At 61.6% G+C, this 50,535-nt stretch carries 45 protein-coding genes (1 of these 45 cut by a window edge); 20 read left to right on the top strand and 25 right to left on the bottom strand.

Annotation, left to right across the window (positions count from 1 at the left end; all coding sequences use genetic code 11):
- Positions 1-52: 52 nt before the first annotated feature.
- Positions 53-1,402 carry a Stealth CR1 domain-containing protein gene (locus INT40_RS13575; protein ID WP_101573329.1) on the bottom strand — a complete coding sequence of 450 codons (1,350 nt, stop codon included), beginning with the start codon at positions 1,400-1,402 and terminating at the stop codon, positions 53-55.
- A 166-nt stretch (positions 1,403-1,568) separates the two neighbouring features.
- Here INT40_RS13575 and INT40_RS21000 point away from each other — a divergent pair, with 166 nt between their 5' ends.
- Positions 1,569-1,694: a hypothetical protein gene (locus INT40_RS21000; RefSeq protein ID WP_257930196.1), complete on the top strand. Its 126-nt coding sequence runs from the start codon at positions 1,569-1,571 to the stop codon at positions 1,692-1,694.
- Positions 1,695-1,771: 77 nt separating this feature from the next.
- Positions 1,772-3,754, top strand: a complete 1,983-nt coding sequence (locus tag INT40_RS13570; protein WP_101573327.1) for an acetoacetate--CoA ligase — start codon at positions 1,772-1,774, stop codon at positions 3,752-3,754.
- 36 nt (positions 3,755-3,790) lie between these two features.
- On the opposite strand, the gene INT40_RS13565 is transcribed toward INT40_RS13570, so the two are convergent.
- The 4 genes from INT40_RS13565 to INT40_RS13550 form a co-directional block, all read right to left on the bottom strand.
- Positions 3,791-4,798, bottom strand: coding sequence for an NADPH:quinone reductase (locus INT40_RS13565; protein WP_219618896.1), 1,008 nt, complete (start codon positions 4,796-4,798; stop codon positions 3,791-3,793).
- A 78-nt stretch (positions 4,799-4,876) separates the two neighbouring features.
- Positions 4,877-5,632: an ABC transporter permease gene (locus tag INT40_RS13560; protein WP_101573325.1), complete on the bottom strand. Its 756-nt coding sequence runs from the start codon at positions 5,630-5,632 to the stop codon at positions 4,877-4,879.
- The gene (locus INT40_RS13555) at positions 5,629-6,345 is read right to left on the bottom strand and encodes an ABC transporter ATP-binding protein (protein WP_219618895.1); all 717 of its coding nucleotides are present in this window, start codon (positions 6,343-6,345) and stop codon (positions 5,629-5,631) included. The genes INT40_RS13560 and INT40_RS13555 overlap by 4 nt, the downstream gene beginning before the upstream one ends.
- 1 nt (position 6,346) lies before the next feature.
- Positions 6,347-6,892 carry a TetR/AcrR family transcriptional regulator gene (locus INT40_RS13550; RefSeq protein WP_101573321.1) on the bottom strand — a complete coding sequence of 182 codons (546 nt, stop codon included), beginning with the start codon at positions 6,890-6,892 and terminating at the stop codon, positions 6,347-6,349.
- Positions 6,893-6,991: 99 nt separating this feature from the next.
- Between INT40_RS13550 and INT40_RS13545 the strand changes: the two genes are divergently transcribed.
- Both INT40_RS13545 and INT40_RS13540 read left to right on the top strand, forming a co-directional pair.
- The gene (locus INT40_RS13545; RefSeq protein WP_180959008.1) at positions 6,992-7,948 is read left to right on the top strand and encodes a universal stress protein; all 957 of its coding nucleotides are present in this window, start codon (positions 6,992-6,994) and stop codon (positions 7,946-7,948) included.
- A 168-nt stretch (positions 7,949-8,116) separates the two neighbouring features.
- Positions 8,117-9,055 (top strand): universal stress protein, encoded by a 939-nt coding sequence (locus tag INT40_RS13540; RefSeq protein WP_101573317.1) that lies wholly within the window; start codon positions 8,117-8,119, stop codon positions 9,053-9,055.
- 125 nt (positions 9,056-9,180) lie between these two features.
- On the opposite strand, the gene INT40_RS13535 is transcribed toward INT40_RS13540, so the two are convergent.
- From INT40_RS13535 to INT40_RS13515, 5 genes are all read right to left on the bottom strand, one after another.
- Positions 9,181-10,809, bottom strand: coding sequence for an APC family permease (locus INT40_RS13535; protein WP_101573315.1), 1,629 nt, complete (start codon positions 10,807-10,809; stop codon positions 9,181-9,183).
- Between the two features lie 279 nt (positions 10,810-11,088).
- The gene (locus INT40_RS13530; protein WP_193096260.1) at positions 11,089-12,360 is read right to left on the bottom strand and encodes an MFS transporter; all 1,272 of its coding nucleotides are present in this window, start codon (positions 12,358-12,360) and stop codon (positions 11,089-11,091) included.
- Between the two features lie 106 nt (positions 12,361-12,466).
- Positions 12,467-13,300 carry an ABC transporter ATP-binding protein gene (locus INT40_RS13525; RefSeq protein ID WP_101573311.1) on the bottom strand — a complete coding sequence of 278 codons (834 nt, stop codon included), beginning with the start codon at positions 13,298-13,300 and terminating at the stop codon, positions 12,467-12,469.
- Positions 13,293-14,156 (bottom strand): ABC transporter permease, encoded by an 864-nt coding sequence (locus INT40_RS13520; RefSeq protein ID WP_101573309.1) that lies wholly within the window; start codon positions 14,154-14,156, stop codon positions 13,293-13,295. Before INT40_RS13520 ends, INT40_RS13525 begins: the two co-directional genes overlap by 8 nt.
- 71 nt (positions 14,157-14,227) lie before the next feature.
- Complete coding sequence (locus INT40_RS13515) at positions 14,228-15,433, bottom strand: FAD-dependent oxidoreductase (RefSeq protein ID WP_193096259.1); 1,206 nt, start codon at positions 15,431-15,433, stop codon at positions 14,228-14,230.
- A gap of 76 nt (positions 15,434-15,509) precedes the next feature.
- On the opposite strand from INT40_RS13515, the gene INT40_RS13510 reads away from it, so the two are divergent.
- A complete protein-coding gene (locus tag INT40_RS13510; RefSeq protein WP_193096258.1) occupies positions 15,510-15,836 on the top strand; it encodes a rhodanese-like domain-containing protein in 327 nt (108 codons plus the stop codon).
- Positions 15,837-15,868: 32 nt separating this feature from the next.
- On the opposite strand, the gene INT40_RS13505 is transcribed toward INT40_RS13510, so the two are convergent.
- Together INT40_RS13505 and INT40_RS13500 are read right to left on the bottom strand one after the other, a co-directional pair.
- Positions 15,869-17,506 (bottom strand): MFS transporter, encoded by a 1,638-nt coding sequence (locus INT40_RS13505; RefSeq protein WP_226831321.1) that lies wholly within the window; start codon positions 17,504-17,506, stop codon positions 15,869-15,871.
- Between the two features lie 11 nt (positions 17,507-17,517).
- Positions 17,518-18,378 (bottom strand): glutaminase, encoded by an 861-nt coding sequence (locus tag INT40_RS13500; protein ID WP_193096257.1) that lies wholly within the window; start codon positions 18,376-18,378, stop codon positions 17,518-17,520.
- 186 nt (positions 18,379-18,564) lie between these two features.
- On the opposite strand from INT40_RS13500, the gene pgm reads away from it, so the two are divergent.
- Positions 18,565-20,205: a phosphoglucomutase (alpha-D-glucose-1,6-bisphosphate-dependent) gene (pgm, locus tag INT40_RS13495; protein ID WP_193071385.1), complete on the top strand. Its 1,641-nt coding sequence runs from the start codon at positions 18,565-18,567 to the stop codon at positions 20,203-20,205.
- 33 nt (positions 20,206-20,238) lie between these two features.
- On the opposite strand, the gene fdxA is transcribed toward pgm, so the two are convergent.
- Positions 20,239-20,571, bottom strand: a complete 333-nt coding sequence (fdxA, locus tag INT40_RS13490; protein ID WP_101573299.1) for a ferredoxin — start codon at positions 20,569-20,571, stop codon at positions 20,239-20,241.
- Positions 20,572-21,071: 500 nt separating this feature from the next.
- On the opposite strand from fdxA, the gene INT40_RS13485 reads away from it, so the two are divergent.
- Positions 21,072-21,524 (top strand): hypothetical protein, encoded by a 453-nt coding sequence (locus tag INT40_RS13485; protein ID WP_193096256.1) that lies wholly within the window; start codon positions 21,072-21,074, stop codon positions 21,522-21,524.
- 413 nt (positions 21,525-21,937) lie between these two features.
- Here INT40_RS13485 and INT40_RS13480 read toward each other — a convergent pair whose 3' ends face one another.
- The 3 genes from INT40_RS13480 to INT40_RS13470 all read right to left on the bottom strand — a co-directional run bounded on the left by INT40_RS13480 (position 21,938) and on the right by INT40_RS13470 (position 26,669).
- On the bottom strand, positions 21,938-23,860 hold the full coding sequence (locus INT40_RS13480; protein WP_193096255.1) for an RNA-directed DNA polymerase: 1,923 nt from the start codon (positions 23,858-23,860) through the stop codon (positions 21,938-21,940).
- A gap of 200 nt (positions 23,861-24,060) precedes the next feature.
- Positions 24,061-25,494: an RNA-directed DNA polymerase gene (locus INT40_RS13475; RefSeq protein WP_193096254.1), complete on the bottom strand. Its 1,434-nt coding sequence runs from the start codon at positions 25,492-25,494 to the stop codon at positions 24,061-24,063.
- 128 nt (positions 25,495-25,622) lie between these two features.
- A complete protein-coding gene (locus INT40_RS13470; protein WP_193096253.1) occupies positions 25,623-26,669 on the bottom strand; it encodes an LCP family protein in 1,047 nt (348 codons plus the stop codon).
- A 180-nt stretch (positions 26,670-26,849) separates the two neighbouring features.
- On the opposite strand from INT40_RS13470, the gene INT40_RS13465 reads away from it, so the two are divergent.
- The 5 genes from INT40_RS13465 (at position 26,850) to INT40_RS13445 (ending at position 30,595) form a co-directional block, all read left to right on the top strand.
- Positions 26,850-28,088 carry an MFS transporter gene (locus INT40_RS13465; protein WP_193096252.1) on the top strand — a complete coding sequence of 413 codons (1,239 nt, stop codon included), beginning with the start codon at positions 26,850-26,852 and terminating at the stop codon, positions 28,086-28,088.
- Positions 28,089-28,235: 147 nt separating this feature from the next.
- Positions 28,236-28,445, top strand: a complete 210-nt coding sequence (locus INT40_RS13460) for a helix-turn-helix transcriptional regulator (RefSeq protein ID WP_101573291.1) — start codon at positions 28,236-28,238, stop codon at positions 28,443-28,445.
- A complete protein-coding gene (locus INT40_RS13455; RefSeq protein ID WP_101573289.1) occupies positions 28,442-29,008 on the top strand; it encodes a hypothetical protein in 567 nt (188 codons plus the stop codon). Before INT40_RS13460 ends, INT40_RS13455 begins: the two co-directional genes overlap by 4 nt.
- Before the next feature lie 139 nt (positions 29,009-29,147).
- Positions 29,148-29,345: a ferredoxin gene (locus tag INT40_RS13450; protein WP_101573287.1), complete on the top strand. Its 198-nt coding sequence runs from the start codon at positions 29,148-29,150 to the stop codon at positions 29,343-29,345.
- Positions 29,342-30,595, top strand: a complete 1,254-nt coding sequence (locus INT40_RS13445; RefSeq protein WP_193096251.1) for an NAD(P)/FAD-dependent oxidoreductase — start codon at positions 29,342-29,344, stop codon at positions 30,593-30,595. Before INT40_RS13450 ends, INT40_RS13445 begins: the two co-directional genes overlap by 4 nt.
- 45 nt (positions 30,596-30,640) lie before the next feature.
- Here the strand turns inward: INT40_RS13445 and dld are convergent, their stop codons facing one another.
- From dld to INT40_RS13425, 4 genes are all read right to left on the bottom strand, one after another.
- The gene (gene dld / locus INT40_RS13440) at positions 30,641-32,350 is read right to left on the bottom strand and encodes a D-lactate dehydrogenase (RefSeq protein WP_193096250.1); all 1,710 of its coding nucleotides are present in this window, start codon (positions 32,348-32,350) and stop codon (positions 30,641-30,643) included.
- A gap of 81 nt (positions 32,351-32,431) precedes the next feature.
- The gene (locus tag INT40_RS13435; protein ID WP_193096249.1) at positions 32,432-33,781 is read right to left on the bottom strand and encodes a replication-associated recombination protein A; all 1,350 of its coding nucleotides are present in this window, start codon (positions 33,779-33,781) and stop codon (positions 32,432-32,434) included.
- A gap of 96 nt (positions 33,782-33,877) precedes the next feature.
- Entirely contained in the window at positions 33,878-35,146 is a 1,269-nt protein-coding gene (locus INT40_RS13430) for an MFS transporter (protein ID WP_319021993.1), read from the bottom strand.
- Positions 35,143-35,823: a GntR family transcriptional regulator gene (locus INT40_RS13425; protein ID WP_193096248.1), complete on the bottom strand. Its 681-nt coding sequence runs from the start codon at positions 35,821-35,823 to the stop codon at positions 35,143-35,145. The genes INT40_RS13430 and INT40_RS13425 overlap by 4 nt, the downstream gene beginning before the upstream one ends.
- 269 nt (positions 35,824-36,092) lie before the next feature.
- Between INT40_RS13425 and INT40_RS13420 the strand changes: the two genes are divergently transcribed.
- Positions 36,093-36,359, top strand: a complete 267-nt coding sequence (locus INT40_RS13420; protein WP_193096247.1) for a hypothetical protein — start codon at positions 36,093-36,095, stop codon at positions 36,357-36,359.
- A 38-nt stretch (positions 36,360-36,397) separates the two neighbouring features.
- Here the strand turns inward: INT40_RS13420 and INT40_RS13415 are convergent, their stop codons facing one another.
- Positions 36,398-38,176, bottom strand: a complete 1,779-nt coding sequence (locus INT40_RS13415; protein ID WP_226831319.1) for an FAD-dependent oxidoreductase — start codon at positions 38,174-38,176, stop codon at positions 36,398-36,400.
- A 77-nt stretch (positions 38,177-38,253) separates the two neighbouring features.
- On the opposite strand from INT40_RS13415, the gene INT40_RS13410 reads away from it, so the two are divergent.
- The gene (locus INT40_RS13410) at positions 38,254-39,228 is read left to right on the top strand and encodes a LysR family transcriptional regulator (protein WP_101573276.1); all 975 of its coding nucleotides are present in this window, start codon (positions 38,254-38,256) and stop codon (positions 39,226-39,228) included.
- A gap of 494 nt (positions 39,229-39,722) precedes the next feature.
- Here INT40_RS13410 and INT40_RS13405 read toward each other — a convergent pair whose 3' ends face one another.
- Positions 39,723-40,706: an LLM class flavin-dependent oxidoreductase gene (locus tag INT40_RS13405; protein ID WP_101573345.1), complete on the bottom strand. Its 984-nt coding sequence runs from the start codon at positions 40,704-40,706 to the stop codon at positions 39,723-39,725.
- A gap of 145 nt (positions 40,707-40,851) precedes the next feature.
- Here INT40_RS13405 and INT40_RS13400 point away from each other — a divergent pair, with 145 nt between their 5' ends.
- Both INT40_RS13400 and INT40_RS13395 read left to right on the top strand, forming a co-directional pair.
- Positions 40,852-41,277 (top strand): MarR family winged helix-turn-helix transcriptional regulator, encoded by a 426-nt coding sequence (locus INT40_RS13400; protein WP_101573272.1) that lies wholly within the window; start codon positions 40,852-40,854, stop codon positions 41,275-41,277.
- A complete protein-coding gene (locus tag INT40_RS13395; protein ID WP_101573270.1) occupies positions 41,270-42,661 on the top strand; it encodes an MFS transporter in 1,392 nt (463 codons plus the stop codon). Before INT40_RS13400 ends, INT40_RS13395 begins: the two co-directional genes overlap by 8 nt.
- A 235-nt stretch (positions 42,662-42,896) precedes the next feature.
- Here INT40_RS13395 and INT40_RS13390 read toward each other — a convergent pair whose 3' ends face one another.
- Both INT40_RS13390 and INT40_RS13385 read right to left on the bottom strand, forming a co-directional pair.
- Positions 42,897-43,547, bottom strand: a complete 651-nt coding sequence (locus INT40_RS13390; protein ID WP_101573268.1) for a copper resistance protein CopC — start codon at positions 43,545-43,547, stop codon at positions 42,897-42,899.
- A gap of 33 nt (positions 43,548-43,580) precedes the next feature.
- Complete coding sequence (locus tag INT40_RS13385; RefSeq protein ID WP_101573266.1) at positions 43,581-44,096, bottom strand: low molecular weight protein-tyrosine-phosphatase; 516 nt, start codon at positions 44,094-44,096, stop codon at positions 43,581-43,583.
- A 106-nt stretch (positions 44,097-44,202) separates the two neighbouring features.
- On the opposite strand from INT40_RS13385, the gene INT40_RS13380 reads away from it, so the two are divergent.
- Complete coding sequence (locus INT40_RS13380; RefSeq protein WP_101573264.1) at positions 44,203-46,149, top strand: M13 family metallopeptidase; 1,947 nt, start codon at positions 44,203-44,205, stop codon at positions 46,147-46,149.
- 80 nt (positions 46,150-46,229) lie between these two features.
- Here the strand turns inward: INT40_RS13380 and INT40_RS13375 are convergent, their stop codons facing one another.
- Complete coding sequence (locus INT40_RS13375) at positions 46,230-47,741, bottom strand: DUF1684 domain-containing protein (RefSeq protein ID WP_257930193.1); 1,512 nt, start codon at positions 47,739-47,741, stop codon at positions 46,230-46,232.
- Positions 47,742-47,922: 181 nt separating this feature from the next.
- Here INT40_RS13375 and INT40_RS13370 point away from each other — a divergent pair, with 181 nt between their 5' ends.
- The 3 genes from INT40_RS13370 to INT40_RS13360 all read left to right on the top strand — a co-directional run.
- Positions 47,923-49,260 carry a M18 family aminopeptidase gene (locus tag INT40_RS13370; protein ID WP_193096246.1) on the top strand — a complete coding sequence of 446 codons (1,338 nt, stop codon included), beginning with the start codon at positions 47,923-47,925 and terminating at the stop codon, positions 49,258-49,260.
- A gap of 361 nt (positions 49,261-49,621) precedes the next feature.
- Positions 49,622-50,392, top strand: coding sequence for an amidohydrolase family protein (locus tag INT40_RS13365; RefSeq protein WP_193096245.1), 771 nt, complete (start codon positions 49,622-49,624; stop codon positions 50,390-50,392).
- A gap of 48 nt (positions 50,393-50,440) precedes the next feature.
- Positions 50,441-50,535: the 5' portion of an ABC-ATPase domain-containing protein gene (locus INT40_RS13360; protein WP_193096244.1), read on the top strand. The gene runs 1,636 nt beyond the window's last position; 95 of the gene's 1,731 nt are visible here — the first part of the coding sequence; it begins with the start codon at positions 50,441-50,443; its stop codon lies beyond the right edge, outside the window.

Genomic DNA, 50,535 nt, shown 5'->3' with positions numbered 1-50,535 from the left:
CGCTCCATAGCGCGAGAATCATGGGCGCGAGCCACACCATGAAAAATCGAGGCTAACGTGCCACTCTCTCAAATTCCTTTGGGTGGTTCTTCTCCATCTCAGCCAATACCGAGCGCAGTTGCGGATGCGGCGTGTGCTTGAACTTGTTCGTGACTGTACGACCGAATTCTCGCTGGAGGAGACTCCTGTTGCGTTTTGCTGCGGACAGGACCGGCAGGTCACGAGCCGAAGGGGGATCGATATCCAGAGGTGCCTTTGAGGGGAAGAATTTGGATTGACCATTGCCAGCAAAGAATAGCGATGGATTGGTGGGGCGGAGGAAGAAAATGTCGTCATTCAGGTAGACATACTTTTCACTCAGGCCTGGAATGTGATGGAGCTGGGATTCAATGGCATGGGAGTTGAACACCGGCAGAGCTTCACTGTCTGCGAAGATCTCTCGATGATCGACAACAGTGATCTTCGGGTGGTCGGTATCGAGCCACTCCGGTACTTGTCCATCTGTGACAATGTAAATGTGGTTAACCCAGCTGGCATAGGCTTCGACCGATCGCAGTGAGTATTTGAGCTCGTCTCGGCTGGTGAATCGAGATGGAATCGTCGCAGTCTCATTCACCGCTCCGTGTGTGATCGCTGCTTCCGACCTGCGCTTCCGTAATTGCCAGTCGGGATCGTCACCGTCGACCCATGTGTAGACGATATCGACAGGGTCTACGACGTCATAGAGATGCGGATACTGCAGGCTGATCTGACCACCGGTTGAAAGCGCCTCCTGCCACACCTGTGGTGTCAGGTATTCGACGACGACACCCCGCCTCGAGATGCGTCGGTGCAGCGTTCCGGGAATGTGGCTCTCGCCGTCAACGCGCTCCACATTGTCGCCCAGGACTTCCCAGACCTCGATGATGATGTCCTCAAACCGAGTATTCAGCCGACGCCCGCTTGGTGCATGCAGGCGGCGCTGACAGTGGATTCGCCTCACCTCAGCGGGTCTAGGCACGAATTTCGACAGTTCACCGCGACGGCCAGAGACGCCCATTGCGTGCGCGCCCCAACCGTCGTCAGCGTTCAACTGCAGGAGAGCTTGCAGCAGCAGCTCTGCTTGAGTTTCGGCAACCACAAGTATCGGGTTGAACGGGTGCGAACGAGGCAAGATCACTGATTCGACTCCCGCTGCCTGCAACTCTGCGGTGACAGTTGCGAGATTCTCGTTGACGGCCTCTCGGGCGTCATAGCCCCGTTCAGGCGTCTGACCCGCGCGTGCGTTGCGGCTGAAGGCGCGCTTCTGCCATTCGAACTCTCGGTGCTTAAGTTTTGACATGACGATCTTCTGATCTGTCGAAGTCCGTTCTGCGCCCCAACTGCGCAGGCGTTCAGCCAGCCCGTTCATCAACCTGATCATGCGCTCCAAATTTGTGATTAAATTGCTCAATTAGCAATGTTACATACCAGTTCGTTATGCTCCTCGACCCGAATTCACACTTATACAGCAGTTTCCGCGTAAACATCGGCCTTCCGTCACGGAAACGTTACAGAATCGACATACTCACAACATAGGCAGTATCGAGATGAACGAAGCCGTTCGCGCCGCCGACATCGTCCTACTGCTCGTCGATCACAACGAATTCGTCCGCCTGGACCGGACACTGCTGGCCCAGAAGATCGTCCATGACACCCGAGGAGTGTGGAGCTGAGGACCACACAGAGCCGCTTTGTAAATAACCCTTAGTCTTAACTCGTACCTTCGAGCCATCCGAGTTGAGGAGAAGAATTGACCACTGAACCGATCTGGCGCCCGAACCCTGACCAGACGCCCCGCCCGCAGATCCAGGCGTTCGCTGAGTTAGCGAACCAGCGCACGGGGCAGGACATGGTCAGCTACGACGATCTGTGGCAGTGGTCGGTCAACGACCTCGAGGGTTTCTGGGGAGCAGTCTGGGACTTCTTCGACGTCATCGCCGACGAACCCTATACCGAAGTGCTCGCAGACAAGTCCATGCCGGGCGCCACCTGGTTCCCCGGCACCCGCGTCAACTACGCCGAACACGCGCTGCGCGCCGGACTCGACGATAGCCTCGCCGACGAGCCTGCGATCATTACGATCACCGAAGACGGCAACCAGTCCGAGACCACCTGGCGCGAACTGCGCCGCCAGGTCGGCTCCGTCGCCGCGTGGCTGCGCGGCCAGGGAGTCGGTCAGGGTAACCGAGTCGTCGGCTACCTCCCGAACACCCACCACACCCTCATCGCCTTCCTCGCCTCCGCATCACTCGGTGCCATCTGGTCGGCATGCGCCCAGGACTATGCCGCCGAGGGAGCAGCTACGAAACTCGGCCAGCTCGAACCGAAGGTCCTCTTCGCCGCCGACGGCTATTTCTGGAACGGCCAGGCATTCGACCGCCGGGACCAGGTTGCGGACTTGGCGACACGGATCCCGTCGCTGCGGGCAGTCGTCGGGGTCGGCAACCTCGGTGTGGGTGCCCTTGATGAGAACAACGAGATCCCGAACCTGGCCGACTGGGACGAGATCTCCTCCGGCGATACTGAGCCGGAGTTCGTCCGCGTCGATTTCGATACCCCACTGTGGGTGCTCTACTCCTCCGGGACCACAGGCATTCCCAAGGGCATCGTGCACAGCCACGGAGGGGTCGTCATCGACCATCTCCGCCTGTTCGGTCTCCACCTCGATCTACGACCGGGTGACCGGTTCTTCTGGTACACGAACACGAACTGGATGATGTGGAACCTCGTCGCCTCGGCACTGTTGGCGGGCGTCACCACCGTCTGTTTCGACGGCAGCCCCCTGTACCCCGGCCCGGGCCGGCTGTGGGAGATCGCAGCGGACACGCACGTCAATGTCCTCGGGGTCAGTCCGGGGATCTTCCTCGCCGGAATGAAAGCCGGACTCGAGCCCGGTAAGGAACTGGACCTGAGCTCCCTGCGGACCATCGGCGCCACCGGTGCTCCTGTTCCCGCCCACTGTTTCCCCTGGGTCCGCGACGCCGTCGGCGAGCGCGTGCAGTTGGCCTCGACAAGCGGGGGCACGGACGTGGTCAGCGGATTCGCCGGGTCCGCGCCGAACCTCGAGGTGTGGGAGGGCGAACTGTCCGCCCCGTTGCTCGGAGTGGCCCTGGAATCCTGGGACGATGACGGCAACCCGCTCACCGGCGAGGTCGGGGAGATGGTCATCACCGGCCCGATTCCGTCGATGCCGGTGAAGTTCTGGAACGACCCCGACGGGCAGCGCTACCGCGACACCTACTTCTCGATGTTCCCCGGGGTATGGCGCCACGGCGACTGGATCACCATCACCGAACGCGGCAGCGTCATCATCTCCGGACGCTCGGACGCGACCCTCAACCGCCACGGTGTGCGCCTGGGCAGCGCGGACATCTACGACATCGTCGATGGCGTCCCAGAGGTGGCCGAATCCCTGGTCATCGGCACCGAACAGCCGAACGGCGGGTACTGGATGCCACTGTTCGTCGTTCTCGCCGAGGGGGCTGGGCTCGATGATTCGCTGCGGTCGCAGATCGCTCGGGATCTGCGTGAGAAGGCCTCTCCCCGCCATGTGCCCGATGACATCATCGCTGTGCCCGCGATCCCGCATACCCGCACGGGCAAGAAACTCGAGGTGCCCGTCAAACGCCTCATCCAAGGGCATGCGCTGGAGAAAGTGGCGAACCCGGATGCAGTGGATTCGTTCGAAGCGCTGAGCTATTTCACGCGATTCGCGGCGGAATGCGAGAGCTGAGAGACAACGGGCGCGGTTGCCGCCTAAGGCCCGTCATCACGGCACGATGAGTATCCGGCCCCGCACGTCGCCGGCTTCGAGGGCTCGGTGGGCTGCAGCCGCCTCGGCGAGGTGGAACGTCGTACCGACTCGACCGCGCAGTACTCCGGTCGCCAACAATTGGTTGATCACTTTCGCCGCCTCGGCGAGGTCCGCGGCCGAAGCGTTGCTGATCGCGAACCCGAGCACGCTGGCGTCGCGGGTGTAGAGCTGGCCGATAGGCACCCTCGGCGACGATTCCATTCCGGCCATCACGATTACCCGCGCACCGTGCGCAAGAAGGGGAACGGACCCTTCGAAGTTATCGTCACCGCTGGCGTCCCACCACACATCGACTCCGTGTGGGGCAGCCGATTCAACCTGTGTGTAGTAGTCGGGGGCATGTTTGTCGATGACGACGTCGGCTCCGCAGTCGGCGACCCACTGTTCGTCGTCGGCAGAGGCACCGGCGATGACATGCGCACCCATAGCAGCAGCGAATTGGACGATCGCTGTGCCCACGGCGCCGCTGGCCGAACCGACCACGATCGTCTCCCCCGGCCGCAGCCGCGCCTCCCGAACGAGGCCTAAGTAGGCGGTTCCGGCCGCGTGCAGGGTGGGGGCCGCCTCGGCGGGGGTGATGCCCTCAGGCAGGTGGTAGAGCCGTTCGGTCGGCACCGCTGAGAATTCGGCGAATGATCCCTGACGCCCGGCATGGCCGAGGCTGTTGGTCCAGACCCGGTCACCTTCAACGAAATCCTCGACAGCCTCCCCAACGGCGGCGACGGTCCCGACGAGATCACGGCCGATGACGAAGGGGAACGGAAGCGGAGTGCGATACGCCCCGGAGCGGACGAAGAGGTCGACGTGATTGACCTCGCTGGCCTCCAACCGCACCAGGACATCGGTCGGGCCCAGCCGGGGCACAGGCAGAGGGCCGATCTCGATGGCCTCAACACCACCGGTGGCGGTGATGAACGCTGCCGTCATCTGACCTGGAAGGCTCACTGGTTCCATCCCCTTCATTTACCGTTCCTTCTCAGTGAATCATCTGCTGGGGATTGAAGACAACAACTCCCTTTCGTTTCGGCATCGATGGCTGATTCACCGCCGCAGCTGCAGCCGATCCCAGCTGACCGCGGTGAGCACTGCGAAGACGAGTGCGAAGACGACAACCAACCCCAGTTGAGCCACCGTCACGGCGGACCCATCGCTCATCGCCCAGAGGGCGGGAGCGGCCACGGGCATCCAGCCGCCCACACCCAGCAGGGCAGTCACCTGCGCGATGACGACCAGCCCGACCGTGCAGCCGACCCCGGCGAGCACCGAACCGCACACTGTCGCCGTCCAGGCGACCGGGATCGCAATGAAACCAGTGAGAACCATGAGCACCCACAGCCGCACCAGTCCCGCCCAGACGCCTTCTGCAGGAGACCCATATCCGAAAGCCAGCCCCAGGCAGAGAACACCCAATGCCAGAATCAGACCGACCGCCCCGGTCCACAGCGCATAGACGGCAAGTTTGGCTAGAGCGATCCGTCCACGACTGATCGGCAGCGCGAAGAGTCCGGTGATCGTTCCATCGCCGAATTCCCGCCCGAACATCCACGCCAGCATGACCCCGAACCCCAAGAGTGACCCCACAGAGATGATCTGAGTGGCCGCCGGCACCAGACCGGCCCAGTCCAGACGTGCCGCCGAACCCAGCTTGGTCACGAGGTCGCTGCGCTGCTGGGCAACACCGAACGTGATCCCCGCCAACACCACCACAGTCCCCACCAGCAGCGCACAGGTCGTGATGACTCCGACCAGGGAGCGACGCAGCTTCAAGGATTCGACGCTCACCGCGGCCCCCATCATGGTGTCTCCTCACTCGTGCGGCTCTCGTCATCGGCCCGGAGACGTGCGAAGAAGGCCCTTTCCAAGTCCGGGCCTGCAGTGTCGAGTCCCCCGATCAGCCGGCCGGCGTTCATCAGCAGGACACGATCGGCGATACGGGCCACTTCGTCGAGGTGATGGCTGCTGACCAGGACCGCCGCACCCGCCCGCGCCCTGCGCAGCAGCTGCTCACGCAGCAGGATCACCGAGGCCGGGTCGAGGGCGTTGCTCGGTTCGTCGAGGACGATCATGCGCGGATCGTGCTGCATCGCTGCGGCGAGGCCGACTCGCTGCCGGTTGCCCGAGGACAGGCGCCGGAACCGTCGGTCGGCCAGTGCCGTCAGCCGCCAGGTCTCCAGTGCCTCGGCCACCTGCGCAGGCGTTCCTCCGTGCAGCCGCGAGGACAGGCGCAGGTTCTCCTCAGCCGTGAGTTCCGGATAGGCCAGGGGCACGTCGACCAGCGCTCCGACACCGGTGAACGCAGATGACGGCAGTCGATGCAGGGGGCGGCCGAACAGGCGCACTTCGCCTGCCTGAGGACGCAGCATTCCCAGCCCGAGACGCATGAGTGTGGTCTTACCTGCCCCGTTCAATCCGATGAGAGCGACCACTTCGCCGGGATGGACTGCGAAAGACAAGTCGGTCACGCCGGCACCGCTGCGGAACCGGTGGCCGACGGCCGCGAATTCGAGCATGTCAGCGCCCACCCAACACATTCAGTGCATGGTTGATGACGATGTCGAGCTCGGGCTGACCATGCTCAGCCCAATCGAGCAGAGCGGTGCTGAGCCCACAGATCACCGCGGCCGCTGCGATCTTGGCCGCAGAGCGATCGACCTCCCGGCTCATCAGCGCCTCGGCGATGGCGTCGATGGTGGCCGCGCTGCTGCGCTCGAGCGCACCAGTCATCGAGGTCGCCTCGGTGATGATCGTCAGCCGCGTCCGCAGGTCGTCGACATCCGGGACTTCAACAGCATTCCACGCCTGCCGGATCCCTTCCGTGACCGCGCGCATCGGCGACTCCATTTCGGGACGGGTCCGCACCGCTTCAGCGATTCGCGGGTCGAAAGGATCTTCCAGCAGCAGTGCCTCCTTCGATCGAAAGTGCCGAAACAGAGTCATCTCACTCACCCCTGCCCGCTTCGCGATCTGGGCCGTGCCGGTCTGGTCGAAGCCATCCTCGGCGAACAGCTCCAGGGCCGCCTGCCGCAGGTCTGCATGAGTTCGCTGCCAACGGTTCATCCTTTAATGTTAGTCACTAACATTTATTTGGCAAGAGTCCCGAGGCGCCAGTCTCGGGCACCAGCCTCAGCCACCGCATGCCTGGCGTACGGTGAAGGTATGAATTCCCTCTTCACACTCCCGCCCGCGGACATCCTGGTCGGAGTCGACGGTTCGGACAACGGCCGCGAGGCGTTCGCGACGGCGATGGCGATCGCGAAGGAGCACCACTGCTCGATCCGGGTTGTGGGCGCCTACAGCGTCCCCGTGATTCCGCGTCGGCACGCTCCGACGATCAGCGACGACCGCCATCGCAGCATCGGCCGCACGACTCAGGAGATGCTCGAAGAGCATGCCGCAGAAGCGCGACGGGCCGGAGTCGACGCCTCCGCTCAAGCCATCGAGGGAGATGCGGGAGAGGTCCTGACCGAAGCCAGTCGCTACTCGCAATTAGCCGTCGTGGGCAAGCGTGGCCGCAACCGTCTGGCCAGTCGCCTGCTGGGCACGGTCTCAGGCGACCTCGCTGCGCGGGCGTATTGCCCAGTCCTCGTGGTCCCGCTGCGAAACACCGATACCGACGAACAGTCTCCCGCGCCTGCGGGCCTCGAAGCATCGACGCCGACCGGCCAGCGCAGCGAATCGGATTTCATCCACGAGGTCATTGCGGGAATCGACGTGGACACTTCGGCTATCACGGTCGCAGACACGGCCGCTCGCGCCGCCGAGCTGAGCGGACACCGGCTCGTTCTCCTCTCTGCCGTTCCCACGGAGGCGAGCCCTTCGGGTCAGCGCAGAACAGATGACCAGGCCACGGCTCATGCCAGGCACGCCGACCACCTGGAGGAAGTGGCAGCAGAAGTCACCCGGCGCCACACCGGACTGGCCGTTCGCCGCCACCTCCCGGAGGGCTCGGCGGCGACCGTGCTCTCGGAGGCCACGCGCACAGCAGCGCTGGTCGTTCTGGGCAGCCGCGGCCGGGGTGGCCTGACCAGTCTGCTTCTGGGCTCGGTGAGTCGAAGTGTGCTCAACCAGATGGCAGCACCCGTTCTCATCGTCCCGAACACGACGGCGCAATAGGCACTCTGCGCGCCGGCTGCAATCCGCCAAGCATTTCCCCGGTATTCTGCTCTCCCCACAATTCTACATAACGTAGAAAACCTTGCTATGCTGGGTGATAGCGACAGCGGTTTCGCCACGGGGTTGCCGCCGTCGTTCGAATCTGGGAAACCCCCTGGGAGGTTCGTGATGTACGACGACGTAAATGCCACCGACTCGACAGTCCGCGATCATGGGGTCCTGGTCGGTTTCGACGGATCCGAACATGCCAAGGCGGCCCTGCGATTTGGGGCGAACGAAGCCCTCCGCCGGAAGACCAGACTGACCGTTGTCACCGTCTACGCGGTACCGGTGCCGATCTATCCCAATATAGCCTCGCTCCCGCCGGAGCCGGAGGATCAAGCCAGGCGGAAGATCGCCGAGGCCACGCTCGAAGTGGCCAAGGGAGACCTCAGCGACTACGCGGGCGAAGTCGTGTTCGGTGTCGCCGAGGGCAACCCCACCGGCACCCTCGTCGAACTGTCCGAGCAGGCCCAGCTGATCATCGTCGGCGCTCGTGGTCGCGACAGGTTCGTCGGACGCGTCCTCGGTTCAGTCGCGTCCGCCCTGCCTGCCCACGCTCACTGCCCGACGATCGTGCTCCCGGGAACCGACTCGGCCGAGTACGCGAGCCGCGCCGAGGAGGAGACGACCGCTCCGGTCATCGCCGCCGTCGACGGTTCGGCCCAGAGCTTCGCGGTCGTCAAACAGGCGGCACAGGCTGCCGAAAAGAACACCGCGCCTCTCAAGCTGCTCATGATCATGCCTCAGCTCGAGGACTGGCTGTACTGGTATCCCGACCTTCAAGTTCACCAGGAGTCGCGCCAGAAACGCCGAGCCGAATTCGAGACGAAGATCAGGTCCGACTTCTCGTGGCTTTTCGATGATCATCCGAACCTCGACATCTCCATCGACGTCGAGATCGGCCACCCCGAGGACGTCATCAGCGACTGGACCGCGAAGGCAGCGTTGACCGTGGTCGGCAACAGGGGCCGCGGTGCGGTGCGCAGTGCTCTGCTCGGTTCCGTCTCCCGCGGCGTGCTCAACACCGCACGGGGCCCAGTGATGATCGTTCCTCGCCAGTCATAACCGGACACGTCAGGTCGATGCGCACCGACCAATGGGTGCGCATCGACCTGACAGGCTCGCGGGTCGAGATCACGGTGTGCATCGACCTGACGGGGGTGTGACCGGTCTAGTCGATGCGCTGCCGATCAGTCGATGTCCGGCAGCTCCTGATCGACCTGCCGGGTGTTCTCGACGTTCTTGACGACCTCTCGGGGCGACAGACGCGTCGCCACGCCGACAGCGAAGACGATGACGGTCATGATCAGGCAGGCCAGCTCGCCCCATCCGAAGGTGAGCACGCCCAGGCTGCCCTCACCGTAGGTGCCGAGGAAGCTCAGCACAGCGAGGCCACCGATCCACAGCAGCATCCACCAACCCGACTTGAACTGCAGCGGCGGGATCTTGCTGCGGTCACTGAAGGCGTAGTGCAGTCCGAGGACGACGTAGCCCAGTGCCATCGCGATGAACAGCTTCCAGTTCGTGTCCCAGCCGGTCCAGAAGACGATGAGGTTGGCGGCGAGGAATCCTAGGAAGGGCAGTGTGTCACCACCCGGGAGACGGAACGGCCTTTCCTGATCCGGCAGCTGACGTCGCAGCGCGGCGACCGTGACCGGGCCGCTGCCGAACGAGATGACGGTGCCGGAGGTGATGAACCCGACCATCTTCGCCCACGATGGGAACGGGAAGAACAGGAAGCAGGCCACGATGAACGTCACCAGCAGACCGATCCAGGGAATCCCCCGCTTGCTCAGCTTCGTCAGCCCCGACGGAGCGTTGCCGACTCGAGCCTGCGAATACGACAGGCGGGGGCTGAGCGCGGTGAAGATCAGACCGGTGTCGGCCGGAGACACGACAGCGTCGATGTAGAGGATGACGGCCAGCCACATTGCGCCGAGCATGATCGCGATCTCCGCCCACGGGCCTGCCGAGTTCGAGAACGACAATCCGCCCCAGCCGTCCTTGAGCAGCTCGGTGGGGACGGCGCCGATGAAGGCGACCTGCAGGAGGATGTAGATGATGGCGGTGAGAACGATCGAACCGATCACGGCGAAGGGCACATTCTTCTGCGGGTTCTTCGTCTCCCCGGCGAATTCCACGCCCTGGCGGAAACCCAGGTAAGAGAAGACGATGCCTGCCGCCGGCAGGGAGGCAAAGACCGGGGCGAGTCCGTTGGGAGCGAAACCGCCGAATTCGGCCATGTGGAAGTGGCCCGGGTTGAATGCGAGAATCGCAAGTCCCACGAACACCAGGACGATGACAGCGAGCTTCCACCACACGAGCACGTTGTTGAACTGAGCGAAGAACTTCACGCCGAACATGTTGATGACGCAGAAGACTGCGACCATGACGATGCTGACGAGGATGCCCGGTCCGGTGAGGACGAGCACCCCTTCCTTGGTCTCCATCAGCCAGGGCATATAACTCGAGGCGTATTGGACGGCTGCGAGCACTTCGATGCCGACGGTGCCGGCCGCTGCCAGCCAGGTGATCCAACCGCTGGTGTAGCTGGCGAAGGATCCGAAAGCGTAGTGCGGATAGCGGACGACTCCGCCGGCGACGGGGAACATGACGCCGAGCTCCGAATAGTTCAGTGCCACGAAGATGATGAGAATGGCGCCGATGGCCCAGGACAGGATCGCTGCCGGACCCGCCATGCTGGCTGCGTCGAAGGCGCCGAAGAGCCAGCCTGATCCGATGATCGATCCGACGCCGGTGAAGAGCAGACCGGTTTTCCCGATATCGCGTTTGAGTCCTTTGTCGTGGACGACTGTCACGCTCGTGTGCGAGCCAGATGACAGTGGATTTCGTGAGGGCACCGTCGCCTCCCGTGATTGTGATGGCAGTTTTCCGGGGCCAGTTTTCCGCTGTCGGTCTGTGATGTCAATTACAAATGGGACTCATCGTCGGAGGTCAGGAAGCCAAACGCCCCGGACACGGATTTTCCGTGTCCGGGGTCGAATGGTGGAACGTTTCGGGTCACTATGTGAAGTCTGTGGCAAACCAACCACGGTTCGCCACGTTCATGCGGGATGGTCGGGCCACCTCGGCGAGGGTCAGCGCTGTTTATACACCCTCCGGGCGATGATGACGCCGACGAGTGAGAGCAGGGACAGGGCCGCGTAGTAGAAGCCGGGTACGGTCAGTTCTCCGGTGGCGCTGAGCAGTGCGGTGAGGATGAGCGGGGCGAAGCCGCCGAAGATCGCCACACCGAGGCTGTAGGCAATCGTCATGCCGGAGCTGCGCACCTGGACGGGGAAGAGTTCGGACAGCAGCGCGGGCATCGGACCGAAGTAGAAGACCATGAACAGGCCGACGATCGCCTCGCACACGGTCAGGATCGCGATCGAGGGATGGTTCGTGAGCAGGATGAACATCGGCCACGCAACGATGATGCCGACGATGGTCGTCGGGATCATCACGGTCGTCGCGCCCACCTTGTCGGCGAGCTTCCCGGCGAATGGGGAACCGATGAGGGTGATGACACCGGCGACGACGGCACCGGGGAACGCCGCCCACGGTTCGAGCCCGAGGTTGCCGACGGCGAACTGGGGCAGGAACGTAATGAGGTAGACCGAGATCGTGGCCATCGCGATGATGAGGAACGCCGCAATAAGGCGGCCGAAATGCTCACCGAGGAGGGTCCGCAGCGGGTTGTCGATCTTCACTGAGGCCTTGAACTCAGGAGTGTCTTCCATCTTCGAGCGGATGTACCAGCCGACGGGGCCGATGAGCAGGCCGATCGCAAATGCCACGCGCCAGCCCCAGGAGTGGAGTGCCTCTTCGCTCAGGGTCGAGCTGAAGATCCAGGAGATGCCGGCGGCGAGGAACATCGAGATGCCCTGGGTCGCGGTCTGGAAGGAGGCGTAGAAGGCCTTGCCGTGTTTGGCGTTCTCGGTGAGGAAGGCGGTGGCGGACCCGAACTCGCCGCCCGCGGAGATGCCCTGGATGATGCGGGCGATGATGAGGCCGATCGCGGCCCACACGCCGATGACCGACTCACCGGGCAGGACGACGATGATGAAGACGCCGAGCGTCATCAGACCGATCGTCAGCGACAGGGCCGACTTGCGGCCGTGTTTGTCGGAGTAGCGGCCGATGATGACGGCACCGAGGGGGCGGACGACGAACGTGATCGCGAACGTCGCCCAGGTCATCAGTTGTGCCGACAGGCCTTCGCCGGGGTAGAACACCGCGGTGATGGAGGTCGCCATGAACCCGAAGAGGATGATGTCGTACCACTCGAGGGCGTTGCCCAATCCGGCCGCGAGGACGGCCTTGCGTGCCCGGGCCTTTTCCGCGCGAGTTTCGACGGTGTTCTGTGTCATTGCATGCCTCTTCTAGTTGGCGACGGGTCTCTGTCCGACGCCTGGTCAGTACTCAGGTAGTGAGTCTAATCGCATGCTTGAGACGGAGAGGCTGCTGTCCGTCACACTAGCCCTGCTCCGCTTCCTTCTCCTTCTCCGCCTTGTTGAAGTCCTGATATTCCTTGATGATGTCGGCGGCCGGGCCGTCTGCACGCAGAACGCCCTTTTCGATCCACAGAGCACGGTTGCAGGTGTCTTTGATCGTGCGCATCGAGTGCGAGACCAGGAAGACCGTACCGGCATTCTCGCGGATCGAACGGATCCGCCCCTCTGAACGGTCGCGGAACTTCTTGTCACCGACGTTGAGCGCCTCATCGACGATGAGGATCTCGTGCTGGACAGAAGTCGCGATGGCGAACTTCAGGCGCTGAGACATCCCGGAGGAATAGGTGCGCATCGGCAGGTCGATGAAGTCCTCGAGTCCGGTGAATTCGACGATGTCATCGAACTTCTCCTCCACCTCTTCGCGGGTGAGGCCCAGGGCCAGGGAGCCGAGCATGATATTGCGGGCACCGGAAAGATCAGGGATCAGTGCTGCACCGACACCGAGGAGGTTCGGCCTCGAGCTTGCGTAGATCGTCCCCTCCGAAGTCGGCGTGAGACCCGTGATCGATCGCATCAGAGTGGATTTGCCGGAACCGTTGCTGCCGATGACACCGATGGATTCGTTCTTGTGCGCAACGAAGCTGACACCCTTGAGTGCATGGACTTCCTGGAGGCCGCGCTGGCGATCGAGCAGACCTCCCCCACCACCGAGCTTGAGCTTCTTGCCCGTGGCCATCGTCTTATAGCGGACGTGGACGTCATCGCAGACAACGACCGGAGGGTTGTTCTTCGTGGTCTCCGGGAGACCGCCGGTGTCGTATGTTTCCTGCTCGCTCTGTTCGCTCTGCTCACTCATCGCGACCGTACCTTTCCTCGGCCTGCCAGAAGAAGACGAAGCCGATGATGAAGATGCCGAAGGCCCAGATTGCGAGGTGCCAGAAGTAGTCATAGGGAACATCGCGGCCCACCATGAGGATGCCGCGGGCAATCGCGAGCACGTTGTTCAGCGGCTGCCAGTCCGCAAACACCTGCCAAGCGGGGTCGGGGTTGATCTTCGCCACCATGACCTTGAGGTCGAAGAAGACACCGGAGGTGTAGAAGATCATGCGGGAGATGAAGGGGATGACTTGGCTGAGGTCCCTGAAGTGGACGGTGATGCGGGCGAAGATGAAGGCCACACCCTGGTTGAAGATCCAGAACAGGATGACCAGGGGAATGAAGAGGAACCAATCCCAGGCCGGTCGGGCCCCAAACATCATCGCCAGGATCATCATGAAGATCAACGTGGGGATGAAGTTGAGCAGGTTCTGAAACACCTTGGAAATGGGCAGAACGATGCGTGGGAACGGCAGGGACTGTACAAGAGACGCGTTGCCGATGATCGACTTCGCACCGCCGTTCATCGAGGTGTTGAAGAACTCGAGGACGAAGACGCCGATGACGACGAAGGGAGCGAAATCATCGGGGCGCGCTGTCGCTCCCTGCATAATGACGCCGAAGACCGTGCCGTAGATCAGAGCCGAGAATGCCGGCCGCAGCAGCACCCAGAGCATGCCGAGACGGTTGCGCTCGTTCTCGGACTGCATCCGGTACTTGGCGAGGGTATAGGTGAAGTCGCTGCGAGTGATGAGCTGTTTGATGTACTGGGGCAGTGACGGCCGCCCGCCGACTCTTTCGAGCCCGTGCTCCTCAGCTATCTTAGCCATATCCATGTACAGAAGTTTCTCTCGTCGGCGGCTGGGGGTCGATCACAGGAAGTCTACGTGATGAGGGTAGCCGATTCTCACAGTCGGCTGTGAGCCTTGAAGTCGAAATCCGGGTCCTCGATCTGGGCTCGAGTCGGAATGTTGTTACCTGCCAGTACCCGACGCGCAGCGGCCTGCATCGGAGGCCAGTTGAGTGTCTCGACGCCGATGAGCGCCGCGTCTGGGTTCGATCCATCGAAGTGGAAGACCTGGAATTTCTTGCCGCTGGGATCGTGCCTGATGACCGTGTCAGTGGCATCGGGGCTGGTCAGACCGGCAGTGAAGACCTTTTCGGGGCCCTGGAAACTCCAGTGCCAGGGGATATCTGACCAGGGTTGAGCTGTGTCACTGTCGTCGGTACTCAGCAGTTCGGCGAGGTATTTTCCGTGGCTCTCGGCCACGGGTTCACATGCCCACGGATGGTCCAGGGCGAAGGGCCCGTCGGTGATCTGCGCGCAATCACCTGCCGCCCAGACTCCGGCGTGAGATGTTGCCAACTTCTCATTCACTTCCCACGCCTCGGCGGGTCGGAACCCATCGATGGGAATCAGGGTGGGGCGGGCGCCGACGCTGGTGACAAACAGGTTGTGAGTGTTCGCGGGAATTTCATCTGGACTGCTCGTGTGGGCCACAAACCTCACGCCGGCTGCTGTGTGGGCATCGAACAGCGCCGAGCGCACAGGTGCAGAGAGCTGTTTGCGCAGGGGTTCATCGCCGCGCAGGTAGACGGTCGCCTCATGACCAGCCGCGACCGCCGAGGTGGCGACCTCCATACCTAAGTATCCGGAGCCGAGGACGCCGACGTTGAGCGCCTCGTCCGTCGTGGCCACCTGCTCGCGGATCCACTCGGCCTCGGACAGGTTGTACACAGGCAGGGCATCCGGGTAGCCGGGGATCTCCGGACGATTCGCCTCCATGCCTGTGGCCAGGATGGCGTGAGTGAAGTCCAGGGTCTCCCCCGACGACAGATGAACGGTGCCGGTGTACTGGGACCTCGCGGTCGCCTCGGCGAGGGTGATCTCTGTTGCCTTGTCACGAACAAACGTGACGAGCTCACTGGATTCGAGATGGAAGGGCAGGTGGTACCTGGAATCGTCGAAGAGGTGCTTCGACAGTGGGGGCCGTTCGCTGGTCTCCCCGGCGGCGGGGTCGATGAGGGTGACCGCCTGGCCGCGTTCGCTGAGCTCCCGGGCGGCAGTGGTTCCGGCCAGCCCTGCACCGATGATGACGATCTTCTTTGCCATGTCTCCATGCTATGCCCGGTGGGAAAGACCCCAGGGACGGGTGCAAGCCGTTCGTGCCCGTGTTTAGACTGGGGCCATGGATGAAGAATCAGTCTCCGTGACAGAAATCCCAGAAGGCGCTGCCATCATCGACGTCCGTGAGGATGACGAGTGGGAAGCCGGGCACATCGACGGCGCACTGCATGTGCCGCTGGGCGATCTGCCGACCCGACTCGACGACCTTCCTCTCGATGACGATATGTACATCATCTGCCGCACCGGCGGTCGCTCTCACCGCGCTGTGGCCTGGCTGACGAACAACGGCTTCGACGCCTTCAACGTCACTGGCGGCATGGGGTCCTGGAACCTCGACCACGGCAAGCCGATCGTATCTGAGACCGGCGAGGAGCCGTGGGTGAAGTAAGCCCGCTTCTCTCAGGCTTACATCTCTCAGACCTACTTCCCTGAGGAGTGATCTGCCGGAGCGGGGATCTCGTCGGGACGGTATTTGGGCAGGCGTGAAGCCGGCAGGGCCGCGATCAGGCTGATGCCGGCGAGGATGAGGAATCCGATCTTCAGGGTGCGCAGACGCTGGTCGGCGTTGAGTTCGACGGCCTGTTCGATCTGAGCCGGCGTCGCCGTGGTCTCGACGAGGACGTCTTCGAGTTCGTCGTTGCTGATGAAGTTGACGTTGTCGAGGTCGACCTGGGCGACGAGGTCTTCCGGCAGCTCGGGATGATCATCAGCTGCACTCACGATTCCCGCACTCAGCACGGTCACCAGCACGGCCCCCATCATCGCTGTGCCCACCGCCGAGGCGAGGTTCTGGGCGGTGCCGCGAATAGAGCCGACGTCGCCGGCCAGATGCTTCGGTGCGGCGGTGACGAGGACATTGAAGACGAGGGTGACGAGAGCTCCTTGGCCGATGCCGAAGACAATGAGGCCGAGGATCGTCGGCAGCGTCTCCCAGTTGTTCGTAACCACGAAGGCCAACCACACGAGCGCCACCGTGGTCAGCGCGAAGGAGAACAGGGCGATCGTGCGCGGTGAGTAGCGTTTGTAGAAGCGGACGATCAAGGTCGCTGTGACGAACACCGTGAGGTTGAACGGAAGCATCGCCAGGGACGTGTCGAAGGGAGTTCGCCCCTGGACCACCTGGATGTAGGTGGGAACGGTGAAGTTCACCGCCGCCTCCATCGCAACAATGACGAACATCGCGTACACGGCGGCACGCTCCGTGGGGCTGGCGAGGACACTGATGTCGACCAGCGGCACCTTGCCGTTGGCGATGCGTCTGCGCGTCCACATAAAAAAGGCCTGTCCGAGGACGACTCCGACGATGACGAAGACCGGTGCCGGGGAGAGGCCTGCGGTGGAGAACGGGGCGCCGTCCTCAGCGCGGATGATGCCCCAGGCGTTGAGATTGTTGAATCCCATGGTCAGCAGCACGATCGCAGAGCCGATGAGCACCGAGGCGACGATGTCGATGCGGATCGTGGGATCACCCTTGTCCGAGTGCAGTTTGAAGCTCAGCGCGAAGACGATGGCGGCCAGGCCGAGGGTGATGAGGAAGATCGGCCGCCACCCGACCAGGGTGCCCAAGGTGCCGCCGATGAGGAAGGCGCTCATTCCCGAGAATGCGCGGGCCGATCCCAGCGAACCCACAGCTGCGGCCTGCTGCGATCCCCGGTAGTTCTCTGCGATGAGTGCCACCAGAGCCGGAACGATGATGGCGGCAGCGGCACCAGCAAGAAACTGCCCACCGATCACCCACGCGACCGTGCGCGAGAAGATCATCAGCAGTGACGATACGGCGAAGATGATGAGCACGAACCGGAAGATGATGACCCAGCCGATGCGCTGGCCCAGTTTCGCACCCGTCATGACAAGGGCCGCCACGGCGAGGCCGTAGACGACGATCGTCGATGAGGCGACTGTGGGTGCCACCCCGAAGTCCTCAACCATCCCACCCAGAGAGATGGGGAGGGCTGAAACATTGAAGGACATGAGCACCTGGGCGAGGAAGAGCCCGATCATGGGTGTCCAGGATGCACGAACCTCAGCGTGGTCGGTCGGTTCGGCCGGGACAGTCATAGTGATTCCTTTCAGCGTTGACGTGGTGCGGGTGCTGGGGTGGAGGCGAAGAGATTGAGACCCAAGGCCCTGGAGAGGTCGAAGCAGGCCCGCTGGCTGCGGACGCTGTTGCCGGCGGAGTCGAGCCGGGGAGAGAACGTGCCGAGCGCACCCTTGCCCGGAGCGATGGCGACGATTCCGCCCGCGACTCCCGATTTGGCCGGCAGACCGATCTCGAAGAGCCATTCACCGCTGTTCTCATACATTCCGCACGAAGCCAGCAATGCGAGGGTGTCACGGGCCACCTCGGCGGAGACCACGCGTTCGCCGGTCACCGGGTTCACTCCCCCGTCTGCCAGAGTCGAACCCATCACCGCGAGATCGTGTGCGCTCACCGACAGTGAACACTGGCGGGTGTAGATGTCGACGCTGTCCAGAGGATCAGTGATGATCCTCCCGTAGCTCTCGAGCAGTCGGGCGATCGCCCCGGCATTGACCATCGAATTCATCGGATGCCCATCATTGAGTTCGATGGCCATCACAGAGTTGAAGGGCAGTCCCGTGTTGTTGACCCCGATGCGCTCATGCACGAATTCGTGACTGCGGGCCTGGCAGACCAGGGCGAAGACGAATGCCTTCGAGATCGACTGAATCGAGAAGGTCAGGTCGATGTCGCCTGCCTCATGGGCACGGCCGGAGATATCGATGAAGCTGAGGCCGAACCATGTGGGATCCGCCTCGGCGAGGATGGGGATGTAGTCGGCGATCTCTCCGTCGTCGAGGTCACGGTAACGGCGATGAGCCTCGGCGAGGATCCGTGCCGTCGCAGAATGGGCGGGCAGTTCACCGGCGAAGGCACGCTGCTGGGGTTCAGTGGTGTCGCCTTCGAACACTGCCGATCTCCTCGTCGAGAGCAGGGATTGTTGTTCTAATTTGCTGATTTCAGCCTAATCTCCCGCAGGTGCCCTGGATAGGTGCCGACAGCGAATTTCCGGCGACGTTGGACACTCGCCGTCCACGATGCAAGAACTGGAGGCTCAGAACTGTGTGCATCGGTTCGGGTTTGGCATTGTAGAAGTATGACTACTCGCGCCGGCCAGCTGGCCCAGGATAGGGATCTCGTCGATATCCCCGCACTGCTTGACTCGTACTACGACCTCGTTCCCGACTCCTCAGTGCCAGCGCAGGCCGTGAGCTTCGGAACCTCGGGGCACCGCGGCTCGAGCTTCAACCGTGCCTTCAACGAAGCCCACATCGCAGCGATCACCGCCGCCATCGTCGACTTCCGTAAGAAGCAGGGCATCCACGGGCCGATCTTCTTAGGCCGTGACACCCACGCGCTGAGCGAACCCGCAATCCTCACCGTCCTCGAGGTCCTCGCCGCCGCGGAGGTGCCTGTGCTCATCGATGAGCGTGATGGCTTCACCCCCACCCCGGTGCTCTCCCACGCGATCCTCGGGTTCAATGCCGGGAAGACCGCAACGGATGCCCAAGCCGATGGCATCATCGTGACACCCAGCCACAACCCGCCCTCCGACGGCGGCATCAAGTACAACCCGCCCCACGGCGGTCCGGCAGGCTCCGAGACGACGACCTGGATCGCCGAGCGTGCGAACTCCTACCTTGGGGCCGGGTGGGAGAAGATCCCGCGCACCGGTTTCCAGCGGGCCTTCCACCTGGAGAACACAGAGAACTTCGACTTCATCGCCAACTACACCGAAGACCTCGAGTCGGTCATCGACCTCGACGTGATCCGCGGCTCCGATATCCATATCGGCGCCGACCCGCTGGGCGGTGCAAGCGTCGACTACTGGGCCGCGATCGCCGAGGACTTCGACCTCAACCTCACCGTCGTTCACCCCGAGATCGATCCCGCCTGGTCGTTCATGACTCTGGACTGGGACGAGAACATCCGTATGGACTGCTCCTCGCCCTACGCCATGGCGGGGCTCATCGCCTCCCGCAATGACTTCGATATCGCCACGGGCAATGACGCCGATGCCGACCGTCATGGCATCGTCACCCCAGATGCCGGGCTGATGAACCCCAACCACTATCTGGCGACCGCGATCGACTACCTGCTCGACAACCGGCCCGAATGGTCCACCAGCGCAGGCATCGGCAAGACACTGGTCACCTCGTCGATCGTTGACCGCATTGTGTCGGCACATGGTCGCCAGCTGTTCGAAGTACCTGTCGGGTTCAAATGGTTCGTCCCCGGACTCCTCGACTCGACGCTGGCCTTCGGCGGCGAAGAATCCGCAGGAGCATCATTCCTGCGCCGCAACGGCAAGGTCTGGTCAACGGACAAGGACGGCATCATCATGGCTCTCCTGGCCGCCGAGATGACGGCGAAGACCGGACAGACCCCGTCCCAGCGCTATGCAGGACTGGCCGCGAACTTCGGCACCAGCGCCTACGCCCGCCAGGATGCCCCGGCCACCCGGGAGCAGAAGGCGACACTGGGATCACTCGACGCCTCCCAGGTGAAGGCGAAGACCGTCGGCGGTGAACCGGTGACCTCAACACTCACCTCGGCGCCGGGAAACAACGCACCCATCGGCGGGCTCAAGGTCACGACCGAGAACGCCTGGTTCGCGGTGCGCCCCTCCGGCACGGAAGACGTGTACAAGATCTATGCCGAGTCGCTGCGCGATGAGGACCACCTGCGGGCCGTCCAGCACGATGCGCGGACCTTAGTGGATAGGGTGCTGGAGTAGGTCGGGGCGAAGGGACTCCCCGTGGCCGGCCGGTTACAGCTCGACGTCCTGGTTCTGGGGCGGCAAGGCGGCGATGGCCGAGTGGTCTCGGCCGGTGTTTCCCAGGCCTGCCGCGCCTCCCGGTGAACCGAGTTCGTCGAAGAACTCGACGTTGTAGGTGTAGTAGTCCGCCCACTCCTCGGGGACATCGTCTTCATAAAAGATTGCTTCGACGGGGCAGACCGGTTCACAAGCCCCGCAGTCGATGCACTCGTCGGGATGGATGTAGAGACTGCGTTCGCCTTCGTAGATGCAGTCGACAGGACATTCGTCGACACACGACTTGTCCTTGACGTCAATGCACGGCTGCGCGATCACGTAGGTCATTCGGGCCTCCGCTCTCTGCTCGGATCGTCCACTTCCTCTGAGTGACGAATGGGATGAACCTCAGGGCCCACTCTAGGCCTTCGAACCCAGTCTTCATATGGCCCAGATCACGTCCGAGGAGAATGCAGAACCACCTCGGCGAGGTCCGGTCACAATCGGGTTTCACTGTGCGGACGAAAACGTCGCAAACCGCGCTCTGCAACAACCGTGTGTCACCGTCTGGTCGAATCCGCCGAGCACTCGTTCGCACCGCGTCACCAGGCAAGAGTCGTTGCCGTATGCGCCCCGTTGGCTCCGCGCACCTCGGCGACCGCCGCAGGACTGCAAACAAGTCGTCTCCTGGCTGTGACCCTCTCCGAGTTTCCTCTCAGACACTGTGGTCCTGGCTTCAAGTGCGGGCGCAATACTGGTCGGCGTCGATGATGTGTCACCTGCCCGGTGACCGCACTCAGCAAAGACATCATTCAGCGACGACATCTCGAAGAAGAAGGATCGATGACATGAAGACCACCATTCGCAATCGCGCAGCAGCCCTGGCCATCGCCGGTATTGCCAGCCTGGCCGGAGTCGGACTCGCCAGCGGACCCGCCCTGGCGGCCCCGGCACCCGCCGCAGCCACCAGCGCGGACGCAGAGCCGCAGTCCGTCCACTACCCGACGGACACCAACATCTATGCCGATGAGCTCGTGCGAGCTTGGGGTGCCGACAATACGGAGCGGGTCGAAGGATTCGCCACGCCGCAGGTCGTCAAGGCCCTGAACAAACACGGGAATGAGCATGGGACTCATTGGGTCAAGACTGGTGTAGACGGTGCTGCTGGGACCATCTATTCGGACTATCAGAACACCGTCACTGGAGAGACCATGTCCGTCGGAGTCGCGAACGAACAAGTGTCGAACGGCGGGGAATGGGGCTCACCCCACGGAGTCCACAACATCGCGTTCGGCAATTGACCTGAAGTCACCCTGCTCGGGTGCAGCGAACCCCGCCTCTGGAAGCCCAGGGGCGGAGTTCGTCGTGTGCACGGATGGGCAGGGCCAACTCGGCGACAAAAACCACTCACCGACGAGTGCAAGGTCGCGCCTATGACCTAGACGTTTCTAGTGGGCCAACCACGCATAGACACCGTGTAAATCGACCACCCAAACACTTTGTGTGACGAACGCGCGCAGCGGGGGCCTCAAATAGCAGGGCAGACCCGAACGTTTGGCTCGCACCGTACTAGTACGGGCCAAACGCAAGGTAGGAGTTCCCGATACCGCCCGAAAACTCCCAGTTTCATTGTGTGGGTCTGACCAACAGCCCCAGAGGGACCACCCCCTGATGCAATCTGAAATACCGAGGCACCAGATTCGCACGACCGCAGTCAGTATATGAACTGAGGCTCCTTCTCGTAAAGTTGTTCATCAAAATCCTCGTCTGACCACACAAATGCACCGATATCTGAACCAGACATGCCGTCACCCTGGCGCGCAACTTCGTCAACGAGACAACGACGCAAAAAACGACGAGCAGATCGCTCTGTCAAGTCAGCTGTGCCAAGACTCTTCCTGACGGACGCAACCACCCAGGCTTTATTCAATAGTTCAAATTTAACATCTACGCTAATATATGGACATTCGATCAACGCTAATAGAAGTAATTCTTGTGAAGCATGGTTCTTCAACTGTCCCGCTGGCAGGTACTGCGAACCAAACAATAGATCAGTAAACTTCCCACAGGTACTCATTAGTCGAGACACATTGTCGCTCGAAGCGCGACTATCGGTGAGAAAATATTTCATCGTCGACAACAGCAGAAACACCCCCGCCTGGTTCGCCTTTGCCGAATCATTTGCAGACAGATGCCTGTCCAAGACGTCACATATATCGGATAGAATACGATTTCCCGATGAGAGTCGCACCTGGCTCGCCGACGCAAGTGACAGAAAGTGGCAAACCTCGATCTCGGTATCTTCAGCTGCCACTAGACGTCTTATTGCGCGCGCAACCGCGAAATGCAATGACTCCAACGACTCAAATTCCAGCATGGCCCGATGCCTTCCAGACAACCCGACGCACAGTTCGGAAGCCCTCCGGATGTCCCGCAAAGTACGAACGATCTTCATCGAAGACGATACTGAAGGGTTCGACAAATACTGATAGAGCATGCTGTGAGCAAATCCCCAAACATAAGAAAACAGCTCTCTCGCTTGGTCGTACTCTCCACATTTAGCAGCGCGCTTACGTAAAAACTTCCGCAAACGTCGCTCTATCTGCGTCAGCGCCGCACCGACGGCCTGAGCATCGTTATCGGAACTAATTGCCGTCGATCTAAGATGTACGCTTATCTCCCGAATATCGTATCCAGGCAGGGCACCCTCGTACGGTAAAGACAACTTCAGAAACACCTTCAAAGAAGCTTTTCGCTCAGAGATCCTGGTAGTGAACGGGGTCAGATAATCTTGAGTCTTACTTTGGTTTAGCGAAAAACCGCCCTCCGTCAAGACATCTTTAATCACGGACGCCACAGCATCCACGGTATGGAGATCATCAGAGAATATGAAAAAATCATCCACATATCGCAGTATTTCATAATCGGCTGAAGTAAATTTTTTCCGATGCAGGCGCTGGTGAATAACCAAATCCATTTTCTGGAAAATAATTTCCGCAAAGACTCTCGACGATTCCGGCCCAACACAAATACCATGAGTTTCACCCCAGTTGGCACATTGCATAACCTTGTCGAATATTCGGCCCACGTCCGCCTTCGGGAACTCTGGCAGCTTGCCCAAATGTGCCTTGCTGTGAGCATCGGTACTCGTAGCCCAAGCAAACGAATGAGTATAGATGCTTCCAAAACAGTTGGAAACGTCTAGACGTCGCAGATTCTTCCAATGAGCCTCCAACGCATGCCAACGCTTGGAATCGTAGAATTCTCCGATGAATGCGTACTTCTCATAGGCAAAAAAAGAGTTGTAGGTGCCAAGGCTTCGACCACGTGTCTCAATAGATACTTCACGGGTCGAATCTGGGACCTTGAACTTCGATTTCAGATGCTTGCCCGGGGACGTTGGGCGAGATGGAAAACGGAGCGAGGATCTGCTTCGGCTTCCGAAATAGAGCAACGAATCCTTTTGATTTCCATACACAAGCGCGATGGCAACCTGCGACCCGAGAGCCAGCAGTTCCAGACGACGGGTCTGCAATCTATTGCGCCGAACAAGGAATGAGGCTGGAGCGCGCCACTTTCTGGCCAAGGCCTCGCCGTCTAACGCCACGGGCCTTTCGCAATCGTCGCTCGCGAACATCGGGAGGCCATCCGAGTCAGCAATTAGCGCGATCAACAAAAGGTCTTTTCTACTGCGAGCAAGGACTCCGATTTGGAACCCGTTAAGTCGCACCATCCTCGAGTCAAACCACTGGTACAACCAGGGTCTGCCAACTTCAAGTGGGAGCTCAAACGGCATACATTCAGTTGCCAACGCTCTCAGCCGCGACGCTCCACCTCTCAAGAGTTCCAAAGTAGCCTCCTGCTCTCCCGACGGATCGTGTCATCTAAGTGGGGCATGGCAGGTGACTTCATGACGTCTTCATACGAACACGGCACATCGAAATATCGACGCAACTTCTCCACCTTGGCCACTGGCTTCTGGCAGCACCCGCACTCTATCGAATTAGGCGCTCCACAAATGACACTCGTGACCACTTGGCCAATAGTTCCGTTAATGCGGTTGACAAATTTTTTAATATTCTCGCCCGGCCGCTCTGAATCGATGATATATTTGGCACTATAAGCGAGCCCCGATACAATCCTCAGCGAATCGGCGTCCCCGCTCGAATAGTGAGGGAATACCAGATATTCGTATGCATCCAAGAACTTGCGGACACCTTGCTCATCATTCCAGCAAAGACTATTCTGAGCGAAACTTTTCAGACGGTCTACGGCAGTGACATACCGCGTGAGTTTAGCATACGAAATGTCGATGGTCTCTAGTTGTCTCGTGTCGGCAGAAAATCGAAACTGATACCCTAGATAGTCAAATCTACTTATTGCACGTGCTGCGTTGTCCGAATGCGAGATTATTACCGACTTGGATTCATTGCGTGACAAATTGAGTCTATTTAGAAGTTCATCAACATAACGAACAATCGATTCCGCCGAATCGCCATCAGATATTATTAATATGTCGTCGACGTACCTCACGTACAGGATCACGTTTGGATGTTGCTTGAGTCGGTCGTCTAACGACTCCATGTAAATTTCTGAAAGCATAGAAGACGACGGAACCCCTTGAGGGATCCCGCTCTTACGGCGATATATTCGCTCGTACGCATCTAGTATTGCGCCTACATGACGAAGAGCGAACTGTGGCACACCAGAGTGGGAACTCAATTTTCGCTGGAGTAGCTCATGATCTATTGTCTTGAAAAATTCGCGTATATCAATTTTTACGATCGATCTTGTTGCTTCTTTACTACCCGCTGTCATTCTCAACGCGTTCAGAACGTTTTGTATAATATGATCCCGTCCGCGGCTTCGAATCCTATAAGAACTTGCGAGCGTTTGTGAAACGAAGCGGTCAAAAAGAGTAATTGTGGGCCTGCGCTTGTTTAGGGTAGTTATTTCCCTACCCTCGTACGTGGATTTAGACAGGCGTATAGTTGAAGGCTGATTTAGAATATAATCCGTAACGTTCTCAGCTTGTTGCTCGAAATAGGATTCCTCAATAACTTTCTTTTGCTCGAGCACCCGTCTCAGTTCGGCATTCAGTCGTTCTTTCGAGTTTCCTTCGTCCAGCAGCGCGAGTCGGCCTCGTAGATTCCTAATAACATCGTTAAGTTCGTTGGTCAGAACAGCATGCTCGGGTAAGACGTTCTTTTTACGCTGCTGCTTGAAGAAGATCCGCTTTATATCCGCCGAGGTCGGCAACGCTGCTTTCATCGTTGGCCTTCAGGTGCGTTCCTGAAGTCCGTTGATTCAGACTGATACATAAACAGTGGCCTTTCTGCTTTGAATTTCCACTTCGCATGCAAATTTCAGGTAGATCCGGTGGGGTCATACTATTTCGTTTACAGGTGGGACTCCGGGGCGTTCTGCACGTAGTCCTCGAGGGTGTCGTTCTTGTACGCGTCCTGGACCTTCTTCAGTTCCTCTTCATCGACATTGACGATCGACTGACCGTCGCTCGAGGTGCCGACGCCAGCGGTCGGGGAGGTGAAGAACTCGATGTCGCCGGGGCGGACGTCGCGCATGCCGAAGGCTGTCGCGGAGATGTACTGGGCGTCGAGTCTGGAGTCGACGTACATGTACGGGGCGAAGTTCTTGACCATATCCTGGATCTTCTTCGGGTTCGACAGGGTGTCGGCGGAGATGATCTCACTGGTCAGACCCCTGATGAAGGCCTGCTGGTTACGAGCGCGCTGGAAGTCGCCGTCCTTGAAGGACTTGCGTTCGCGCACAAAGGTCAGTGCCTCGTCACCGTCGAGGACGTTCTCTCCCCTCGTGAAGGTGTAGCCGTTCTTCTCAAACGACTGCTCCGAGTTCACGCTCACCCCGCCGAGGCTGTCGGTCAATGCCTTGAAGCCTTCGAAGTCGATGATCGCCACGTGGTCGAGGTCCGTGCCGATGAAGTCCGACACCGTGGATACGGCCAGCGGCAGACCACCGTAGGAGAGCGCAGAGTTGATCTTGGCCTTGCCGTGGCCTTCGATGTCGACCCAGCTGTCACGCGGGATCGACATGACCTGGACCTTCGATCCGTTCTCGGGCAGGTGCATGACCATGATTGTGTCCGAGCGCAGTCCGCGGGAGTCGTTGACGTCGACCTGGTCCATCGGCTCATCGGAGCCCAGCAGCAGAATGTTCGTGCCGCCGTCTTCCTTGTCATCGGCACGCTTGGTGCCGAAGACCTGCTCGTCGGTGAGCTTGTTCGCGTTGTTGTCATAGGACCGGCCGACGTTCCATAGGTACAGCCCCACGCCGAGCACGCCGAGGATGACGATCACGAGGATGACGACGAGGACCTTGCGCCACACCTTTTTCTTCTTGCGGCGGGGGCGCTGCGGTCGTTCGTCCTGGCTGTCGAAGAGATCATCGAAACTGCTGTTGTCCGTCATCGGCACTCCGGGTTTCAGTCAATGCGGCGGGAACGCCGGCGGGGAGAAGATACAATCTCGGCAATTATATAGCTTTTGTTACATTCTTCTTGACACCTTGCACGCCGAGGTGACTCGACTCACCGGTAACAACGCCGTATTCGTATGGTGAGGGCTTGGTTCGCTGGGTAGACTTTTCTGGTGTTCAACAACTATCGGGAAATTCTGTCTCTTCCCGGTGCTCTCAAGTTCTCCTTGGCCGGTCTTGTTGCACGTATGCCCATCGCAGTTCTGGGCCTGGGAATCGTTCTGTTCATCCAGGGCGTCAGCGGCTCCTATGGTCTGGCAGGCATCGTTGCCGCCGTGTACATGATCATCCAAGCGCTTGCCGGGCCCGGGATCGCGCGTCTTGTCGACCGTCGCGGTCAAGCTGCTGTCATGGTGCCCATCGTCATCACGCACCTCGTGTCGCTCTCGCTGCTCATCGTCTGCGTCTACGCCGACTGGTGGGTGGGACTCATCTTCGTCTTCGCCGGCATCGGCGGTGCCACCGTCGGCTCCGTCGGGTCGCTGGTGCGTTCCCGCTGGTCACACATCGTGGATTCGCCGAAGAAGCTGCAGACTGCATTCTCGTGGGAATCCGTGGCCGATGAGCTGCTCTTCGTCACCGGCCCCGTCATCGCCACAGTGCTCGCCACCGCTGTGTTCCCACCGGCAGGCATCATACTCTCGATGCTCACCGCCGGGATCGGCTCGGCCCTGCTCTACGTGCAGAAGTCGACCGAACCCCCACCGATCGAACGCACCACAGAGGCCAGGGGCCATGTATTCTCCAACCCGGGCATCTTCACGATCATCATCGTCAACGTGTTCCTCGGGGTGAACTTCGGCGCCATCGACGTCATCGCTGTGGCCTTCGCCGACGAGCAGGGAGTGAAGTCCCTGGCCGGCATCCTGCTCAGCGCCTTCGCCCTGGGCTCACTCATCGCCGGCGCACTCTATGGGTCGCGAAACTGGAATTCAGCCACCCATCATCGCTTCGGCATCACCGTGTCCCTCCTTGCGCTCGGCGCCTGCTCGATGATGCTGGCACAAGGCATGATCTCCTACACGATCATCCTGTTCCTCGTCGGCTTCACGATCGCCCCGAGCCTCATCGGCGCGAACTCAGTGATCGAACAGCTCGCACCACCTCGGCGCCTGACCGAGGCGTTCGCCTGGCTGGGCACCTCACTGGGCTTTGGCGTCGCCTTCGGATCGGCGATTGCCGGCAACATCATCGACGCGGCAAATGCCAAGACCGCGATGCTGCTGCCCGCCGGGTGCGCCATCGTCGGTGCGCTGCTGGCGCTGAGCCTGCTCAAGCTGCTCAACCCGAAACGCTCAAGTCACGAGGTGCGGGTCAACCGTCCAGGACGACAGGTGCGCATCGAGGGGTAGTGCGCGCTGGGTTCGGACAGCAGGTTGCGGCTGCACCGCAAACCCTTCTCCAGCGCGAAACACCTTCCGAATGTCAATGATCTTTGACACACCTATGTCAACAATGCTTTACTTTCGATGTAAAGAATCTTTGACATAGGGAGTGGGATGGAAGTTCAGACCTCGAACCTCAAACACGTCCGCAAGTCGGTCGGTCTCACTCAGGCTCAACTGGCCCAGCTCACCGGCGTATCGCGGCAGACGATCATCGCCACCGAACGTGGCGACTATGCTCCCAGCGTGTACCTGGCGCTGCGGATCGCCCGGACCCTGGAGACCAGCGTGGAAGAGATCTTCGCGCTGAAGGAGGAATCATGAATAACAGCAACGCGAGCAAACCCCGTCCCAATGCATTCGCCGACAGAATCACCGGTCTCGACGATCCCTCGATGGGTGATGAACGGGAACGTGATGTCATCCTCCGCGCCTATACATTCGGCTCTGTCGTCTCGACACACGTCTTCTTCGCCCTCGCCGTGCTCTTCGCCGTCATCGGCGCTGGCCTCTGGACCATCCCTTTGGTCCTTGGAACCGGAGTGGCCGGTCTCGCAGTGCCCGCATACTGCAAACGTGAGGGTGTCGATTTTACTCTGGCGGTCTCGCGGGCAGCCAATAAACGGATCGTTGTCTCCTACGCCGTATCAGCAGTATTCACCGCTGCTTGGGTGGCCGCAATCGCCTTCCAGCAGACCACCGGCCACCCCCTGATCGATGTCGGTCTTGGGTCACCGCTGGTTGGAGCCAGCAACGGCTCGTTTGTCACCGGCGCGATTATCGGCATAGTCATCGCCCTCACCGCATTCGCCGTCTTAAGACACCGCAAGCTCAAACGAGCGCGCCTCGAGGAGGAGAGCGCGGCAGATATCGAAGACGAGGAGTGAGCGAAGACTGCATGAAGAGTGAACAAAGAGGCGCGGGAAGTCGCGGCACCTATAATGTGAGTGATGCTTCTCCCCCAAATCAGTCGCTTGACAAATCAGTCGCTTGACGAATAGTTGACGGTCAACGTAGGAGGATCTGTTGAGAATCGAACTGGACCAAGACGCGTGCATCGGGGCTGGAAACTGCGTCATCACAGCCCCGGACTTATTCGACCAGCGGGATGATGACGGAGTGGCTTTTCTGCTTGAGGAGAATCCCTCTCCCGAACAGGAGAGCTCCGCCAAGGAGGCGGAAGCACTGTGTCCTGCCGCCGCAATCCGCATTCACAAAAAGTGACGAGAGTCGTTTCAGCGAAGAAGGTCGTCATTGTCGGTGCCGGCCCCGCCGGAATCGCGGCCGCCGATGCACTGCGGGCTCAAGGCCACACCGGAGAGATCCTGATCTTCGGTGAGGAACGCCATATGCCCTACGACAGACCACCACTGTCCAAACAGATATTGGCCGGTACCTGGTTGCCCGAAAAGGCCGAGCTGCGCACCGGTGAACTGCTGGCCGATGCCGATGTGACGCTGCGCCTCTGCACCAGAGTCGCCTCAGCAGATGTCGCAGCCCATCAGCTCACCCTCCAATCCGGCGAGCAGATCGCGTATGACGCTTTGATCATCGCCACTGGAGTCACCGCACGAGAGCTGCCGTTCGGACACCATCTCGACGGTGTCCACGTGATGCGCACTCTTGACGACGCTCTGACTCTGCAAGCCGATTTGGAGACGGCCCAACGACTCGCAGTCATCGGCGCAGGATTCCTCGGCGCAGAAGTCGCCGCCGTCGCTCGCTCGCTGGGCAAAGAGGTCACGTTGATCGATCCTCTCGAACTGCCGATGCAGAATGTGGTCGGCGACGAGATCGGATCCATGATCGCCGAGCTGCATCGCCACCATGGAGTCAAGCTTGAACTCGGACATGGCGTCAGCTCCATCGAGGAAGGCATGGGCCAGGCCACCGGAGTCACACTCGACGACGGAAGAACGGTATCTGCGGATGCGATTCTCGTCGCCGTGGGAGCCCGGCCTGCCGTTGATTGGCTGCGGTCAAGCTCGGTTCCCCTGACCGCGTCGAATGAGCCCGGCGCCGGTGGTGTGCGCTGTGATGCGAGTGGATGCGCCACCGATGATGTCTGGGCCATCGGCGACGTGGCTGCATGGTGGGATCCCACACAGGAACGCCACGTGCGCGTGGAGCATCGGCAGACCGCGAATGAGCACGCTCTCTCCTGCGTACGCGACATCCTGGAACTCACGCCGACCTCGGCGAAGTCTGTCCCGTACTTCTGGTCCGACCAGTACGATCTCAAACTGCGCAGCTTCGGCTTCCCCTCCCGTGACAGCGGATTTCACGTGGTCGAGGGAAATCTTGAGGACCACCGATTCGTTGCCGCCTACACAGACGAATCAGGTCGCATCGTCGGCACAATCGGGTCCGGAATGTTCAAAGCGATGAATTGGTGGCGGTTGCAGATCCTTGACCGCCGTCCCCTCGGCGACGCCCTCCGCGACAGACAGATCACCAAGCGATCTGTCGAATAGTCCACGGAGAACTCCGCTTGATCGCTCAGCAGCACGTGCCTACGGTCAGGCCCAATTCTTGTGCGGCGAGGTGTCACCGACACCGGGGTTGAAGACATTGCACGGGTCGAGTTCCTTGAAGTGAGCTTCCATCTCCGGCGGCACACGGTAGAGGCGACCGTAGTTGTGCTCGGCAGGAACCGCGGCACCTCGTTCCTCAAGCAGCGCCATCATCTGCTTCTTCAACGCGACCGGGTCGACACCCTTCTTCGCCACGTGGTCCTGATGGAGGACGTGGCAGAAGAAGTGACCATAGTAGGAGCTGATGTGCAGCTGCTCGGCGATCTCCGGTGGCAGCACCTCGAGCCAGTCATCCTCGTCCCGACGCAGTGCGACATCGAAGGTGATCATGTCCGACGAGTCGTCACGGTTGAGGTTGAAGTACCGGGTTGCCGCGCTGGCGGCACCGAAACGGTGGAGCATGGCCGATTGAGCCTCATCGGCAGTGCAGATGAAGAAGTCACCGTCATGGCTCGCCTCGGCGAAGAAGGTCGTGAGGAACTCCTCGGTCCTCTGCTTCTGGTCACCGCTGACGACAAGCAGAAGGTGGTGTTCGAAGCGGTCGCGGTACTCCAGCATTCGGTCCGGCAGCTGCTGCGGCAACAGGCTGAACGCGCCTTGGGCGATGGAATCGGCGACTGTCTGGCCGAAGAACGGCAGTTTCGCGAAGACCCCGTTCGCCCAGTTCTTCAACGCGAAGAGCTTGATCTGTTCGCGGCTGCCGGCGTGCTTGACGGAGACGAACGTGTCCTTGCCGTACTTCTCGGCGAGATCGAAGGAGGGCCGTCCCATGTACTCGCCGGAGATCGGCAGCGGCATGTCCGAGGTCAGTATCGCCCGGCGCAGGGCCTCGAGCTCGGCGGGGCTGTCGGTGCCGATGTAGAAGGTCGTCGATTCCTTCTGCTTGGGGAAGGTGCGGGTGCGCACGGCGAAGACCATGAGCTTGCCCGCCGACCCGGATGCTTCGTGGAGGAATTTCGGGTTGGCGTTGTAGCGTGCGGGAGAATCGGCGATCTTGCGGACGTGCTCGCCGTATTCGGTCTCCGTGGCGTCCTCCGGCGGCGGCGTGACATCCGCGGGAGCCCAGTCGCCGCGCTGGAGCTTGTCGAGGATGTGCGCGGGATCATCGCCGAGGCTGATGCCCAGGTGATTGACGAGCTCGACCTTGCCTTCGTCGTTGACTCGGGCGAAGATCGAGTGCTTCGTGAACGCCGGACCCTTGCGGATCTGGCTGCCTCCGGAGTTATTCGCGATGCCACCGACGACCGACGCACCGATCGAGGATGAGCCGATGACCGAATGTGGTTCACGGTCGTGGGCGGCCAGGGCGTCGTCGAGTTCGAAGAGCGTCGAGCCTGCCAGGCAGACGGCTTCACGAGCGTCGTTGATGAGGTGGATCTCGTTGATGCGCAGCGTCGAGATGATGACGATCTCACGGTCATAGTCCTGATCGCCGGGTCCCGACCCTCCGGTCAGTCCGGTGTTCGCCGACTGCGGGATGACGATGAGGTCGTGATCGACGCAGACCTGCAGGGCCCGCCACATGTCGACGAGGCTGCCCGGCTTGAGGACGGCGAGCACATTGCCGCCGCCGAAGCGATTGCCTTTGGCGAATGGTGCTGTCGCCCGGGCCGAGGTGAGCACGTGGTGTTTGCCCATGATGTCGTTGAAGGCGCTGACGGCTGGTGACGGCTTCTGGCGTGATTGTCCGAGCATGGTGTCGATCCCTATCTGGTCGTTGCGAGCTGTTGTCGTCGTTGAATATCGTCACTGGGCGCGCCGAGGTGACCTCCGTGCTCAGATCTCGGTTCCGTCGTCGTCCTGCGCTTCCTGGTCTTTCTCGTCTTCCTGCATCCGCCTCTCAGCACGCAACCGGTGCCATTCGGCCAGTTTTTCGGCGATGACGCGTTCGTAGCCATTGCCGGTGGGCCGGTACACCCTCTGCGGCTCCATATCCTCGGGAAAATAGTTCGCCCCCGAGAAACCTCCGGGCCGGTCGGGATCGTACTCGTATCCTTCTCCATAACCGAGATTCTTCATCAGCTTCGTCGGGGCGTTGAGGATATTTGCCGGTGGCATGCGAGACCCCGTCTGCTTCGCGAGCTTCTTTGCTGCGTTGAATCCACGGTAGACGGCGATGGATTTCGGTGCGGTTGCGAGATAGACGACGGCTTGGGCGATGGCGAGCTCACCTTCTGGAGATCCGAGACGCTCGTAGACGTCCCATGCCGCCAGCGCCTGCTGGACGGCTTGCGGGTCGGCGATCGCGATGTCTTCGTTGGCGAACCTCACCAGACGTCGGGCGATGTAGAGCGGATCTTCACCCCCGTCGAGCATTCGTGCCAACCAGTACAGTGACGCGTCTGGGTCGGAGCCGCGCATCGCCTTGTGCAGGGCGGAGATGAGGTTGTAGTGGCCTTCCTGGCCTTTGTCGTAGATCGGTGCGCGCTGCTGAACCAGCTCGGCTAAGGCAGAAGGGTCAAGTGTCCCGCTGACTGTTTGGAGCTGTTCGATGAGGTTGAGCAGGTATCGACCGTCACCGTCGGCCATCGCCACCATCGCCTGCCGGGCCTGCGCGTCAACAGGAAGTGATCTTCCCGTGGCCGCTTCGGCACGTTCGATGAGTGTGGTCAGTGTCTGCTCGTTGAGTCGGCTGAGGACGAAGACCTGGGAGCGGGAGAGCAATGCTGAGTTGAGTTCGAAGCTGGGGTTCTCCGTGGTCGCACCGACGAGCACGACCGTGCCGTCTTCCACGTAGGGGAGGAAGGAATCCTGCTGGGCGCGATTGAAGCGGTGGATCTCGTCAACGAACAGCATCGTGCCCTGGCCGATCTCGCGGCGCTTGGCAGCTGATTGGAAGACTTTGCGGAGTTCGGCGACACCGGAGAAGGTCGCTGAAACCGATTCGAAGACGAGGTTTGTTCGCTCAGCGAGGAGTCGCGCAATGGTTGTCTTCCCACAGCCTGGTGGCCCCCACAGCACCATGGAGACCAGTCGGCGTTCGTCGACCATCCGGCCGATGGGGGCGTCCTGTCCGAGCAGGTGCTCTTGTCCGAGCACGTCTTCGAGTGTCTTCGGGCGCAATCTATCGGCAAGGGGACGACCTGCCTCGTCAGGTTCAAACAGTGACGGCGGTTCCTGGCTCACAGTGGCTCCTCCATCGTCATCGATTCGTCTGCGTGGTGAGGATTCCGTTTTCATCCTAGTTGCCCGTGGCAAGGGTCGTCGGTCGGTCCGCGTCTCTCACCCCGGCCGGTTCGAGGCGCGCGCCACAGCGCCAAGACAGAGCAGGCAGATCACGGCGACCCCAGCCAAGGAGCGGCTGTAGGGCATGACCGGCAGCAGCGCCGCGAGCACAGTGGGCAGCAGGAACCCGGAGTAGGCCAGCGAATAGTAGACGCCGGTGATGCCGGCCAGGTCGTCCGGTTCGGCGATGGCCTGGACGATGACCAGACCGGCCACCACGCAGATGCCGTAGGCGATGCCGAGCACGATGGCCACGACCAGGGCGAGGACTGGATCCGCGACCAGGGACGCGACCACGGCGAGCGCCATCCCGAGGGTCATGAGCACGAGGCCGACGACGAGTGCGCGCCCGCCCGTCCACCGGTTGATCCGGGGAACGCTGTTCTGCACGAGCGCCCCGGCACCGAGGGTGACGACGGTGAGCACGGTTGCGTAGAGGGTCGTCCACTCCCCCAGTTCGTCCTGGACCAGTGCCGGCATCACAGCGTAGGCGATGCCCGCTGCACCGAAGACCCAGGGAGCCGCAGGGGCAATGAGGCGCACGAACGTGCGGTGTCCCACCAGGGGAACGCGCAGGCCTCTCCACCAGTGTTGAGAGCGCCGCTGTTCCCGCGACAGAGATTCCGGCGCGGCGAACAGGATGGCCAGGGCCACGATGCTGAGCAGTCCGTGCACCGCATAGGGTGTCGCCTCGGGGACTGGCCCCCATTGTGCCAGGCATCCGGTGACCGCGGCACCGACGGCGAATCCCAGGGTCAGAGTCAGTGCCGGGCGGCGAGCGCCTGCTGTGATTCCGGCCTTGTGGTCGAAAGGCGGCATCGAGAGTTCCTTGATCCAGCTCGTGCCCACCGACATCGCCACGCCGACGCCCGCACCGGCGAGCACCCGGCCCAGACACAGAAGCCAGAAGAGGTCGAAGCCGATGCCGAGGAGCACACTGCCGACCAACGCCGCAATGGTGCCGACTATGAGCACGGGTTTGCGTCCGCGACGATCCGATATCGCCGAGGCGATCAGAAGTCCCGGGATCAGCCCGCCGACGTACATGCCCAGGAGAAGATTGGCCTGCCAGACCGCGTATCCTCCATCTTCCTCGTACATATGGACGAGCGGGGTGAAGTGATTGCCGCCCCATGCAAGCAGGAAGATGGCAGGTGCAACGCGAAGCCAGGCACCGCCTCGGCGACGGACGGGTTCAGGGGGCATCGCTGTCGGGCCTGGCGTCGGCGTGGCCGAGTCTGAGGTCACCGCTGGATCGGGTGTCACCGGGTCCGGTTCTGCTGGAAGTGACCGTGATCGATGTGCTGGCGGACGAGTCTCGTAAATCGTGGGGAATCTCCTTGGCGGGCGCATTCGGTGAGCTGTTCGTGGTCGGCGAAGAGGTCTTCGAGAGCCGAGGGCAGATCGATGACGGCCTGGTAAGTCAGGCGAGCCAGGCGGGGGCCGATGGTGGAGAGCAGTTCGTCGGTGACCGCGTTCCGGCCGCTGCGAATGATGCGGGCATGGAAGGCGTAGTCACTGCTCGCGAAATCCAGTGAGGAGTCGCCGCTCAGAGCCTCGCGCTGCCGACCAAGGAGGAACTGCAGGTCCGCCGCCAAGGCCTCCATCACCTCGGCGTCGGCACTCAGGGCATGGACTGCGTCGATTTCGAACATGGCGCGCACGGCCAGCAGGTCCCGCCGCTCTTCGCCGGTGACCGTTGTGACGATGGCCCCTTTCTTGGGCACGAGGCGGACCAAGCGCCACCGCTCGAGTTGGAGCATAGCCTCCCGGGCCGGGGTGCGGCTGGCCTTCTGCGCCTCGGCGAGATCAGCCTCGGTGAGGAGCATTCCAGGTTCATACCGCTGTTCGATCACCTCACGAGCGGCCCAGGCCGCCATCCGCGCAGCGATCGGAGAAGCGTCGTCGGTGGTCTCCCAGGGCAGCGTCAGCAGATCATTCACACACCCAAACTATCAGATGCATGCATTGATAGATGCATCAAGTTCGGACCGAAGCAATGCGACCTTGGACAGGACGCTCAGCTCGCCGATCGGCAGGCAGCGCCAGTAATAAGGACAATGTCGACAACACAGAATGCGTCATATTGTGTACTCAACGAACCTTGTCGGTTACTATGGTCTGCGGCGCCATTCAAGCGCTCAATGCCGAGCACATTAGCGGAGGAGATTCCCGGGCACCCACGAGCTGGGTATCCGGTGATGTGATCAACGTGGAATCAGTAGTCTGGAGCGCTATCGCCCTCAGCTTCATCGCCGGAATGCTGTCGAAAGCTCTGCCCCGAGTCCCGGGTGCACTCGTGGCCGCCGCGTGGGGAGCCGTTTCAGTGGCAGCAACCGGAGTCTTCTTAACCACAGACACCACCGACGCGGGCCTGGAAATCGTCGCCATCGGACACCTGGCCACCTTCTCGGCCTTCCTCACAGGCTTCACGATGATCAGCCTGGTCGGAGACTGGAAGCGCGAGCTCGCCGCCTGAAGGACCCTCGCGGAGAGCTCGCGCTCGAAGGTTCCGACTCACTCGACGAGCTTGCCGACCTGGCTGATCTCGTCATCTCGCATGAGCTCGGCAACCTCGGGATCGACTGCTGGAATGCTCTCCTGCACGACTCCAGTGGACGGTGACCACACGAGGTTGACCTGCAAACTCTCGTCCTGTTCGGGGTAGTCGCTGCGATTGTGGCAGCCGCGGGTCTCCCTGCGTTCGAGTGCGCATTCCAGGGTTGCCCGAGCCGCCAGTGCCGAGGACTTGAGGTCGAAGGCGTGTGAGAGATCGGAGTAGCCGGCGATATCCGGGTGAATTCCGACCTCACCCATGCGTACCTCGATGCCGGCGAGTTTCTCGAGTCCTTCCAACAATCCAGCCTCATCGCGGACGACTCCGGCATGCTCGGTCATGAGATTGCGGATCTCGCGCTGCAGCGCCCGGACATTCTCCGTACCCTCGGAAGCCAGGAGATCATCGATCTCAGCCCGCGCCTCGGCGATGGCAGACCGCGACCGCACCTGCGCACCCAACTCTGATGAGTACGCGACGGCGGACTTTCCGACGATGCGGCCGAAGACGAGGAGTTCGATGAGCGAATTGCCGCCGAGGCGATTGGCTCCATGCAGCCCGGATGACGCTTCGCCGATGGCCCACAGCCCTTCGACGTCGGTGCTGTGCTCGACCGGGTCGACCCACACCCCGCCCATCGAATAGTGCGCGGTCGGGGCGATCTCGATGGGGCTGACGGTGATGTCGAGCATCTGCGTTTCCATCATCGTCTGGAACACGCGCGGCAGGCGGTTCATGATGGTCTCGCGCGGCAGGTGGGAGACATCGAGCCAGATGCCGCCGTTCTCCGTCCCGCGGCCCTCGGCGATCTCGGTGTAGGCGGCCAGAGCTACGCGGTCGCGGGTGGAGAGTTCCATGCGTTCTGGATCGTAGCGTTCCATGAACCGCTCCCCCAGTGCGTTGCGCAGAATTCCGCCCTCACCGCGTGCAGCCTCGGAGACCAGTGTTCCGGCGGCGTTCTCGGGTTCGATGATGCCCGAGGGGTGGAACTGGACGAGTTCGGCATCGCGCAGACGGGCTCCGGCTTCGACGGCCAGGCGGAAGGAATCACCGGTGTTCTCGTCGCGACGTGATGAGGTGCGGCGCCAGATCCGGTTGTGCCCACCAGCGGCGAGGATGACCGCGTCGGCATGGATCCGATACCGGGAGCCGTCGACGATGTCGAAGCCGAAGGCGCCGAAGATGCGCCCGTCGGCGACGAGGAGTTTGGTGATGTAGACGCGGTCGAGGATGGGGACGTTTAGGGCCTCGGCACGATGAATGAGGGTGCGCTGAATTTCGAGTCCCGTGTAATCGCCGGCGAAAGCGGTGCGACGCCAGGTATGGGCGCCGAAGAAGCGCTGCGAGATCCGACCGTCGTCCTCCTTCGCGAAGTCCATTCCATATCGCTCCAGGTCAGCGATTCCCTGTTCGGCTCCTTGGGTGACGATTTCGACGGTGCGGGGGTTGGCGAGGTCATAGGATTCCTTGATTGTGTCGGCGGCGTGCTGCTGCCAGGAGTCGTCGGGGTCCATCGTGGCCAGGGCCGCGTTGATGCCGCCGGCCGCCAGCGAGGTGTGGGCGTCGTCCTTGGGTCGCTTGCCGACGGCCAGGACATCGGTGCCGGATTCGGCGACCTCGATTGCGGCCCGAAGACCGGATCCGCCGGTTCCGATGACCAGCACCGAGGTGGAGATCGTGTGTTCGTGTGTGCGGGAATTGCCCTGTGTGGTCTTCGAATTCTGTGCTGTGGAGTTCATGTTTTCCACGCTAGGCTCGACCACCTCATGCGTCCAATGTATTGTTTCGCTCAACTCGATAGCGGTACGCTATCAGCATGAATCTGGAACAGCTCGCGAGCTTCGTCGAGGTCGCCAACACCGGTCATTTCACGAAGGCCGCCGCCACTCTTCACCTGGCGCAGCCGTCACTGAGTCGGCAGATTTCGACGCTGGAGAAGGAGCTCGGCTCCGAACTCTTCCATCGCGCCCATGGACACATCAGTCTCACCGCCGCGGGTGAGACACTTCTGCCGAGTGCACGACGGATGCTCGCCGACGCCGAGGCGGTGCGCCGTGACATGGATGAGCTCGCGGGCCTGCGCAAGGGTCGCATCCGCCTGGGTGCGACGCCGACCTTGTGCGTCAGCCTCGTCGCCGAGGCGATCAGCAACTTCCATCAGGAGCATCCCGGGGTCGGGCTCGAGCTGGTCGAGAAGGGATCGCGGGAGCTCATTGAGGCGCTGGGTACGGGTGAGTTAGACCTTGCGCTCATCACGCGGACGCTGAGTCCGAGTGCGCAGATGCCGCGGCTGCGGATGCAGGGGGTGCTCAGTGAGGATCTGGTGGTGATTGCTGCCACGGAGGCAGGTGAGCCGCTACCGTCCGACGGTCGGGGCAGGTCCGCGCTCCTGCCAGGTGACACGGTGACTCTGGCGGAGGTCGCGGCACTCCCCCAGGTGCTGTTCCATCACGGATACGATCTGCGCGAAGCCACCTCGGCGGCCTTCGACGCCGCAGGACTGGCGCCGAATATCGTCGTCGAGGGCGCTGAGATGGACGCGGTGCTGCGGTTCGTCGAGCGCGGCCTCGGCGTCGCCATTGTTCCCGCCATGGTCCTCGTCGACCGGCCCCAGCTGGTCTCAGCACAGCTGGTGGAGCCAAGCCTGAATCGGACGGTCAGCCTCGCCGCCCGCGGCGACGTACGGCCGACCAGAGCCGCCTCGGCGATGGAGACAACGATCCTCTCGACTGCGAGGGTACTGGCCGAAGAGGATGCCGGCCTGGCGGCGCATGTGCGGCTGGTGGGGTGAGGCAGGTTGTTCACCGTCGAATGTTTCAAGTCCGCGCACGGCCTTGATAGCGTCAACGACCTCAATCGAGCCGCCTACAAACGTGTCGATTGTGTCGATGTCGTTGTAGATGCACCACGACTGATCGGCTGGCCATACGAGACTGACGGGACCATATTCGGCGTCGAGTTCGTTCAAGTCACGTAGAACAATCGAGCATTTGGCATAGGTGCGCCCTCTGTATCGGAACGGTTCGCAGCCAGACGGTTCCTCGTCGTTCGCCCACCCTTCCCATATGCAGGCAGACACTCGAGTTTCGACGTATTCAGCAAGCGCGTTCGCGATGAGAAGGGTGAAGACTTCGCTGCAGGTGTGACCCGTCAATATCGGATGCACTGCACGAAGGCCCACCTGAAAACAGGGCAATTCGGCAGAACCGATGGAGCCGAGCTTGTCGAGAACGGTCGGCCTCGCCAAGCGAGCGGACGTGCGCCCGGTCAGGTGAAACCTCTCGATCAGAACCAGGCGTCGGCGAGCAGCTTGAGCGAACGCTCCGCCACTGCAGGGTCGTAGGCGTAGGTGACGGTGATGAGCTCATCGGCACCGGTGCGCTCGACGAATTCCGACATCTGACGGGTGGCCGTCTCTGGTGAGCCGACGGCGCTGATCGCCAGCATCGGGCTCTCACCGCCTCGGGGCAGCTCACTGGGATCGACCGGCGGCTGGAGGTGGCGTCGACGGCCAAGAGCGATGTCGGTGAACATCTGCTTCACCGTGGTGAACTCGCGCTCTGCCTCCTCGTCCGTCTCGGCGACCAGCACATTGATGCCGGCCATGACATAGGGTTCGTCGATCTGTGCGGTTGGGGCCTCGGTGGTGAAGGAATCCCTATAGACACGGATAGCCTCATCGATCTGATTCGGTGCGAAATGCGAAGCCAGGGAGAACGGCAGACCCAGCTGACCGGCGATCGACGCGCCATTCATCGTCGAGCCGAGCACCCAGATGGGCACCTCCGTGCCGACGGAGACCGCGGACTCGATCGGTGCCGTGTGCGCCTTGCCTTCGGCGCCGAACCACCCCTGCATGTCATAGATGTTCTGTGCGAAGTCCTGCGGTTCGGCCGAGGAGCGGCTCAGTGCCTGTGCCGTCATCCCGTCGGTGCCGGGCGCGCGGCCAAGCCCCAGATCGATGCGATCGCCGTGGATGTTGGCCAGTGTTCCGTACTGCTCGGCGACCATGAGCGGAGCATGGTTGGGCAGCATCACTCCGCCTGAACCCACACGGATCTTCTCGGTCACCGAGGCTGCCTGAGAGATGAGCAAGGCCGTCGCACTGGCGGCCAGTCCCATGGTGTTGTGGTGCTCGGCGAACCAGAGACGGGAGTAGCCGAGCTCATCGGCCAGGCGTGCGGCACGCATCGAGGTGTCGATGGCCTCGCGGGCGGAGGATCCGTCACGGATCGGGACGAGGTCGAGAATATTCAGTGGAACGGACAAAGCGATGCGGTCCTTCGGTCGAGCGTCGAGAAAGTTCAAAGATCAGCTTCCTGGGACAACAGCCGCTCGACATGGTTCTATTCCATCTCACACGCGAGGCCACAATAGACAAGTAGATTGATCAATTTATTTGTACAATGGGGCAATGCCCGATCCGAACCTTGCCGCCGAGTTCCGCAGTGCGCTCCGCCCACTCATCCGCCGCTTCTACTCGGAACGGACGACCTCGCGCGGGAAGTCCGGCATCCTCACTCACCTGAATGAGCGGGGACCTGCCACCGCATCCGAACTCTCAGCGACAGAGAGGATCACACCGCAGGCAGTCGCCGTGGCTCTGCGCGAATTGGAAGATCTGTCGTATGTCGCACGCTCACGCGACGAGGTCGACCGACGCAAGGTCCGCGTCCAGATCACCGAGACGGGGCGCATCGCACTCGAACGCGAACATGCGGCCGGCACCCGGTGGCTCGCCGATGCTCTTGTCGAACATCTCGATGACTCCGAACGCGCGACGCTGTCAGCTGCCGTGCCCGTGCTGCGCAAACTCATGCGGGAGGCTGCGGATGAGTGAGCCCGAACCAGGCGGACGGCTGCTCCCCGCACTCATCTATGCGGCATTGTCGACGGCGATCGTCAGCTCGCTGGGCATGCTGCTCGTCCCGACGATCTCCTCCGAATTCCACGTCGCGATCAGCGCCGCCCAGTGGATGCTCACGATCAATCTGCTCGTCGGCGCAATCGTCACCCCGGTGATGGGCCGCCTCAGCGATGGCCCACACAAGAAGAGACTCCTCCTCGGCGCTCTCACAATCATCCTCGTGGGTTCGGTGATCGCCGCTTTAGCGACCAACTTCGCCGTCTTCCTGATCGGGCGTGCGCTGCAAGGACTCAGCTACGGCATCGTGCCCATGACGATCGCACTGGCACGGCGCTATCTGCCTGCGGAGAAGAGCACGCGCGGCATCGCCAGCCTGTCGGTGACCGTGTCGACGGGAATGGGCATCGGGTACCCCCTGACGGGACTCATCGCGGGATCCCTCGACTATCAGTTCGCGTTCTGGTTCGCTGCGCTCTTCGTTGCCACAGCCATGGTCGTGGTGATCGTCGCCGTCCCATCGGGACCGGACACGCAGGCGCCGCGAGTCCGCTTCGACGTACCAGGTGCGACAGTGCTCGCCTTCGGGCTCGCGGCGCTGCTGCTCGGGGTCAGCGAAGGAGAGATCTGGGGCTGGGCCACCCTGCCGACCCTGAGCTGCTTCGCGGTCGCGATCATCCTGCTCACGATCTGGGTCCTGCTAGAACTGAGGGTGAAGTATCCGCTGATCAATCTTCGGGTCCTCCGCAGCCCGGATGCTCTCGTCGCAAACCTCACGGCCATCACACTCGGCACGGTGATGTACATGGTGCTGTCGATCGGCAGCATCATCGCACAGGCGCCGAGCGAGACCGGATACGGTGTCGCCCTACCGGTGTTCTGGGCCGGGTTCGTGATGCTGCCGTTCTCGGTCGGAAGCTTCCTCGCCAACCGCCTCGTGCGACATCTGACGAAGCGGATTCGAATGACCACCCTACTGCCGCTGGGCGCGACACTGGTCACCGCGTCATCACTTCTGCTGCTCTTCGCCCATACCCAACTCTGGGAGATCCTTGTCGGGATGTTCGTCGTCGGCATGGGTGTCGGCACCACCTATGCAGCGATGCCGGCGCTCATCGCCCGCACCGTCGCGACAGAGGAATTGGGTAGTGCGGTCAGCTTCAATCAGGTGCTGCGTACCGTCGGCGGTTCCTTCGGCAGTGCGATCTCCGGCGCGGTGCTTGCTGCGCACTTGGGTGCTGATGGCCATCCGAGCGCGAACGGCATCTTCCTGGCCCTCGCGATTTCAGCGATCGGATGTGTCGCGGTGCTGATCGGCTTGCTCGCCGACCGGGTGCGCGGGGCGGGCGCTCAACGCTGAGGCAAGAGTCGCCCTCACCGCTGGAGCACCTGTGTCCAGGCGAAACCCGCATCGTTGGCAGGCAAAGAATGGTCCCGGAAGCGTTCACTTCCGGGACCATGCTCAGCTCGGAATACTCTGCCCTGGCCGATCGCCTCTCGGTCGATCAACGCTCAGTCGGTTTTTCACGTCGCCGAGGACGACATTTTCCGACGCCGCGTTGCTCGAGAGGGGTTCTTCTGCGAAAGCCTGCAGCTCACTCGTCCTTCGGACCGTCTCCCGAGTCATCACTCTTGGTGGTGCCGGGCAGGCCCTGTGCCTTGCGGCGCATGAGGAGGATGACGATGATGATGATGGCCAGACCGCCGACACCCAGCAACACGATCATCGGTGTCGACATACCGGAATCGCTTCCGGTCGATTCGCCGATCTCGCCGCGCTCTTCGGTGTCCTTGCCCGGCTCGTCGACGACGCCGCCGCCGAGTCCGGCCTGTGAAGATTCTTCGACCGCACCGCCGGCGCCCTCGGCGTCAGAGATGGTGAAGTCGAAGTCACCGGAGATCGGGTGACCGTCCTGCGACACCACGCGCCAGGTGACTTTGTAGTCGCCGGGCTTGAGGTTGTCGGGCAGTGCGACGGTGAGCTTCTTGCCGTCGACAGCGAGCTCACCAGCAGAGACGTTCTTGCCGTCGATGACGACCTTGACCTCGGAGCCGACCTCCTGGACTTCACCGGAGAAGGTCATCTCAATCCATTCCGGCTGCTGGTCGACCGTCGATCCATCTTCGGGATTCGAAGACACGAGCTGGTCGTGAGCACTGGCCGGGGCAAAAGCAAAGACACTCAAGGCAGCCACCAGCAGGGCAGCGAAGCCGAGCCTGAGGGCGGGCCACGTGGTTCGAGTCATGTCAGTTTTCTCCTTCAACAATTACCTTCAGTATCACCGAGTCTGCTCGGCCAAAGAGTGTAGATAGTCTGTGATTCCCGGCACGGACACTTCAATTGTCTCAAGAGTTTCTTCGAATTTCTTCAATTCCCCTGCCCACGGGTCCTCAACGTCCGGCGCCGGGGCATCAACGGCCTCCTCCTGAGACACTCGCGGATCGAATTCGCGCAGCATATGCAGCCGTGGGCGCGCCTCGGCGGGGAGGTCTCCGATGAGGTTCTGCAGGGCACGGTAATGTCTGCGGGTCATCGCGATGGCCACGTCACGTTCGGCCAACCAGTCGGGCGTGATCTGCCGGGCGACATGATCCTCGGTACGGTACCCGGCCGTGCGCAGCACCCGCGCCTGGGTGGGGTCGATGGGGTTGCCGGCTTCCTCATCACTGATGCCGGCGGAATCAACAACCGCCTCGGCGTCGTTGAGTTCCAGATGATGCTGGAGCACACGTTCGGCCGTGACCGAACGACAGATATTGCCCGTACACACGAACACCACGGATGCCATCTTCATACGATTCTCCTGATCGATCCGATACCCGCAACGGCTGCGAGACACCGGCGCATCCGCACCGGTAACTTCTGACCGTTCTGCCTACTGATCACGATACTGTTGCACCATGACTTCTGAAACACCGACCGCTTCGGCGCGCCCTCAGGACGATCTGTTCCGCCACATCAACGGCGAGTGGATCGACTCGTTCACCATCCCCGACGACCGTGCCGGCGACGGCGCCATGCGCGAACTCTTCGACACAGCTGAGACCAAGGTCCGCGACATCATAACCGCCGTCTCCGACGCCCCGCAGGAGCCGGGCAGCGAAGGCCAGAAGGTCGCCGACGTGTACTCCTCGTTCATGGACCTCGACCAGATCAACTCGCTGGGCGTGACCCCTCTTCGCTCCTCCTTCGCCGCCATCGACGCCGCTGAGGACAAGTCCGAACTGGCAAATCTGCTGGGTCGCCTCGAAGTGGAAGGCATCGGCGGGGTCCTCGACGGCGGCGTCACCGCCGATGCGAAGGACTCCGACATCTACGCCCTCTACCTCCACCAGGGAGGCATCTCCCTGCCCGACGAGGACTACTACTTCAACGACGACCACGCCGAGGTGCGTGTGAAGTTCGTCGATCATGTGAAGAAGATGTCCGCCCTCGGTGGGATCGGTGCCAAGAGCAACGTCTCCGACGCCGAGGTGGCCGCCAAGGTGATGGCGTTCGAAACCTCCCTGGCCCGCCACCACTGGGACCGGGTCGCCTGCCGTGACGCAGAGAAGACCTACAACAAGGTCAGCCTCGACGAACTGCGCGAACTGGGTCCCGGCTTCGACTTCGACTCCTGGTTCGCGGCACTGGCCGCCGACGTCGATGAGGAACTGAGCTACGTGGTCATCGGCCAGCCCTCCTTCGTCACCGGCATGGCCGAGGTGTGGGACCAGACCGACATCGAGACGATCAAGACCTGGTTGCGCTTCTCCGTCCTCTCCGCCAACGCCGCACTGCTGACCGATGAGATCGTCGAGGAGAACTTCGACTTCAACGCCCGCACCCTCTCGGGCACCCCGGCCCTGCGGGAACGCTGGAAGCGCGGTGTCGGACTGGTGCAGGGTCTCCTCGGCGAGGCTGTGGGCAAACTCTACGTCGCGGCCGAGTTCCCGCCGGAGGCCAAAGCGGCGATCGACCACCTCGTGGCGATGCTCATCAGGGCCTACGACAAATCGATCAACGAGCTCGACTGGATGAGCGAAGAGACGAAGAAGAAGGCCCTGGTCAAGCTCTCGAAGTTCACACCGAAGGTCGGTTACCCCGAGGTGTGGCGCGAGTATCCGGCCGCGATCGACTCCTCTGACCTGGTGGGCAACGTCCGCCGCTGCGCCCGCGCCGAGCATGCGCGCCAGATCAAGCGCATCGGCAAGGAGATCGACCGCACCGAATGGCTGATGACGCCGCAGACCGTCAACGCCTACTACCACCCGGTGATGAACGAGATCGTCTTCCCAGCCGCGATCCTGCAGCCCCCGTTCTTCGATGCCTCCGGTGATGTGGCAGCGAACTTCGGTGCCATCGGCGCGGTCATCGGCCACGAGATCGGCCACGGATTCGATGACCAGGGTTCACGCTATGACGGCGACGGCAACCTCGTCGATTGGTGGACGGCCGAGGACCGGGAGCGCTTCGAGGAGCGCACCAATGCCCTCATTGCTCAGTACGAGGCGCTGGTACCGGCAGGTCTGGATTCATCACAGCACGTCAACGGTGCGCTGACCGTGGGTGAGAACATCGGTGACCTGGGCGGACTGTCCATCGGCTGGAAGGCTCTTGAGCTGGAGCTGGAACGTGAGCCGACGTCCGACGAGGCTGCAACGTTCTTCGAAGCCTGGGCGAAGGCCTGGCGGGCGAAGATGCGCACCGAAGAGCGCGTGCGACGGCTGAGCATCGACCCGCACGCACCGGAGGAGTTCCGCTGCAATCAGGTCGTGAAGAACATGACCGCCTTCCACGACACCTACGGCGTGGGTGAAACCGACGGCATGTACCTAGCTCCTGAAGAGCGCGTCACCATCTGGTAGGCGCTGTTTAGGCAGGCTTCCTCCCGGCAACCCTCCGGGCGCTGGGCAACCTTTAGTGGACCACTCCACAGCGGGGTTGCTCAGCGGTGCTGGCGGATGAGGCAGACCATGCGATAGTCGAACTCTTCCCAGCTCTTGATCGGGGCATCTGCGTACATCGCGGCCTCAAACTCGTCGAGCTCATGGAAGTCCGATTCCAGCGGGATGTCGTAGGGCATCTCGACGTAGAGAAGTCCGCTGACATCGGTATGCACGACGTCGAATCCGACATTCTTCGGCGCTAACTCGTTGTTCATCACGATGAGCAGTTTGCCTTCGGTGCCCGCGTACTCTTCCTCGATGTTGTCGACGTATCCCTGGGATTCGTGCAGTTCACGCTGTGCTCGGATGACGAATTCGGCGTAGGCGCCGATGCCGATGACGGGGATCCGAGAGGTCAGGGCTTCGGTCGCGACCTTGACCATCCGTGACCTCGCCTTGCGCGTCAGTGGGGTGACGTCGCCTCCGGACATGGCGACGCCGTCGAAGCCGACCAGCGATTGTGCGATGTCGTCGTGGTTCGGGTTGTGCATTGTGATATCGAGTCCGAAGCGGGCGTACCACGGCCGGGTCACCTTCGCGCTTTCTTCGTCCCACCACACGTAGAAGAGGAACGGCACATTGATGCCGGCTTCCGAGAAGTAGAACGGCGGGGTGCGCTCTCCCGCGGTGACTTCGAAGGGAACGACATTGCCCTCAATCGGTGCGGGGCAGGTGGCGAAGGCGGTGAACGCGAACGGGTAGTTCACGGCTCGGTTGAAGTCGACGACGAGTGAACCGTCATGATTCGGGACGCCCAAGTCGAGGGTTCTCCACGCCGGGGTGGTCACGCCATTCGTGGAGTCGTGGAAGTCCAGCTGCAGCCCGCTGGCGGGGTTGCCTGTGGCCAGAAGCTTCACCTCGCCGGCTTCGCTCGTGAAGGAAACTACTCCCACGGCCGGGGTCTCAACGTTGAGGCCATCCTGCGCTGTGTTGATCTTGTGCACTTCAGGCGTCTCAAAGGGAGTGAACTTCGCTAAGAACACGAAGCTGGGGTCCGGATCGAAGACCGGAACTTCGAAGAATTTGCCCAGCAGCGGCGACTTGGAATCCCGGACGCGGATTCCGATGCGACCTGCCCGGTCGATGAGTTCGTAGAGCACATTGCCGACAGTGAACCACTGAAGGGATCCTCCGGTGGGCAGCTTCGCGCTGAATCCATTCTCCTCGACCCGCACTTCAGGTCCTGAGATCTCTGGGATCTTCGGCAGAATCGTGGTGTCGCTCGGTACCGATGCCGAGCTGGAAGGGGACGCGTCGTTGGTGCTCGGGCCCGCCTCGGCGGACTTACTCATGAGGTCGAAGGTCGCGGCAGCAGGACCGGCCTTGGTCCCAGGTTCCAGTGCCACGCTGACCCAGCCATCGTCGACGGTGAAGGTGCCGGGTGCGTCCGGCCAGGTCGTGGTCTCGTCGAGCCAATGCAGGCCGGACACGCTAAGCCAGCCGAAGGGAGTCGCCAGTGCCGAGTTCCTAGAATCCCGCCATGTGTTCCATTCGGTCACGAACTGGTTCACGTCGCACACTCCTTGCATTGCATTGCGTTGCTCCTCGGCGCTGGTACTCGGGCGATGGGCGATGAAGCCCGAGCGGCCGATGGCTCCTGTGGCACTGGATTCTTACCCTCCGTCGTCTCGACGCGGACTCGAAGACCAATGCCCTTGTAGCCAAAGCTACCGCAAACGATAGGCTGTGGAAATGAGCACATCGCCCGTGACACCACGTACGAAAACCCAGGTCGCAGCCGATCTGACGGACTTCATCAGTTCTTCTCCCAGCTCCTATCATGCCACCGCGACGGCGGCCGCACGATTGGAGTCCACTGGTTTCCGCCGACTCAAAGAGCGCAAGATTTGGGAACTCGAGCCCGGCCAGGGCTATTACGTCATCCGCGACGGCGCAATCATTGCATGGCGAACTCCAGCGAGCAAAGCTGATGTCTCCGGTGCTGATTCGGGTGGGTCGTCGGCTACGATTCCAGGTTTTCGCGTGTTCGGTTCTCACACGGATTCCCCAGCCTTCAAGCTCAAACCGGGCGAGGAATTCACTGCCGAAGGAACTCGTCAGATCGGCGTCGAAATCTACGGCGGACCACTGCTCAATTCGTGGCTCGATCGGGAACTGGCGCTGGCCGGGCAGCTCAGCCTCGCCGACGGTTCCGTCGTCCTCGCACAGACTCCGCCCATCGCACGGATCCCGCAACTGGCCATCCACCTCGATCGCCAGGTCAATGATGGTCTGACGCTGGACAAGCAACGTCACACCACTCCGATCATCGGCCTCGCGGATCTGGCTGAAGCCGATGTCATCGAGATCCTCGCCGCCTCCGCCGAGGTCGATCCTGAGCAGGTCGTGGGACACGACGTCTACACGATCCCGGTTCAGTCCCCCGGGCTCTTCGGTGCCCGGGAAGAATTCTTTGCCGCACCGAGGTTGGATAACCTGTTGTCTGTCCACGCCGGTATCAGCGCCTTAGTGGAAGTCGATGCGGCGGCGCTGGATTCCGTCGCGCTCTTCGCCGGATTCGACCACGAGGAGATCGGGTCGAACTCACGCTCCGGTGCATGTGGGCCTTTCCTCGCCGACGTCACCGAACGCATCATCGCTTCCTTGTTCCCGGAATCAACGCGCAGTGACTATTTGGCGTCGCTGGCTTCGTCGATCTGCGTATCCTCCGACGCAGGTCATGCCGCCCACCCGAACTATCCGGAGCGTCATGATCCCCATGTTCGCCCCCACCTCGGCGGCGGTCCGCTGCTGAAACTCAATGCTCAGCAGCGCTATGCCACTGACGCTGTGGGCACGGCCGCCTGGTCGCAGGCATGCGCGGCGGCCGGTGTGGAGTACCAGAACTTCGTGTCGAACAACGCGATGCCCTGCGGGTCGACGATCGGCCCCCTGACCGCGGCCCGCCTGGGTATGACCACCGTCGATGTGGGCCCGGCACTGTATTCGATGCACTCGGCTCGCGAAATGGTCGCCATCGATGATGTGGTGGCGCTGGGAGCGGCGGCGAAGGCGTTCCTGCAGGGGTGAGCGCTGGAACTGTTCCAACGGTTTGGCCCTACTCGGCTTGGTCCATCGTGTTGGCACCAGCACTCGTCATGTAACCAAGTTGCGGAACAGTACACGGGTTGCAACTTGTGTACTGTTCCGCAATCTGACGCAGCCGCCGGAAGCCACCGACGCCCAGCTGCTGGCTGCGTCCAGTCTGCTTCCTTCTAGGCGGTCAGCTCGACGCCGTTCCGCTACCGACACAGCGCCGCGCGGCTACAGGATCAGCGCCGCCCGGTTACAGGACGCTGGCGAACAGCAGTTGAAGCGTGCCCCTCCGGGCCCACGTGGCCACCCTTTGAGATGAAACATGACTTGCTGGAAACGAGGGTAAATTAGAGCCATGAATTCTCCGACTCCGGTCTTCGACGCGCACCTGCACATCATCGATCCGAAACATCCTCTCGTCGAGAACAACGGCTACCTGCCGGACCCCTTCACGGTCGAGGACTATCTCATGCGCATCAGCGGCCTGGGTATTGCCGGCGGAGCAGTGGTCGCCGGGTCATTCCAAGGGTTCGACCAGTGCTACCTTGTCGATGCTCTGAGCATTCTTGGTCCCGACTTCGTCGGCGTGACCCAGCTTCCCACCGACACATGCGACGAACGCATCCTCGAACTCGACCGCGACGGTATAAAAGCACTGCGCTTCAACGTCGCCCGAGGAGGCTCCGCAATCTTGGACGACATGGAACATATGGCTCGTCGCGTCCATGACCTCGCCGGGTGGCACTCGGAGCTTTACATCGATGCCCGCAGCATCGACGAGGATCTGGGTGAGCGCATCGCCGGACTGCCCGCGGTGAGCATCGATCATTTCGGCATGCACCGCGACGGACTGCCGGCCCTTCTGCGCCTGGTCGAACGAGGAGTCAAGGTGAAGGCGACAGGTTTCGGCCGTGTCGAACTCGATCCCGCCGCCACGATGCGAGCCATCGTCGACGTCGACCCCTCAGCGCTCATGGTAGGTACGGACCTGCCGTCGACCAGAGCTCCTCGAGCGTTCGAGAACTCAGATTTCGAGATCATCCGTGACACTCTGTCACCGGAGGAACTCACCGCCGCGTGCTGGGACAACGCCGCGGAATTCTATCTGGGACGCACCCGCGACTGATCCCACAGCCTTGGCCTCTGTTGACCTCGATCAAGTAGCATTCCACGGATGAACTCCCAACGATCGAATCTCGCCTCCACCCTGCACAGCCTCGATGGTCGCAGCTACGGAATCTACAAGCAGATCCGTGGCAGCTACGAGTT

It is taken from the genome of Brevibacterium sp. FME17, assembly GCF_014897515.1.
GTDB lineage: Bacteria > Actinomycetota > Actinomycetes > Actinomycetales > Brevibacteriaceae > Brevibacterium.
Note: the sequence above shows the minus strand (reverse complement) of the source record. Positions and strands in the feature narration are given on the sequence as shown.

Bases quoted from the DNA above. Each gene is read 5' to 3' on its own strand.
- INT40_RS13575 (WP_101573329.1), bottom strand. From the start codon at position 1,402: ATGATCAGGTTGATGAACGGGCTGGCTGAACGCCTGCGCAGTTGGGGC.
- INT40_RS21000 (WP_257930196.1), top strand. From the start codon at position 1,569: ATGAACGAAGCCGTTCGCGCCGCCGACATCGTCCTACTGCTCGTCGAT.
- INT40_RS13565 (WP_219618896.1), bottom strand. From the start codon at position 4,798: ATGAAGGGGATGGAACCAGTGAGCCTTCCAGGTCAGATGACGGCAGCG.
- INT40_RS13560 (WP_101573325.1), bottom strand. From the start codon at position 5,632: ATGATGGGGGCCGCGGTGAGCGTCGAATCCTTGAAGCTGCGTCGCTCC.
- INT40_RS13555 (WP_219618895.1), bottom strand. From the start codon at position 6,345: ATGCTCGAATTCGCGGCCGTCGGCCACCGGTTCCGCAGCGGTGCCGGC.
- INT40_RS13550 (WP_101573321.1), bottom strand. From the start codon at position 6,892: ATGAACCGTTGGCAGCGAACTCATGCAGACCTGCGGCAGGCGGCCCTG.
- INT40_RS13545 (WP_180959008.1), top strand. From the start codon at position 6,992: ATGAATTCCCTCTTCACACTCCCGCCCGCGGACATCCTGGTCGGAGTC.
- INT40_RS13540 (WP_101573317.1), top strand. From the start codon at position 8,117: ATGTACGACGACGTAAATGCCACCGACTCGACAGTCCGCGATCATGGG.
- INT40_RS13530 (WP_193096260.1), bottom strand. From the start codon at position 12,360: ATGACACAGAACACCGTCGAAACTCGCGCGGAAAAGGCCCGGGCACGC.
- INT40_RS13525 (WP_101573311.1), bottom strand. From the start codon at position 13,300: ATGAGTGAGCAGAGCGAACAGAGCGAGCAGGAAACATACGACACCGGC.
- INT40_RS13520 (WP_101573309.1), bottom strand. From the start codon at position 14,156: ATGGATATGGCTAAGATAGCTGAGGAGCACGGGCTCGAAAGAGTCGGC.
- INT40_RS13515 (WP_193096259.1), bottom strand. From the start codon at position 15,433: ATGGCAAAGAAGATCGTCATCATCGGTGCAGGGCTGGCCGGAACCACT.
- INT40_RS13510 (WP_193096258.1), top strand. From the start codon at position 15,510: ATGGATGAAGAATCAGTCTCCGTGACAGAAATCCCAGAAGGCGCTGCC.
- INT40_RS13505 (WP_226831321.1), bottom strand. From the start codon at position 17,506: ATGACTGTCCCGGCCGAACCGACCGACCACGCTGAGGTTCGTGCATCC.
- pgm (WP_193071385.1), top strand. From the start codon at position 18,565: ATGACTACTCGCGCCGGCCAGCTGGCCCAGGATAGGGATCTCGTCGAT.
- fdxA (WP_101573299.1), bottom strand. From the start codon at position 20,571: ATGACCTACGTGATCGCGCAGCCGTGCATTGACGTCAAGGACAAGTCG.
- INT40_RS13485 (WP_193096256.1), top strand. From the start codon at position 21,072: ATGAAGACCACCATTCGCAATCGCGCAGCAGCCCTGGCCATCGCCGGT.
- INT40_RS13480 (WP_193096255.1), bottom strand. From the start codon at position 23,860: ATGTTCGCGAGCGACGATTGCGAAAGGCCCGTGGCGTTAGACGGCGAG.
- INT40_RS13475 (WP_193096254.1), bottom strand. From the start codon at position 25,494: ATGAAAGCAGCGTTGCCGACCTCGGCGGATATAAAGCGGATCTTCTTC.
- INT40_RS13470 (WP_193096253.1), bottom strand. From the start codon at position 26,669: ATGACGGACAACAGCAGTTTCGATGATCTCTTCGACAGCCAGGACGAA.
- INT40_RS13460 (WP_101573291.1), top strand. From the start codon at position 28,236: ATGGAAGTTCAGACCTCGAACCTCAAACACGTCCGCAAGTCGGTCGGT.
- INT40_RS13455 (WP_101573289.1), top strand. From the start codon at position 28,442: ATGAATAACAGCAACGCGAGCAAACCCCGTCCCAATGCATTCGCCGAC.
- dld (WP_193096250.1), bottom strand. From the start codon at position 32,350: ATGCTCGGACAATCACGCCAGAAGCCGTCACCAGCCGTCAGCGCCTTC.
- INT40_RS13415 (WP_226831319.1), bottom strand. From the start codon at position 38,176: ATGAACTCCACAGCACAGAATTCGAAGACCACACAGGGCAATTCCCGC.
- INT40_RS13410 (WP_101573276.1), top strand. From the start codon at position 38,254: ATGAATCTGGAACAGCTCGCGAGCTTCGTCGAGGTCGCCAACACCGGT.
- INT40_RS13400 (WP_101573272.1), top strand. From the start codon at position 40,852: ATGCCCGATCCGAACCTTGCCGCCGAGTTCCGCAGTGCGCTCCGCCCA.
- INT40_RS13395 (WP_101573270.1), top strand. From the start codon at position 41,270: ATGAGTGAGCCCGAACCAGGCGGACGGCTGCTCCCCGCACTCATCTAT.
- INT40_RS13390 (WP_101573268.1), bottom strand. From the start codon at position 43,547: ATGACTCGAACCACGTGGCCCGCCCTCAGGCTCGGCTTCGCTGCCCTG.
- INT40_RS13385 (WP_101573266.1), bottom strand. From the start codon at position 44,096: ATGAAGATGGCATCCGTGGTGTTCGTGTGTACGGGCAATATCTGTCGT.
- INT40_RS13380 (WP_101573264.1), top strand. From the start codon at position 44,203: ATGACTTCTGAAACACCGACCGCTTCGGCGCGCCCTCAGGACGATCTG.
- INT40_RS13370 (WP_193096246.1), top strand. From the start codon at position 47,923: ATGAGCACATCGCCCGTGACACCACGTACGAAAACCCAGGTCGCAGCC.
- INT40_RS13365 (WP_193096245.1), top strand. From the start codon at position 49,622: ATGAATTCTCCGACTCCGGTCTTCGACGCGCACCTGCACATCATCGAT.